The 56880-nt window shown below is 65.2% G+C and carries 57 protein-coding genes and 1 pseudogene (2 of these 58 running past the window's edge); 24 read left to right on the top strand and 34 right to left on the bottom strand.

The features are described 5' to 3' along the window. A protein-coding gene (locus tag A5782_RS11545; protein WP_067099525.1) for a C39 family peptidase crosses the window boundary here: on the top strand, positions 1–597 show its 3' portion. The gene continues 177 nt to the left of window position 1, outside the view; the window shows 597 of its 774 coding nt (coding positions 178–774); its start codon lies beyond the left edge, outside the window; the stop codon is at positions 595–597. Positions 598–658: 61 nt separating this feature from the next. Then, positions 659–1504: an MOSC domain-containing protein gene (locus tag A5782_RS11550; protein WP_067099527.1), complete on the top strand. Its 846-nt coding sequence runs from the start codon at positions 659–661 to the stop codon at positions 1502–1504. 43 nt (positions 1505–1547) lie between these two features. Here the strand turns inward: A5782_RS11550 and A5782_RS11555 are convergent, their stop codons facing one another. From A5782_RS11555 to A5782_RS11585, 8 genes and pseudogenes are all read right to left on the bottom strand, one after another. Continuing rightward, positions 1548–1799: a hypothetical protein gene (locus A5782_RS11555; protein ID WP_067099529.1), complete on the bottom strand. Its 252-nt coding sequence runs from the start codon at positions 1797–1799 to the stop codon at positions 1548–1550. After that, complete coding sequence (locus A5782_RS11560; RefSeq protein ID WP_067099531.1) at positions 1796–2011, bottom strand: DUF3072 domain-containing protein; 216 nt, start codon at positions 2009–2011, stop codon at positions 1796–1798. Before A5782_RS11560 ends, A5782_RS11555 begins: the two co-directional genes overlap by 4 nt. 54 nt (positions 2012–2065) lie before the next feature. Continuing rightward, positions 2066–2314: a DUF6480 family protein gene (locus A5782_RS25445; RefSeq protein WP_082942878.1), complete on the bottom strand. Its 249-nt coding sequence runs from the start codon at positions 2312–2314 to the stop codon at positions 2066–2068. After that, complete coding sequence (locus A5782_RS11565) at positions 2289–3524, bottom strand: zinc-dependent alcohol dehydrogenase (RefSeq protein ID WP_067099533.1); 1236 nt, start codon at positions 3522–3524, stop codon at positions 2289–2291. Before A5782_RS11565 ends, A5782_RS25445 begins: the two co-directional genes overlap by 26 nt. Before the next feature lie 14 nt (positions 3525–3538). Beyond that, entirely contained in the window at positions 3539–4027 is a 489-nt protein-coding gene (locus tag A5782_RS11570; RefSeq protein WP_067099535.1) for a hypothetical protein, read from the bottom strand. A gap of 206 nt (positions 4028–4233) precedes the next feature. Next, the gene (locus A5782_RS11575; RefSeq protein ID WP_067099537.1) at positions 4234–4488 is read right to left on the bottom strand and encodes a hypothetical protein; all 255 of its coding nucleotides are present in this window, start codon (positions 4486–4488) and stop codon (positions 4234–4236) included. 131 nt (positions 4489–4619) lie between these two features. Continuing rightward, positions 4620–4772, bottom strand: a pseudogene (locus tag A5782_RS11580) (IMP dehydrogenase); the annotation flags it as partial. Positions 4773–4835: 63 nt separating this feature from the next. Beyond that, positions 4836–5384 carry a thioredoxin family protein gene (locus A5782_RS11585; protein WP_067099541.1) on the bottom strand — a complete coding sequence of 183 codons (549 nt, stop codon included), beginning with the start codon at positions 5382–5384 and terminating at the stop codon, positions 4836–4838. Positions 5385–5612: 228 nt separating this feature from the next. Between A5782_RS11585 and A5782_RS11590 the strand changes: the two genes are divergently transcribed. Continuing rightward, on the top strand, positions 5613–6170 hold the full coding sequence (locus A5782_RS11590; protein WP_067099543.1) for a CsbD family protein: 558 nt from the start codon (positions 5613–5615) through the stop codon (positions 6168–6170). A gap of 26 nt (positions 6171–6196) precedes the next feature. Next, positions 6197–6871 (top strand): IF2 family translation initiation factor, encoded by a 675-nt coding sequence (locus tag A5782_RS11595; protein WP_067099545.1) that lies wholly within the window; start codon positions 6197–6199, stop codon positions 6869–6871. Positions 6872–6877: 6 nt separating this feature from the next. On the opposite strand, the gene A5782_RS11600 is transcribed toward A5782_RS11595, so the two are convergent. The 4 genes from A5782_RS11600 to A5782_RS11615 form a co-directional block, all read right to left on the bottom strand. Further along, positions 6878–7540: a cutinase family protein gene (locus A5782_RS11600; RefSeq protein WP_067099547.1), complete on the bottom strand. Its 663-nt coding sequence runs from the start codon at positions 7538–7540 to the stop codon at positions 6878–6880. A gap of 190 nt (positions 7541–7730) precedes the next feature. Then, positions 7731–8504 (bottom strand): enoyl-CoA hydratase/isomerase family protein, encoded by a 774-nt coding sequence (locus A5782_RS11605; protein WP_067099549.1) that lies wholly within the window; start codon positions 8502–8504, stop codon positions 7731–7733. Positions 8505–8563: 59 nt separating this feature from the next. After that, positions 8564–9586 carry a YihY/virulence factor BrkB family protein gene (locus A5782_RS11610; protein ID WP_067099551.1) on the bottom strand — a complete coding sequence of 341 codons (1023 nt, stop codon included), beginning with the start codon at positions 9584–9586 and terminating at the stop codon, positions 8564–8566. Between the two features lie 73 nt (positions 9587–9659). Further along, positions 9660–10643, bottom strand: a complete 984-nt coding sequence (locus A5782_RS11615; RefSeq protein ID WP_067099721.1) for a GGDEF domain-containing protein — start codon at positions 10641–10643, stop codon at positions 9660–9662. Positions 10644–10815: 172 nt separating this feature from the next. On the opposite strand from A5782_RS11615, the gene hrpA reads away from it, so the two are divergent. The 3 genes from hrpA to A5782_RS11630 all read left to right on the top strand — a co-directional run bounded on the left by hrpA (position 10816) and on the right by A5782_RS11630 (position 17471). Then, positions 10816–14769, top strand: coding sequence for an ATP-dependent RNA helicase HrpA (gene hrpA, locus A5782_RS11620; protein ID WP_067099553.1), 3954 nt, complete (start codon positions 10816–10818; stop codon positions 14767–14769). A gap of 127 nt (positions 14770–14896) precedes the next feature. Continuing rightward, positions 14897–16399 carry an FAD-dependent monooxygenase gene (locus A5782_RS11625; RefSeq protein WP_369815617.1) on the top strand — a complete coding sequence of 501 codons (1503 nt, stop codon included), beginning with the start codon at positions 14897–14899 and terminating at the stop codon, positions 16397–16399. A 94-nt stretch (positions 16400–16493) separates the two neighbouring features. Next, positions 16494–17471, top strand: a complete 978-nt coding sequence (locus A5782_RS11630) for a hypothetical protein (protein WP_067099725.1) — start codon at positions 16494–16496, stop codon at positions 17469–17471. 30 nt (positions 17472–17501) lie between these two features. Here A5782_RS11630 and A5782_RS11635 read toward each other — a convergent pair whose 3' ends face one another. Continuing rightward, positions 17502–17684, bottom strand: coding sequence for a hypothetical protein (locus tag A5782_RS11635; RefSeq protein ID WP_067099555.1), 183 nt, complete (start codon positions 17682–17684; stop codon positions 17502–17504). 134 nt (positions 17685–17818) lie between these two features. Between A5782_RS11635 and zwf the strand changes: the two genes are divergently transcribed. Next, positions 17819–19318, top strand: a complete 1500-nt coding sequence (gene zwf / locus A5782_RS11640; RefSeq protein ID WP_067099557.1) for a glucose-6-phosphate dehydrogenase — start codon at positions 17819–17821, stop codon at positions 19316–19318. 31 nt (positions 19319–19349) lie between these two features. On the opposite strand, the gene A5782_RS11645 is transcribed toward zwf, so the two are convergent. Further along, on the bottom strand, positions 19350–20273 hold the full coding sequence (locus A5782_RS11645; RefSeq protein WP_067099559.1) for a class I SAM-dependent methyltransferase: 924 nt from the start codon (positions 20271–20273) through the stop codon (positions 19350–19352). Between the two features lie 184 nt (positions 20274–20457). Between A5782_RS11645 and A5782_RS11650 the strand changes: the two genes are divergently transcribed. Beyond that, a complete protein-coding gene (locus tag A5782_RS11650) occupies positions 20458–21339 on the top strand; it encodes a CoA ester lyase (protein ID WP_067099728.1) in 882 nt (293 codons plus the stop codon). 116 nt (positions 21340–21455) lie between these two features. Then, positions 21456–22691 (top strand): osmoprotectant NAGGN system M42 family peptidase, encoded by a 1236-nt coding sequence (locus tag A5782_RS11655; protein WP_067099561.1) that lies wholly within the window; start codon positions 21456–21458, stop codon positions 22689–22691. Positions 22692–22696: 5 nt separating this feature from the next. On the opposite strand, the gene A5782_RS11660 is transcribed toward A5782_RS11655, so the two are convergent. From A5782_RS11660 to A5782_RS11670, 3 genes are all read right to left on the bottom strand, one after another. Further along, on the bottom strand, positions 22697–24154 hold the full coding sequence (locus A5782_RS11660) for an aldehyde dehydrogenase (RefSeq protein ID WP_067099562.1): 1458 nt from the start codon (positions 24152–24154) through the stop codon (positions 22697–22699). A gap of 92 nt (positions 24155–24246) precedes the next feature. Continuing rightward, a complete protein-coding gene (locus A5782_RS11665; RefSeq protein WP_067099564.1) occupies positions 24247–25014 on the bottom strand; it encodes a class I SAM-dependent methyltransferase in 768 nt (255 codons plus the stop codon). 52 nt (positions 25015–25066) lie between these two features. Then, positions 25067–25750 carry a GAP family protein gene (locus A5782_RS11670; protein ID WP_067099566.1) on the bottom strand — a complete coding sequence of 228 codons (684 nt, stop codon included), beginning with the start codon at positions 25748–25750 and terminating at the stop codon, positions 25067–25069. Between the two features lie 296 nt (positions 25751–26046). Here A5782_RS11670 and A5782_RS11675 point away from each other — a divergent pair, with 296 nt between their 5' ends. Beyond that, the gene (locus A5782_RS11675; RefSeq protein ID WP_067099568.1) at positions 26047–26808 is read left to right on the top strand and encodes an SDR family NAD(P)-dependent oxidoreductase; all 762 of its coding nucleotides are present in this window, start codon (positions 26047–26049) and stop codon (positions 26806–26808) included. Positions 26809–26891: 83 nt separating this feature from the next. Here the strand turns inward: A5782_RS11675 and A5782_RS11680 are convergent, their stop codons facing one another. Then, a complete protein-coding gene (locus tag A5782_RS11680) occupies positions 26892–27545 on the bottom strand; it encodes a heme oxygenase (biliverdin-producing) (protein ID WP_067099570.1) in 654 nt (217 codons plus the stop codon). Between the two features lie 236 nt (positions 27546–27781). On the opposite strand from A5782_RS11680, the gene A5782_RS11685 reads away from it, so the two are divergent. Together A5782_RS11685 and A5782_RS26795 are read left to right on the top strand one after the other, a co-directional pair. Then, on the top strand, positions 27782–30079 hold the full coding sequence (locus A5782_RS11685; RefSeq protein ID WP_231986651.1) for a SpoIIE family protein phosphatase: 2298 nt from the start codon (positions 27782–27784) through the stop codon (positions 30077–30079). 320 nt (positions 30080–30399) lie between these two features. Next, positions 30400–30651 carry a limonene-1,2-epoxide hydrolase family protein gene (locus A5782_RS26795; protein ID WP_255360778.1) on the top strand — a complete coding sequence of 84 codons (252 nt, stop codon included), beginning with the start codon at positions 30400–30402 and terminating at the stop codon, positions 30649–30651. Here the strand turns inward: A5782_RS26795 and A5782_RS11695 are convergent. From A5782_RS11695 to A5782_RS11720, 6 genes are all read right to left on the bottom strand, one after another. Continuing rightward, positions 30635–31177 carry an FKBP-type peptidyl-prolyl cis-trans isomerase gene (locus tag A5782_RS11695; protein ID WP_369815619.1) on the bottom strand — a complete coding sequence of 181 codons (543 nt, stop codon included), beginning with the start codon at positions 31175–31177 and terminating at the stop codon, positions 30635–30637. The genes A5782_RS26795 and A5782_RS11695 overlap by 17 nt on opposite strands. A gap of 60 nt (positions 31178–31237) precedes the next feature. Further along, on the bottom strand, positions 31238–31549 hold the full coding sequence (locus A5782_RS11700; protein ID WP_082942896.1) for a DUF732 domain-containing protein: 312 nt from the start codon (positions 31547–31549) through the stop codon (positions 31238–31240). Positions 31550–31751: 202 nt separating this feature from the next. Further along, positions 31752–32930, bottom strand: coding sequence for a serine hydrolase domain-containing protein (locus tag A5782_RS11705; RefSeq protein WP_067099574.1), 1179 nt, complete (start codon positions 32928–32930; stop codon positions 31752–31754). Continuing rightward, complete coding sequence (locus A5782_RS11710) at positions 32927–34390, bottom strand: biotin carboxylase (protein ID WP_067099576.1); 1464 nt, start codon at positions 34388–34390, stop codon at positions 32927–32929. Before A5782_RS11710 ends, A5782_RS11705 begins: the two co-directional genes overlap by 4 nt. Before the next feature lie 278 nt (positions 34391–34668). Then, the gene (locus tag A5782_RS11715; RefSeq protein WP_067099578.1) at positions 34669–35970 is read right to left on the bottom strand and encodes a cytochrome P450; all 1302 of its coding nucleotides are present in this window, start codon (positions 35968–35970) and stop codon (positions 34669–34671) included. 110 nt (positions 35971–36080) lie between these two features. After that, complete coding sequence (locus tag A5782_RS11720) at positions 36081–36524, bottom strand: nuclear transport factor 2 family protein (RefSeq protein WP_067099580.1); 444 nt, start codon at positions 36522–36524, stop codon at positions 36081–36083. A gap of 64 nt (positions 36525–36588) precedes the next feature. Here A5782_RS11720 and A5782_RS11725 point away from each other — a divergent pair, with 64 nt between their 5' ends. After that, positions 36589–37389: a helix-turn-helix transcriptional regulator gene (locus A5782_RS11725; RefSeq protein ID WP_067099735.1), complete on the top strand. Its 801-nt coding sequence runs from the start codon at positions 36589–36591 to the stop codon at positions 37387–37389. Positions 37390–37453: 64 nt separating this feature from the next. On the opposite strand, the gene A5782_RS11730 is transcribed toward A5782_RS11725, so the two are convergent. Continuing rightward, positions 37454–37927 carry an SRPBCC family protein gene (locus A5782_RS11730; RefSeq protein ID WP_067099582.1) on the bottom strand — a complete coding sequence of 158 codons (474 nt, stop codon included), beginning with the start codon at positions 37925–37927 and terminating at the stop codon, positions 37454–37456. After that, positions 37924–38631 (bottom strand): DUF899 family protein, encoded by a 708-nt coding sequence (locus A5782_RS11735; protein WP_067099584.1) that lies wholly within the window; start codon positions 38629–38631, stop codon positions 37924–37926. Before A5782_RS11735 ends, A5782_RS11730 begins: the two co-directional genes overlap by 4 nt. Positions 38632–38797: 166 nt before the next feature. Here A5782_RS11735 and A5782_RS11740 point away from each other — a divergent pair, with 166 nt between their 5' ends. After that, positions 38798–39118 carry a hypothetical protein gene (locus A5782_RS11740; protein ID WP_067099586.1) on the top strand — a complete coding sequence of 107 codons (321 nt, stop codon included), beginning with the start codon at positions 38798–38800 and terminating at the stop codon, positions 39116–39118. Positions 39119–39268: 150 nt separating this feature from the next. On the opposite strand, the gene A5782_RS11745 is transcribed toward A5782_RS11740, so the two are convergent. Next, the gene (locus tag A5782_RS11745) at positions 39269–40060 is read right to left on the bottom strand and encodes an SDR family NAD(P)-dependent oxidoreductase (RefSeq protein WP_067099588.1); all 792 of its coding nucleotides are present in this window, start codon (positions 40058–40060) and stop codon (positions 39269–39271) included. 126 nt (positions 40061–40186) lie between these two features. Further along, positions 40187–40984, bottom strand: coding sequence for an SDR family NAD(P)-dependent oxidoreductase (locus A5782_RS11750; protein WP_231986653.1), 798 nt, complete (start codon positions 40982–40984; stop codon positions 40187–40189). Between the two features lie 68 nt (positions 40985–41052). Between A5782_RS11750 and A5782_RS11755 the strand changes: the two genes are divergently transcribed. After that, positions 41053–42060: a sigma-70 family RNA polymerase sigma factor gene (locus A5782_RS11755; RefSeq protein ID WP_067099592.1), complete on the top strand. Its 1008-nt coding sequence runs from the start codon at positions 41053–41055 to the stop codon at positions 42058–42060. A gap of 539 nt (positions 42061–42599) precedes the next feature. Here A5782_RS11755 and A5782_RS11760 read toward each other — a convergent pair. The 3 genes from A5782_RS11760 to A5782_RS11770 are packed head-to-tail and all read right to left on the bottom strand — an operon-like array spanning position 42600 to position 48176. Beyond that, positions 42600–45962, bottom strand: coding sequence for an ATP-binding protein (locus A5782_RS11760; protein ID WP_067099594.1), 3363 nt, complete (start codon positions 45960–45962; stop codon positions 42600–42602). Next, entirely contained in the window at positions 45955–46677 is a 723-nt protein-coding gene (locus tag A5782_RS11765; protein ID WP_067099596.1) for a DUF4194 domain-containing protein, read from the bottom strand. The genes A5782_RS11760 and A5782_RS11765 overlap by 8 nt, the downstream gene beginning before the upstream one ends. Beyond that, positions 46674–48176 (bottom strand): DUF3375 domain-containing protein, encoded by a 1503-nt coding sequence (locus A5782_RS11770; protein WP_067099598.1) that lies wholly within the window; start codon positions 48174–48176, stop codon positions 46674–46676. Before A5782_RS11770 ends, A5782_RS11765 begins: the two co-directional genes overlap by 4 nt. 181 nt (positions 48177–48357) lie before the next feature. Between A5782_RS11770 and A5782_RS25455 the strand changes: the two genes are divergently transcribed. Continuing rightward, the gene (locus A5782_RS25455) at positions 48358–48606 is read left to right on the top strand and encodes a hypothetical protein (protein WP_082942881.1); all 249 of its coding nucleotides are present in this window, start codon (positions 48358–48360) and stop codon (positions 48604–48606) included. Here A5782_RS25455 and A5782_RS11775 read toward each other — a convergent pair. Together A5782_RS11775 and A5782_RS11780 are read right to left on the bottom strand one after the other, a co-directional pair. After that, on the bottom strand, positions 48603–49025 hold the full coding sequence (locus tag A5782_RS11775; protein ID WP_231986654.1) for a hypothetical protein: 423 nt from the start codon (positions 49023–49025) through the stop codon (positions 48603–48605). The two genes, A5782_RS25455 and A5782_RS11775, sit on opposite strands and share 4 nt — an antisense overlap. Before the next feature lie 133 nt (positions 49026–49158). Continuing rightward, positions 49159–49869, bottom strand: coding sequence for a cutinase family protein (locus A5782_RS11780; protein WP_067099737.1), 711 nt, complete (start codon positions 49867–49869; stop codon positions 49159–49161). Between the two features lie 196 nt (positions 49870–50065). Between A5782_RS11780 and A5782_RS11785 the strand changes: the two genes are divergently transcribed. The 6 genes from A5782_RS11785 to A5782_RS11810 all read left to right on the top strand — a co-directional run bounded on the left by A5782_RS11785 (position 50066) and on the right by A5782_RS11810 (position 55361). Then, positions 50066–50647 (top strand): dihydrofolate reductase family protein, encoded by a 582-nt coding sequence (locus A5782_RS11785; protein WP_067099602.1) that lies wholly within the window; start codon positions 50066–50068, stop codon positions 50645–50647. 298 nt (positions 50648–50945) lie between these two features. Beyond that, positions 50946–51428, top strand: a complete 483-nt coding sequence (locus A5782_RS11790; RefSeq protein ID WP_067099604.1) for a helix-turn-helix domain-containing protein — start codon at positions 50946–50948, stop codon at positions 51426–51428. A 7-nt stretch (positions 51429–51435) separates the two neighbouring features. Next, positions 51436–51906 carry a hypothetical protein gene (locus A5782_RS11795; protein ID WP_082942882.1) on the top strand — a complete coding sequence of 157 codons (471 nt, stop codon included), beginning with the start codon at positions 51436–51438 and terminating at the stop codon, positions 51904–51906. 11 nt (positions 51907–51917) lie between these two features. After that, positions 51918–53126, top strand: coding sequence for an MAB_1171c family putative transporter (locus A5782_RS11800; RefSeq protein WP_156623889.1), 1209 nt, complete (start codon positions 51918–51920; stop codon positions 53124–53126). A gap of 64 nt (positions 53127–53190) precedes the next feature. Then, complete coding sequence (locus A5782_RS11805; RefSeq protein WP_082942883.1) at positions 53191–54297, top strand: methyltransferase; 1107 nt, start codon at positions 53191–53193, stop codon at positions 54295–54297. A 602-nt stretch (positions 54298–54899) separates the two neighbouring features. Next, a complete protein-coding gene (locus A5782_RS11810; RefSeq protein WP_231986655.1) occupies positions 54900–55361 on the top strand; it encodes a nuclear transport factor 2 family protein in 462 nt (153 codons plus the stop codon). A gap of 373 nt (positions 55362–55734) precedes the next feature. Here the strand turns inward: A5782_RS11810 and A5782_RS11815 are convergent, their stop codons facing one another. Then, positions 55735–56580 carry a helix-turn-helix transcriptional regulator gene (locus tag A5782_RS11815; protein ID WP_067099612.1) on the bottom strand — a complete coding sequence of 282 codons (846 nt, stop codon included), beginning with the start codon at positions 56578–56580 and terminating at the stop codon, positions 55735–55737. 211 nt (positions 56581–56791) lie between these two features. Here A5782_RS11815 and A5782_RS11820 point away from each other — a divergent pair, with 211 nt between their 5' ends. After that, positions 56792–56880 carry the beginning of a M24 family metallopeptidase gene (locus A5782_RS11820; protein WP_067099742.1) on the top strand. It continues 1189 nt past the right edge of the window, so 89 of the gene's 1278 nt are visible here — the first part of the coding sequence; it begins with the start codon at positions 56792–56794; the stop codon falls past the right edge of the window.

Consider the following 56880-nt stretch of genomic DNA (forward strand, 5'->3'; position numbering starts at 1 on the left):
GGTCCGGCGACAACGACCGCCCCCGGGATGTACGGAAACCCCGCCGCCGCGGCGAAGTACTGGGTGGCGCAGTCGCTCGAGGACAACTGCGGACTCGTGTCGGTCGCCGACGTGGTGGGACAAGTCAGCGGCAACGCACCGAGCGAACGGCAGATGCTGGACCTGGCGGAGTCGACGCCGTCGGGGGCCAATCCCGGGCCGATCTACGCGCCGCGGAACGACCCGAGCCACTCCGGGCCGAATGGCGGCATCTCGATGTCCGACCTGGTCATACTCCTCGACCACTTCGGTATCAAATCGGAGATGACCACTACGTCCGATCGGGATCAGAACGGGCTGCCCATCCTCGAGCAATACCTGACGCAAGACCGCAAGGTCATCGCGTTCGTCAACTCCTCGGTGATCTTGAACGCCGACGACCAGCGCACCAAGGCCGACCACTTCCTGGTCGTGACGGGCATCGACACCGGCAAAGACATCGTTCATCTCAACGACCCGGGTATCGACCATGCCGACGAACAGGTCAGCTTCACCAGCTTCATGACGGCTTGGCAGACCAGCGACCAGTCCATCGTCGTCACCGCGGCGCCCGCCTGATCACTGGTAACGCCAGGCGGTTTCGGGCACAGTGTGCAGTAATACCGAGTAAAGGTGCCCAATGGAGAAGTCGACCGTCCCCAATGATCCTGGTGCCGTGCAGATGCGGGTGCAGGCGTTACTTCGGTACCCGGTGAAGTCGATGCTCGGCGAAACCCTCGATTGCCTGCCGGTCGACGAGCGTGGTGCCGAGGGCGATCGGCGCCTGGCACTTGTCGACGGTGACACCGGACATGTGGCGAGCGCCAAGAATCCCCGGCTATGGCGTGATCTCTTGACGTGCACCGCCCATGCGGACGCGCAGGGCGTGCGCATCAGCCTGCCCGATGGGACCGACGTGGCCGCCGATGATCCCGGCGTCGACGAGCTGATCTCGCGGCTGACGGGACGGCGGGTCCGGCTGGTCGCCCAACGCCCCGACGGCGCGACATTAGTGCGCCCCGATCCGGAGCAATTGCTCGATCTCGGCCTCGACGCCGAGGTCAGTGGCCGCATTTTGCGGATCGCCGCGGCCACCCCGGGCGAGTCGTTCACCGACGAAGCCCCGTTGCATGCGATCACGACGTCCACCCTCGAGCACATCGGTGTGGAGGCGCTGCGCTACCGCCCGAATGTGGTGATCACGACGCCGCCGGGCTACCCGCCGTATGCCGAAAACGACTGGGTCGGCGGCGGAATCGCCATCGGCGAGGCGCGGTTGCGGGTCCTTACGGCCACGTCACGCTGCGTGGTCCCCACGCTCGAGCACGGGCCGCTGCCCCGCGCTCCCCAGGCTCTTCGCATACCCGCGGCCGAAAACCGTTTGGACACAGGCGGTCACGGGAAACAGCCGTGCGCGGGGGTCTACCTCGCGGTGGTGACCAAGGGAGTCATCCGGGTCGGTGACCGCGTCGCCGTCGGGCCATAGACGTTCTGCTCCCGGCGACAAGCAGTGCGGCAGCGCGACGGCATCAGCCACCCAGATTGCGCAGCGCCGTGTCGAGTTCTTCGGCTTGCTCGGCCAACTCGCGGTCGGACAACTCTGCGTGTCCGACACGCTGCACCAATTCCTGGCGCGTCGCAACTTGCAGGGCGCCCCGGTATTCGGCCGAGTTCAGATCCGCCGGTGCGACGACTGCGGCATGCCCCTGGATCACCACCAGCGCTGTGTCCGCGTCCTGGCTGGCGAGCAAGCGCCGCACGTCGTCGGCACCGATGGTCACGAGCCGCCCCGCCCGGTTCGTTGTTGCAGCTCGTCGATCAAGCTGGAGGCCTGGGCCTTGGTCAGATTGTCGGGGATCTTTTCGCCCGCCTCCTGCGCCAGCGTGTTCAGGTAGCTGCGCTGCGGACCGGTCATGGGCTCGTCCCCGGTCACCCACTGGGACCGGTCCTTCTCCGGATTCTCCTGTGGCGCCTGCGCCGCATCGTCGACCATGCACTTGGCTATGCCCGCTACCGCGCCCATGTAATCAGAAGGCGACGTAAAAGATTAGCCGGCCGCGCCAGTCATCTTCATCACCAGAAACACCGCCACCGCGACGAACGCCACGACGAAGAGGCAGACGGCGACCACCGTGAGCACGGAACTGGGAGCGAATCGGCGGGTGTTCGGCGGTTGCGGCGCAGATACGCCCGATGTTTGGGGCGCCGCCGGGGGAGTGGCACCCGGTGCGGTACCCCCACCTGGCTCGAGTCCGGGTGTCTGTGCCGGATCAGGATCGGGAGGTTGCGCGGTCATGATTGACACCGGCCCTTTCGTCGCGGGCGGCGCCGGAGACATTCGGTCGCATCGCCACCCGAATGCAGTTGTCCTTCTTGTTCTTGAACAGGTCGTAGGCCCGGACGCCGTCCTCCAGCGACACATCGTGGGTGATCAGTTTGGCCGGGTCCAGATCGCCCTGCTCGACGTAATCGAAAAGCCGGGTTATGTAGCGTTGTCCGTGTTGCTGAGCCGTTTTCAGGGTCAGGCCCTTGTTGGTCAATACGCCCGTCGGGAACTTGTCGGTCAAGCCGTAGACCCCGAGCACCGACACCACTCCACCCTTGCGGCAAGCCAGGATCGCCTGGCGCAACGCGGTGGCGCGATCGGTCTCCATTCGCAGCGCTTGCTTGGCCCGGTCGTAGAGTTGCTGCACGCCGGTACCGTGACCCTCCATGCCGACCGCGTCGATGCAGGCGTCGGGTCCCCGGCCGCCGGTCATCTCCCTGAGCGTCTCGTGCACGCTGTCGACCGCCTTGTAGTCGATGGTTTCCAGGCCAAACTCCTTGCGCGCCAGCGTTAGCCGCTCCGGAATACGGTCGATGACAATAGCCCGCTCGGCGCCCAATAGCAGGGCGCTGCGGGCGGCCATCAACCCAACGCCGCCGGCGCCCCAGACCGCGACGGTGTCGCCACCGGCGATGTCGCAGAAATCGGCACCCATGAAGCCGGTGGGCACCGCGTCGGACAGGAACAGCGCCTGCTCGTCGGTGATATCGCCGGGTATCGCGAAGCAGTTGGCGTCGGCGAAGGGCACCCGGACGTATTGGGCGTGTGAACCCGCGTAGCCGCCAAACGGATGCGTGTACCCGTAGATACCGCCGGACGGGTACCCCAGCAACGGCTGTTGCAGTTCGGCATTGGGATTCGTTGTGTCGCAGCACGAATACAACTCGTGATCGCAGTACCAGCACCTGTTGCATGCGATGAAGGAGGGCACCACGACCCGGTCGCCCACCCTGGTGTCACGTACCTCCGGACCCGTCTCCGCCACCACACCCATGAATTCGTGGCCGAACACGTCGCCGGCCCGCATACCCGGCAGATACCCGTCGATGAAGTGCAAGTCCGAGCCGCACGTCGTGGTGAGCCGGACTTCGACGATCACGTCGTGCGGGTTCAGGATCTTCGGGTCGTCGACCGTCTCCACGGATAGGTCGTTCACGCCGTTCCAGCACAGTGCGCGCATGCTCAGCCTTTCACTTACCGCGCGGATTTCCGCGCGCTCGGGTTGGAGCGGATGGTCGGCACCTCGCCGGTCTGCATCAATGCGCGCAGCCGGTGAAGGATTTTGAAGGCCGCTGCGCCGGACAACAGCGCAGGCGCGGGCGCCTTGACGCGCAGCGTGACCTCGGTGCCAAGCTCATGCGGGGCGGGCCGATACTTGACGACGATTTCGTTGCCATTGCCGACGAAGCGAACTCCACCGGGGTCGGCGACCAGCCTGGACTCCCACGCCACCCGGGGTTCTGCGAACATTCGCCAGCGATAGCGATCCCGTCCGTCGGCGTCGATTTCCGCGATGTCGCCGAGCACCACCGACAATTGGTCGGGATCGCGCCAGAACTGCTCAATCCGCTCGACCGGGCACGCGACGGTGACCGTTTGGGCCTTGGCCTGCCGGGACGGCAGGTCGATCACCTTGTTCAGCGCGCCCAGCACTTGGCTTTTTGCGGACCCCAGATAGCTCACCGCGTGCTCCCTCCGTCGGGGCATTGCGGTACCCGCCCACGGGTCACCCAAACCGGCCGCGCAGTAGCAGCTTGCATCGCGCCGACGGGCGCCATGCGCGATCCAGCGTTGGGTCTTCCGCGATGAAGGTCAGACGGCGTGCCAGTCAGTCGTCGAAAGGGCTGTCGCCCAAGACGTTCCGGACGGGCACGTGCTGGGCGACGATTTTAGTTCTCGGCGTTCGGCGTGGGACTCTGCGCAGACTCCCACTTGGCCTCGAGCGACCGTGTCACCCTGGTGCCGGCGGGCAGGTCGAGCTGAAAGGTTTCACCGCCGTCGGTCTCGAACGTGATCAGATACCCCGCCTCGCTGGGGTCCTTGAAAACCACTTTGTACGGCTGCTCGCCCGAGCCGCGGTCCACGGCGATGATGTCGCCAGGGGTGACGTCGTCGATCAGGTTGTTGCCGGAGACTTTGGACATATGCTCGACGTTAGCCGAAAAGACGCGGCCACCGTCCGGGCGGCGGTCTCAGTGACCGACCTCACCTAGGGCTGCAGGAAAGCCTTGATGGCACGGCGCTCATCCATGGCCCGGTAGGCCTCGGCGACCTGGACGGGGTTGATCCCGCGATAGTCCCAAAGATCTGAACCGCACACACAGGTCGCGGCGGTGCGGATGATCGCGTCGGTGGGGGCGACGATCTCGGGCTCCGGCAGGTCTTCGAATCGGACATCACCGGCGCCGTAGATGACAGCTCCTCGCATAACGTCTCCCTCTCGAGGTAGTCGCCCCGACCGCTACCCGAAACCGATGCCTTTAACCGCGCCTCACCGCCATTTGATGCCGCATCCGATCGATGGACGCTGTTCGGGATTCACCGGTCGCCCGGCCAGTACCGCGTCGACCGCAGCGCGGACGTCCGCGGCCGTGACAGGTCGGCCGTTGCCGGGTCGCGAATCATCAAGCTGGCCGCGGTAGACCAATCGACGTTGACCGTCGAAAACGAAGGTGTCGGGGGTGCACGCGGCCGAGAAGGCGCGGGCGATGTCTTGGGTTTCGTCGTACAGGTACGGGAACGTCCAGCCATGGTCACGGGCCTCCGCGACCATGTGATCAGGTCCGTCCTGCGGGTAGGTGACCACGTCATTGCTCGAAATGCCCACCATCGCAACGCCTTGCTCGGCGAGGTCGCGACCGAGCGCTGCAAGCCCGTCGGCGACGTGCTTGACGTAGGGGCAGTGGTTGCAGATGAAGGTGACGACCAGGGCGGGACCCGTCAGGTCGTCGCGACTGAGCGTGCGGCCGGTGGCCGGTTCGGGCAGCGCGAAGGCCGGTGCCACAGTACCGAGGGCGAGCATGGTGGACTCGATGGCCATGCCGGCCAGGGTATCGCCATTTCGCTCGTTCGCGCACTAGACGTGACCTTGAGGGCGAAACATGCGGCGGCACTTGTCAGTTCATGGCAATCGGACCCCGGCTTCAAATTTTCTCCGACCGCGCCGACGAGTGACCCAGCACACGTCCATGTTTGAGCGGCGCAGCGCGTGGAATCACACATGTTGGCACGAACGAACGTTCTTGGCCAACCCTCAAGGAGTATTTCGATGAGTGAGCACAACAAGGCCGACGAAGCGCGCAGGGGCCTGATCGATTCGGTCAAAGGCAAAGCCAAAGAGGTCGTCGGCGCTGTTACGGGCAACGAATCGCTGACCGCCGAGGGACAACTCGAGCAGACCCAGGCGCATGAACGCAAAGAAGCGAATGCGACCGAGGCCGTTGCCGAAGCCCAGGTCAAGCAGGCACAAGAGGACGCGGCCGAAGCCAGGGTCGACGGCGCCCGACAACGCCTGGCGGCGAACGCTGCGGCCGTGGCCGCCGAGGATTCGATCGAGGCGCGAGAGGCCGCGCAGAAGCGCGCGGCCGACCAGGCGGCACATCAGCAGGCGACTGCCGCAAAGACCCAGGCCGAGCTGGACGCCCAGCGCGAGATACAACGGGCGAAGGCCGAAGAGCGCGCCGAAATCCGCGAGGCGTCCGAGGAGGTCATCGACGCCGTGGCCGAACACCAGACCTCGGTTCAGGTGGCCCGCAACGACGAGTCGGAGGCCGACCGCCTGCGACGCCATGCCCAGAACGTGACCGACGAAGCCGACCTGCCCTGACGGCGGGTCTCACCCAGGAGAAGTTGATGAAAATTTCCGAAGTCCCGTTGGCAGTTCTCCGCTTCCACTACCAACTCGCCCGATTCCCGCTGCAGCTGATCGAGGATCGCGTCGTCAACCGCATCCCCACGGAAGCGCCCGCGCGACTGCTGTACGAGCGCTCGCTCGGCATGCTCGACACCACCGTCGGGAATGCGCTCGGCGACACGGCCATCGTCGAACGGGGGGCCGCCCTGGTCGAACGCAGCGATGCACTGGGCCGTGCGGCTCAACTGGACGCGAAAGCCGCCAGCAGGAAACAACAGGCGGATGCGAAGCTCAAGGGCGCCCGCGACGAGGCGATCCAGGAGCGACAGGAAGCGCAGGCGGCCACCCAACAGGAAGCCAAAGAGGCGCGCATCACCGCTGAGCAGCGCAAACGAGAAGCAGCGCAGTCGGCGCAGCAGCGCAGTGCCGCGGCGAAGCAGCGCGCCGACGAGGCGGCCGCCAAGCAGAAGCGGACCGTCGAGTCAGCCAAGCGCCAGGTGGAAAACAGGACTCAAGCGGCCGAGAAGGCTGCGGCCAAGGCTTCCGCGGCCAAGCGCGATGATGCCGAGGACAAGCTCGGCGAGGCCGCCGGCAAGCGTGCCGAAGCGGATCGTGTCGCGGAGCTGGCGGCTGCCGAGAAGCGGCAGCGGCAAGAGGAGCGGGCGAACGACTGAGCTGTCTCAGGTTTGTGACGAGCCTTGGTTGATCTTGGTGGCCGCAAACGTCGCGGCCTGGGCGGTCATGCCGGCGTCGATGTAGGAAACGTGCGCCATGATGTTGCCGCCGCCAGAGCAGATCGGATCGTCGGGCGCGCAGATGCTGGTGACCTTGGAGCCATACGCCGGATTGATCGTCGGTAGCGGTTGACCGCCCCACAGCATGCTGGAGAACTGACTGGTGGGCTCGCCGAAGAGGGCGACGGCGGCGACGTGGTCTGCCACCGAGGCCGGCATCGCGTTGGTGGCCAGGTCGATCACCGTCGAGCCCTGGGAGTAGCCGCCGAGCACGATCCTGGAGTTCGGGCAGCTGGCGACGACGTTCTGGACGTGCGCGCTTGCGTCATTGGCTCCGGCGTTTGCGCTGTTGTGGTAGTCGTCGTTGGCGGGGTAATTGACCGCGTAGACATCGACGGACTTACCACCGAGCTGCGACGTCAGCGAGTCGACGAAGGCCTGTCCGATGTTGCCGAGACCGGGCTCCTGGTGGGTGCCCCGGGCGAAAACCACCGAGACGTCCGAGCAGGGATCGGCAGTTGCGGTAGGGCTGCCCAGGGGTGCACTCAGCAGCGCCCACCCCGTCGCAACCGAGATACCAACCAAGCCGGCAAGTCTGCGTGCACTCATGCCGAGATCCTGTCATATCGCCGGTCACGGTTATCCCGGCGGTTGACGCTGGGGCACCCCGACGTGCGGTAGCAGACGAATCATGTTGCAGCCCAGCAATAACGTTTCATGAGCCGGTGGTTCGGATGCGAAATAGGGCTCGGACCGGTCGGCCGCCACCCCTGCGTTCGGACGCCGGCCGCCGCGACGGTCACCGGCCGCGCCACTGCGGTTTGCGCTTCTCGGCCCAGGCGCGTAGCCCTTCGGCGACGTCTTCGGTTGCGCCGGCCACCTTGCGCATGGTCTCCCCGAAGCGCACGGACTCGATCCAGCCCATGTCCGCGGTCCGCCACGCCACCTCTTTGGTCGCCCGTTGGGCCAGCGGCGCGGCCTCGGTGAGTGTGCGGGCCCAGGCCTGGGCTTCGGCCTGCAGCTGGTCGGGCTCGACCAGCTTCCAGACCAGACCGATTTCTTTGGCCCGCTGGGCGCTCATCGGCTTTCCGGTCAACAGCAACTCCATGGCGTTGGCCCAGCCCACCCGATGCGGGAGCCGAATGGCTCCGACGATGGTGGGCACCCCGATCGATACCTCGGGAAAGCAGAACGTGGCCTCGGTGCTGGCGATGACGAAGTCACAGAACAGCACACCGGTAACCCCGTAGCCGATACAGGGACCGTGCACGGCGGCGATGGTCGGCTTGAACAATTCCATGCCGGATTCGAACGAATTGATGGTGGGCTTCTCCCAGAACGTGCCGCCGAAGGTGCCGACCGAGCCTTCGCCGTCCTTGAGGTCGCCGCCGGCGCAGAAGACGCTGCCGTTGGCCGTCAGGATCCCGACCCACGCGTCCAGATCGTCGCGGAAGCGATCCCAGGCGGCATTGAGGTCCTGGCGAAGCGCGCCGTCGATGGCGTTGCGCGCCTCGGGGCGGTTCAGGGTGATGGTGGCAACGTGGTCTTGCAGCTCATAGGTGACCAGACTCATGACAGCAGACTATTGCGCCGGGCCCATGACCTTGCCAAAAGCCGGAAACAATCCCTGTTTCACGGCGTGCGCGGCCGGTGAAAATCATGCCTTGCCGCAAGGCGCCCAACGGTTTTCGCGGGCCATCGCCTGACCTCGTCGAAATGCACGCTGACCCGCTCGAAGGCTTTGACCCGTTCGGCTTTGACCTTTTTCGTGTAAGTCCGCCGATCCGCCACCGTCAAATCCGCGTCGTCGCTGAATGCGCCGAGCAAGGCGCGCGGATAGAGCCGCTCCACCAGGACGACGTTCACCTCGGCGCACATCACCAGCGCCACCGACGCGAGGAACAGAAACGCCAACGCCCCCAAAACCAGAGCGAAGACACTGTTGGTGGCGCTGGCCCTCTTCACGGTATGCGCGACATAGCCGGCCCCGAACCACTGCAGCATCTGCCAAATGAACGCTGCGGCAACCGCTCCCGGCAACACCTGCCGATATGTCAGCGCCCGCGCGGTCGTCACCCGGAAGGCGACCAGGCAGATCATTGCATTGATCGCCACCGCGGCCAGTGCGAGACCGATCTTGCTCAAGACGCCAAATGCCCCGGTGGCGTGGCCCGCCGCGGCCAACACGGTGGCCGCGATGGCGGCCGAGCCGAGCACCAACAGCAACAGCAAGCTGCGCAGACGAGATCGAATCGGATTGGGGCGCTTGTGCTTCGGCACCGCCCACACCGTGTCCATCGCGTTCTGCAGCGCCTGTCCCACGCCCAGACCGCCGTAGAGCGCGCCGAGCAGGCCCACGATCACGCCCACCGCGCCACCGCTGAGGCCCTGGGGGTGGTGCAGCTGGTCGCCGAGCACCGGGAACTGGCTCAAGGTGCTGTGCAGCACCTGTGCCTGCAGATCGGGCCGGCCGACCAGCACCACTCCCAGGCCGGTGGTCAACAGCAGCAGCAGCGGAAACAGCGACACCAGTCCGTAGTAGGTGATCAGGGCGGCGAGGTAACCGCCCTGATCGTCGTTGTATTTGTAGACGACACCGACGATCACGCCGACGACTCGATTCCGTCGCTGCAGCCTGTCCAGCCAGCCGACCATCGCCGATCACTTCCCCCGCAAGCCGGCATCCAATGCGATGCACCCGCCTCGTGATACCCGGATTCAGCTGGCGTCAACCGCGCGATGGCCGCAGGTCGGGGTCTCGTCTCTCACGCTTGACGCGGTACAGGTTCGCATCCGCGGCCGCGTACAGCGACGTGACGTCGGCGCTCTCACCGCTACGCGACGCGGTTCCGACGCTGGTGCCCGGCGTTTGCTCGCGAACGCCGGCAATGAACTTCTCCGCTTCGGCACCCGTCGGACCACGGTCGGCGATGCACACCGCGAACTCATCGCCGCCAAATCTGGCCAGAACGGCGCTGGCGGGAGCGACTTGTCGCCACAAAGCAGCACAACTGATCAGATGTTGGTCACCGGCGACATGGCCCTGGGCGTCGTTGAGACTTTTGAAGTTGTCGATGTCCATCGCGATGACGGTGACGGTGATGGCATCCGAACGGGATCGGGCCAACAGGTCCGCGGTGGCGATCTCCCACCCCGCACGGTTGAGCAGCCCCGTGAGTGGATCGGTGCACGCCGCCGCGACCAGGGCGCGCGTCAGCAACCCGAAAGACTCAGCGGCTCCGATGATCGCGATCACGAAAATGACGTAGTCGATCCATAACTTAGGCGTGGGCGCGAGCGCAAGGGCCACCACGGACAGGCCTGTGAGGACGGCGACCAGGGTCGCGCCGCGGCGTGGCGAGTAAAACGCGCGCAGGTACATCGCCAGGAACATCGGCGCGATCAGGCAGACGAACTCGGCGATGATCACCCGATGGAACGCCATCACGATGGGAGTGGCCACCATCGCCGCTACCGTCGCGGGCGCGGGTTTGTCGGGTAGGGCGGCCAGCCAGACCAGCGCCGCGAAACCGAGGCCGACCGCAACGATTCCCCCGGCCGGATTCGACAAGGTCAGCCCCGAACGGATCGGGAACAAGGTGAACACCACGCCGTAGGCGTACAGAAACGTGGTGGCTCCGAAGAAGATTCGTAGCATCCGCGCCTGTTGCGTGCGGTAGAAGACGCTCCCCGCATCGGCGCGCAACCGCAATCGATATCGGCGAGTGTCGCGGCCGACGTCTGGGCCACCGAAGCTATGGCGCATCCCGTCAAATCTCCTCGTCAACCCCCGTGATGGCGACGTGCGGCAAATTGCGGCATTGCCATTTTGACACTACGTTGATCCCGCGGCGTCACCGACACCTCGCGGCTGGCGCTGCCAGATGACGCCTATCGTTGCAGCAGTGGCCGAACCGTCCATCCCAACGTCTGAGGCGCAGTTGCGCAAACGCCTTGACGGTCTGGCCATCCGCGACGCCGCCCGCATCGGACGGCGCCTGAAAAACTTGCGTGGCGCCCCGCCGGAGAAACTGCGGCAATTGTCCGACCAGATCGCGGCGGCGGAAGCGATCGTCACTGCCCGCCGAGCCGCCGTCCCCACAATCACCTACCCCGACCTTCCGGTCAGCGCGCGGCGGCAGGAAATCGCCGACGCGATACGGGCGAACCAGGTGGTGGTGATCGCCGGGGAGACCGGGTCGGGGAAGACCACCCAGCTCCCCAAGATCTGTCTCGATGCCGGCCGCGGTATCCGCGGAACCGTCGGGCACACCCAGCCCCGCCGGCTGGCGGCCCGCACCGTCGCGCAGCGCATCGCCGACGAACTGGGCAGCCCACTCGGCGACACCGTCGGCTATACCGTGCGGTTCACCGACCAGGTCAGCGACCGCACGCTGATCAAGCTGATGACCGACGGCATCCTGCTCGCCGAGGTCCAGCGCGACCGCCGCCTGCTGCGCTATGACACGCTGATCCTCGACGAGGCCCACGAGCGCAGCCTGAACATCGATTTCCTGCTCGGTTACCTGCGCGAGTTGCTGCCCCGCCGCCCCGATCTGAAGGTGATCATCACCTCGGCCACCATCGAGCCGCAACGCTTCGCGGCGCACTTCGACAACGCGCCGATCATCGAGGTGTCCGGGCGGACATATCCGGTTGAGGTGCGCTACCGGCCCCTTGAGGTTGCGCTGCCTTCCGCATCCGGCGACGATCCCGACGACCCCGACCACGAGATCGCGCGTACCGAGACCCGCGACGAAATCGAGGCGATCGCCGACGCCATCGGTGAACTCGCGGCCGAGCCGCCGGGGGACGTCCTCGTCTTCCTCTCGGGAGAACGCGAGATCCGCGACACCGCAGAGGCTTTGAATTCTTTGACGGGCGGCCCAGGCTCCACCGAGGTGCTTCCGCTGTACGCCCGGCTACCCACCGCCGAACAACAGAAGGTGTTCGCGCCCCATCCGGGGCGCCGCGTGGTCCTGGCCACCAACGTCGCGGAAACGTCGTTGACCGTGCCCGGGATCCGCTACGTCATCGACCCGGGCAACGCCCGCATTTCGCGCTACAGCCGGCGCTTGAAGGTGCAGCGGCTGCCGATCGAGCCCGTCTCCCAGGCGTCCGCCGAGCAGCGGGCCGGCCGCTGCGGCCGGGTCGCGCCCGGCGTGTGCATCCGGCTCTACTCCGAGCAGGACTTCGCGGCCCGGCCGCGCTACACCGACCCCGAGATACTGCGGACGAACCTTGCCGCCGTGCTGTTGCAGATGGCGGCCTTGCGGCTCGGCGACATCGAAGAGTTCCCCTTCCTCGATCCGCCGGACCGGCGCAATGTCCGCGATGGGGTGCAGCTGCTGCAGGAATTGGGCGCGTTCGACGAACACGGCGCGATCACCGACCTCGGCCGCCGCCTCGCGCGACTGCCCGTCGATCCGAGGCTGGGCCGGATGATTCTGCAGGCACAGACCGAGGGATGCGTGCGTGAGACGCTGGTGTTGGCCGCGGCGCTGACGATCCCGGACCCGCGGGAACGGCCGAGTGACCGCGAGGAGGCGGCCCGGGCAAAGCATGCCCGTTTCGCCGACGAGCACTCCGACTTCATGTCCTATCTCAACCTGTGGCGCTATCTGCGTGAGCAGCGGACGTCATTATCCGGCAACGCATTTCGACGAATGTGTCGTTCGGAGTTCCTGCACTATCTGCGCATCCGCGAATGGCAGGACTTGGTCGGGCAGCTGCGCAGCATCGCCCGCGACCTGGGAATCGTCGAAGACGTCCAGTCTGATCAGCCGGCCGATCCGGCGCGGGTGCACGCGGCGCTACTTGCCGGGCTGCTGTCGCATGTGGGGATGCGCCGCGAGGACACCCGCGAGTATCTCGGCGCGCGCAACTCGCATTTCGTGTTGGCGCCCGGCTCGGCGCTCACCAAACGGCCACCGCGCTGGGTCGTCGTGGCGGAGCTGGTCGAGACCAGCCGACTATATGGGCGGACCGCTGCCCGCATCCAGCCCGAGGTCGCGGAGCGGGTCGGCGGTGATCTGGTGCAGCGCACCTACACCGAAGCGCACTGGGACGCCGAGCGCGGCGAGGTAATGGCCTTCGAGCGGGTGACGCTGTACGGGCTGCCGCTCGTTGCGCGCCGCCGCGTCGGATACGCACGCATCGAGCCGGTGGTGGCCCGGGAGTTGTTCATCCGCCACGCGCTGGTCGAGGGACAGTGGCACACCCGCCATCACTTCTTCGGTGATAACGCGCGGCTGCGGACCGAACTCGAGGAGCTGGAGGAGCGGGCCCGCCGCCGCGACCTGCTGGTCACCGACGACGACATCTACGCGCTCTACGACGCCCGCATTCCCGCCGATGTCGTCTCCGCACGGCACTTCGACGCCTGGTGGAAAAAGCAGCGCCACAAGACGCCGGACCTGCTCACCTTCACTCGCGCCGACCTGCTACGCACCGACGAGACCGCCGACGCAGATCGGCCCGACACCTGGCGGACGGGCGATGTGGCCCTGCCGCTGACCTACCGGTTCGACCCCGGCGCCGCCGACGACGGGGTCACCGTGCACGTGCCTATCGACGTGCTGGCACGCTTGGGCGGCGATGAGTTCGCCTGGCAGGTGCCGGCGCTGCGCGACGAGCTGGTGACCGCGCTCATCCGGTCGCTGCCGAAGGACTTGCGCCGCAACTTCGTTCCCGCCCCCGACACGGCCCGTGCGGTGCTGGCGGCAGTCGACGCGGCCGGTGAGCCACTGCTGCCGGCACTGCAACGCGAGTTACGCCGTCGCACCGGCATTTTGGTTCCCCTCGACGCCTTCGACCTGAACAAGCTGCCACCGCATCTGCGAGTGACGTTCGCGGTCGAGTCCCGCGACGGGGCCGAGGTGGCCCGCGGCAAGGATCTGCGGCTACTGCAGGAAAGGCTCACGGCGCCCGCCCGCCGGGCCGTCGCCCATGCGGTCGCGGGTGATCTGGAGCGAACCGGGTTGCGCGGCTGGCCCGAGGACCTCGACGAACTGGCGCGGGTCGTCGAACGCACGGTTGACGGACGCACCGTGCGGGGCTTTCCCGCCTTCGTCGACGCGGGCGGCAGCGTCGACCTTCGTGTGTTCGCCACGTCGGCCGAGCAGGACCAGACGATGCGAGCCGGCATCCGGCGGTTGGTGCGGCTCAGTGTCGCGTCACCGGTCAAAGCCATTGCTCGCCAACTCGATCCACGCACCCGACTGGTTCTCGGCACCAACCCGGACGGCGACCTTCCGGCGCTGTTGGAAGACTGCGCCCACGCCGCGATCGACGCGCTCGTGACGGCGCCGGTGTGGACCCGCGCGGAATTCGTCGCGCTGCAACAGCGGGCAGGAAAGTCCCTGCCGGCCACCACCGTCGACATTGTGGGTCGCGTGGAGAAGGCGCTGGCCGCGGCTCAAGAGGTGCAACTCCTGGTGCCCGCAAATCCGCCGCCCGCGCAGGCCGATGCGCTCGCCGACATCCGTGCACAGTTGAACCGGCTGTTACCAGCCGGTTTCGTCACCGCCACCGGGACTGCGCACCTCGCCGATCTCACTCGCTATCTGCTCGGGATCCGTCGCCGCCTCGAGGGGTTGGCCCACGCGGTCCAGGCCGATCGGGAGCGCATGCAGCGGGTCCAAGCGGTACAGGACGCCTACGACGAGCTGTTGCATGAGCTTTCGCAGACGGCGAAGGCGGCCGCCCCCGTTCGGGATATCGCCCGGCAGATCGAGGAACTCAGGGTGAGCCTGTGGGCCCAGCAACTCGGCACGCCTCGCCCGGTCAGCGAGCAGCGGATCTACCGTGCCATGGACGCCGTGCGCGACGGCTTGTGATCGATGTTCCCCGCCACTTTCAACCTATAGCGCACATGGGGGCTTGCCGCAAGACCCCGGTGATGATGCAAAATCGCTGTCCTCAACCAGAATTCAAGCGAATCGGGGTGGTGAAGTGGGTGTTCCGGTGACATCGGTGAACTCGGATGCCGACATCGAGCATGCGGTGCTCATTGCCGGGGGCGGTCCGACGGGGCTGATGCTGGCGGGCGAACTGGGCCTGGCGGGCGTCGACGTGGCCATCGTCGAGCGCCGCACCAGCCAGGACCTGGTCGGAGCTCGGGCCGGCGGTCTGCATGCCCGCACCATCGAAGTTCTCGATCAGCGTGGCATCGCCGACCGATTCCTGTCCCGGGGGCAGGTGGCGCAGGTCGCCGGCTTCTCCCAGATCCGGCTGGACATCAGCGACTTTCCCACCCGGCACCCCTACGGACTCGCGCTGTGGCAGAACGAGATCGAACGCATCCTGGCCGACTGGGTCAGCGAGCTCGGCGTGCCGATCTACCGCGGCGAAGAGGTGGCGACCTTCGCGCAGGATGACAACGGCGTCGACGTCGGACTGTTCGATGGCCGGGCGATGCGGGGGCAGTACCTCGTGGGGTGCGACGGAGGACGCAGTGTCATCCGGAAAGGGGCCGGCATCGAATTTCCGGGATGGGATGCAACGACGAGCTATCTGCTCGCCGAGGTCGAAATGGATGTGGGCAGCGGGCAATCCCCGCAGTGGGGTATCCGCCACGATGCGCTCGGCGTTCATGCCCTGTCCATCGACGAAGAGAAGGGACGGGTGCGGGTCATGGTCACCGAGCGCCATCTTGGACCGGCCGCCGAACCCACGCCACACGAGCTCAGTGAGGCACTCGTCGCCGTATACGGGACCGACTACGGGATGCACAGTCCCACTTGGCTTTCCCGGTTCACCGACGCGGCGCGACAGGCCGCCGCCTATCGCCGCGGCCGGGTTCTGCTCGCCGGGGATGCGGCACACATCCATCACCCGGTGGGCGGGCAGGGTCTGAATACCGGCGTGCAGGATGCGGTGAATCTGGGCTGGAAACTGGGCCAGGTGGTCAACAAGACATCGCCCGAGAGCCTGCTCGACAGCTATCACACCGAGCGGCACCCCGTCGCCCGGCGCGTGCTGCGCAACGCGTTAGCGCAGATGGCGCTCCTTCGCCCCGACGAACGCACCAAAGCCCTGCGCGACACCATGTCCGAGCTTCTCGACATGGACGAACCTCGCACCTGCTTCGCCGCGATGATGTCTGGTTTGGATATCCGTTACGACTTGGGTGGGGGGCACCCGCTGGTGGGACGCCGCATGCCCGACCTGGACCTGGTCACCGCCGACGGTTCGCTGCGCGTGTTCGACCTCCTGCGAGGCGCCCGCCCGGTGCTGCTCAACTTCGGCGAGGCCGGCTGCATCGACATCGCGTTCTGGGCGGACCGGGTGCGGATGGTCGACGCGAAACGTGTTGACCAGTGGGTGCTTCCGGTGCTGGGCGAGGTGAGCGCGCCGGCCGCGGTGTTGATCCGGCCGGACGGACACGTCGCCTGGGTCGGCACCGGAACCGACCCGGCGCTGGGTGAGGCCCTCGGCATTTGGTTCGGGCCACCTGTCGCCACTTGAGGACGACGATGCGAGCACCGAAAAGGGTGACTTGTGTTGGCCGGTGCAGGGTGTAACGTGCGTGTTCGCTGTTCAAGAGCAGGAAGCACTCATCGTGGACATGGCAACCGACCAGCCGCCGACACCGCCCATGAATTGGGCCGAGGCCCAGCCCTTGCTCAGGCCGGTGCTGCGCCCGCAAAGCTACGTCAATCACTTGGTGAACACAGGTGCCCAGCCCTGGGTCCGCCCGGTGTTCCCCTTCATCAACGAGATGGTTGTGGTGGACCTGCCCACGGTGCGAGCCATGGTGACACCGGCGGAAACCGGCGCTTGGGGCATCACCGGTGATCAGGCCTTCGCCGTGGCCAGGGAGAACCTCTCCGCGCGTCAGCAGGCCTTCGAGCCGGGCGAGAAGTTCCTGTTGAAGGATGCGGACGGCGGCACCTATATCGATTCGATGATCTTGGCCACGGGTTGGCTGGGTTCGCTGGCGGTGGCGGGCGGGCCCCGCCCCCTGGTGTTTTTCCCGGGTGACGGCGTATTGCTGCTGGGCACCGATGCGCCCGACAACGCCGCGGACCTCTTCGAGGTCGCCGAGCAGATGTACCTCGATGCCGATCAGCCGATCTCGCCGCAGGGCTACACGATCGAGGGCACCATCATCGCGCCGTTCGATCAGGCCGGCCCGCACCCCCTGCGCGATTTGGCGTTGGGGGCTCGAACCCTCTTGGCCACAAAGGAATACAACCATCAGACTGAATTCTTGCGGGAGCACTATGAGCGCGAATTGTTCCCGCAATACGTCGGCGACGCGCAGATGATCGAAACGGCCTGGGGCCGGCGCACCACGGCGGTGTGGGGACAGGGCATCGCCTGGGAGCTGCCGCAGACCGATTACGTGACCTTTCTGGTCGGCGACCCGTCGAATGTGTCCGACAAGTTCACCGTGCCCTTCCCGACGGTCATCGACGCGGTGGGCATCCTGCCCGTGTCGGGAATCAATCCGGTTCGCTACCGGGCCAACGAGTGGCCGGCACCCGGGCTGCTGGCGACGCTGAAGGCGCACGCCATCGACCTACCGAGCGAATGACGTGTCCACCTGAGCCGGCCGGGCGACGCCTTAGTCCGGCGGCTCGTTGGCCGAGCCCCGGACAGTCGCTTGTTCCCGATCGCTGCGGTTGCCGGGGACGCCTTCGGCCTCGCTTTCCTCGGTAACCTTCTCCTCGAGCTGATCGACGATGTTTTCCAGCTCCTGAGCGCGGCTCAGCGGGTCTTTGTCGGGTTTGGTCATGTCGCTTTCCATTGGCCTGGGTGGGGACGGGAGCCCGGCCCCGGGAACCCGCTGCTATTCCATACCCGATCGAGCATTCGTTAACCAGGCCGGGCAGCCGCGAAACAGACGAGACACAGCGCCGCTGCGGTGGAAGTATCGCAAGAGTGGCTACCGAGAAACCTCAGACGATCTCCTACCCAGCTGCTGACGCCCGCCCGCGTCGCCACCACTCCGACCCGCTCGATCCGCACGTCATCGTCCTTTTCGGGGCGACGGGCGATCTGGCGAAACGCAAACTGCTCCCCGGCCTGGCGTACTTGAATCAGTCCGAGTTGGCGCCCGACATCCAAATCATCGCGACATCGCTGGAAGACATCGGCAGCGACGAATTCCGCGAGCTCGCCAAGAAGGCGATCGACGAGTTCGGCTCGCACCAGCTCACGCCCGAGCAGTGGGCCAGCTTCGCAAAAATCATCTGTTACGTGCCGCAGGGCGCGGGACCGGAAGCCCTCGCCGAGGCAGTCGCCGAAGCCGAAGACAATCTGGGCCCCAATGTGCGGCGGCTGCATTACCTGTCGGTCCCCCCTAAAGCGGCGCGCGACGTCATCACCATGCTGCGCGACGCGAAGCTCGTCGAGCGCTCCCGGGTGGTGATGGAGAAGCCCTTCGGCACCGACCTGGCCAGCGCGGTGGCGCTGAACGACTTCGTGCACGAAACCTTCGAGGAATCCCAGATTTTCCGTATCGACCACTTCTTGGGGAAGGAAGCCGCGCAGAACATCTTGGCGTTCCGATTCGCCAACGGCCTATTCGAGCCGATCTGGAACCGCAACTTCATCGACCATATTCAAATCGACATTCCCGAGGCTCTGGGACTGGATCAGCGGGCGAACTTTTACGAAGAGACCGGCGCATACAAGGACATGGTGGTGACCCACCTGTTCCAGGTGATGGCATTCACGGTGATGGAACCGCCGACCGCGCTCGAGCCGTTTGCCATCAGCGAGGAGAAGAACAAGGTCTTTCGGTCGATGCTGCCGGTCAAGCCCTCCAACGTGGTGCGCGGTCAGTACCAGGGATATCGCGACGAGGCCGGGGTGGCAAAAGATTCCGACACCGAGACATTCATCGCGCTCAAGGTGGGAATCGACAACTGGCGATGGGCCGGGGTGCCCATCTACCTGCGCACCGGCAAGAAGATGGCCGAAGGCATCCGCATCGTCTCGATCGCGTTCAAAGAGGCCCCGCGAACCATGTTCCCGCCCGGATCCGGGGTGGGCACCCAGGGCCCCGACCATCTCACGTTCGACCTTGCCGACAACTCGAAGGTTTCGCTGTCCTTCTACGGCAAGCGGCCCGGCCCCGGCATGAAGCTGGACAAGCTGTCCATGCAATTTTCCTCACAGGAGATCGACACCGTCGTGGACGTGCTGGAGGCCTACGAACGACTGATCCTCGATGCGATGCGGGGCGACCACACGCTGTTCAATACCGCGGAGGGCATCGAATCATTATGGGAGCGTTCGGAAGATCTCCTCACCGATCCGCCCCCCGCCAAGCTGTACCAGCCAGGCACGTGGGGCCCCAACGCCATTCACCAACTGATCGCACCCAATGCGTGGCGGCTGCCGTTCGAGCGGGGGTGGCGAGAAGCCAGGCGCTAGCGGAAGCGCTGGACCACCGAAACACCCGGGCTCAGCTCAATTCGGCGCTGAGGTAACTGATTGCGTGCCGGAATGCCTTGAGGACGTCGTTATCGGGCAGCACGAATCCGTAGTCGGCATAAACCTGTTCGGTGGGGTGGCGGGTGACGTTCCAGCCGGTGGCGGCCAGGTGCTCAGCGGCCGGGCGGCGCTCGCCGAGCCAGACCAGCTCGGCAACGTCGATGTCCAGTCCGTGCTGACGCCAGGTGCTGCGCATCGCCCGAGCCCGTTCGTCGGTGAATACGCTCATGTCGGTGATGTTCTCCGTGGCCAGGCGGCTGCCCGGAGCGCTGAGCGTGGTGATGTTGTCCAACAGCCGGTCCTGGGCGTCGGGAGGCAGATAGGGCAGCAGGCCCTCGGCGATCCAGGCGGTGGGGGAGTCGATGTCAAAGCCGCTGTCGCGCAGCGCCGTTGGCCAATCATCGCGAAGATCGATAGCGACGGTTCGTCGCTCGGCGGTCGGTTCGGCACCGATCTGGGCGAGCGTCTCGGTCTTGAAGGCGATGACCTCGGGCTGGTCGACCTCGAAAACCACGGTGCCCGAAGGCCACGACAACCGATAGGCCCGTGCGTCGAGCCCGGCGGCCAAGATGACGGCCTGCCGGATTCCCGTGGCGGTGGCGGCGCCGAAGAAATCGTCGAAAAACCTCGTCCGCACCGTCATCTGCTCGCGCCGCTGCTGCAGCGTCATCGGCATGTCGTCGGTGTCGAGAGGGATTTGCCCGTCCAGCATGCGGGTGAAGAAGGGGTGCCCAACCGCCCGCACCAACGGCTCGGCGAACCGGTCATCCAGCAGTGGGTCGGGCTCGCGGGACGCCAGCGCTCGGGAGGCCGCCACCATCGTCGCGGTCGCCCCCACGCTGGACGCCAGGTCCCAGCTGTCGCCCTCGCTACGCGCCGAGCCAAATGATGACATTCGCTTTCCCCTTCCGGGATCTACCCGCCGCGTCGGCCAATTCGCCTGCTGAGCCGCTCACCACCGGCGACTACACCACCGGTACCGAAGAGTACTTTCTGCCTATGCCGCGCGCACCCCGCACCCGTCGCGCAGGCATTTGACTCCCGTGCCCGCTGCTCGACCACAGGAAGTGAATCACTCCATGGCACCTTCCGTGCGCCCGCGCCGATCCGCCCTGTACCTGCCCGGTAACAAGCCCCGAGCGCTGGAGAAGGGCAAAGCGCTGCCGGCGGACATGCTGATATTCGACCTCGAGGATGCCGTGGGCCCCGACGCGAAAGCCGATTCGAGGGCGACGGTGTGCGAGGCGATCTCGTCGGAGAGCTACCGGCCCCGCGAAGTCGTGGTGCGTATCAACGGGTTGGACACCGACTGGCACGAAGACGACTTGGCGGCCGTGGCCGGATCGGCGGCCGACGGCGTCCTGGTGCCGAAAGTCGAGACAGGTCAACAGGTTCGAGCGCTGGCCGATGCGCTGGACACGATGGGAGCGCCGAAGTCGTTGCAGCTGTGGGTGATGATCGAAACGCCCCGGGCCTTTCTGCGCGCCGAGGAGGTCGCGTCGGCCAGCGATCGCCTGGCCGGATTGGTGGTAGGCACCAACGACCTGGTCAACGAGCTGCATGGCCGGCACGTCCCCGGGCGCGCGCCCGCCGTAGCCGCCCTCGGGCTGGCTTTGTTGGGAGCGCGGGCGGCCGGAAAGGTCATCTTGGATGGCGTGTTCAACGACATCACCGACGAGGGCGCATTCCGGGCCGAGGCCCAGCAGGGCCGCGAGATGGGGTTCGACGGCAAGACCCTGATCCACCCGTCGCAGATAGCTCCCGCCAATGAGCTGTTCGGTCCGTCACACAAAGAGTTGCAGGACGCCCGCAAGATCGTCACGGCCTACGAGCAGGCGCAGGCCGCGGGAACCAGCGTCATCACGGTCGATGGCCGGATGATCGAGAGCCTGCACGTCCGCGACGCCCAGCGAATCCTGACCCTCGCGGATTTGATCTCCGAGTTGGAATCCGCTTCGTAGAAGCAGCGGACGTCGGGAGCGTGCCGGCGGGTGCATGACGGCAGCCCGCAACGGGCGGTCAGTGCCCGCTACACGGTAGGTTGAACGCGTTCGGAGACGACTCGAGAGGAGCTAACGTGGGCCAGACCGCGGCCATGGCCGAGGCCGACCGCACGTGGATGATCGACACGCTGCTGGCGCTACTGCAGACCCCGAGCCCGGCGGGGCGCACGGACGCGGTGATGCAGGTGATCGGCGACATATTCGACCACTTCGGGGTGCCCTTCACACTGACCCGGCGCGGGGCGCTGACCGCCGAGCTCGCGGGCGAGTCGGCGACCACCGACCGGGCACTGGTGGTCCACTCCGACACCATCGGCTGCATGGTCCGCAACCTCAAGGACAACGGCCGCCTCGAATTGGTTCCGGTCGGCACATTTTCGGCCCGGTTCGCCGCGGGTGCCCGGGTGCGCATCTTCATCGACGACCCCGACGAGTTCATCACCGGCACGGTCATGCCGCTCAAGTCCAGTGGGCACGCGTTCGGCGACGAGATCGACACCCAACCCACGAACTGGGATCACGTCGAGGTTCGCATCGACCGCAAGGTGTCCTCCCGGGAAGACCTGGTTCGTCTCGGCCTGCAGATCGGTGATTTCGTGGCGTTGATCACCAGTCCCGAGCTCACCGCCGACGGCTTCATCGTTTCCCGTCACCTGGATGGGAAGGCGGGGGTCGCGATCGCGCTCGCACTGGCCAAGAACTTCTCCGAGAACAAAGTGGTACTGCCACACCGCACCACGATCATGGTCACCATCACCGAGGAGGTCGGCCACGGGGCCAGTCACGGCCTGCCCGCGGATGTCGCCGAGCTGGTCTCGGTGGACAACGCGGTGTGCGCGCCGGGCCAGCACTCTCTCGAGGACGGCGTGACGATCCCGATGGCCGATATGCACGGCCCGTTCGATTACCACCTGACCCGGAAACTGTGCCGGCTCGCCCAGGAGCAAGGAATACCGTTCGCGCGTGACATCTTTCGCTATTACCGATCCGATGCTGCGGCGGCGATCGAGGCGGGAGCCAACACTCGCGCGGCGCTCGTCGGTTTTGGGCTCGACGGCAGCCATGGGTGGGAACGCACCCACATCGATTCGTTGGAAGCCGCCTACAACCTCTTGCACGCCTGGCTGCAGACACCGTTGACGTTCGCCGAGTGGGACGCCAAGCCGACGGGCGACCTGCGTGACTTCCCGTCATCTGAGCAGCCCGCGCCCATCGAGCGCTGGGTGCCGCTGTCTCGCGGCGATTTCGAAAGCCCGGGCGACGCGTCGCCCGGGACGGTCTGGCCACCCTCGGAGGGGCCCCAGGCCTGAGGCCCTTACATCTGCGCCCAGACGATCTTGGTCTGTAGGTAGGTCTCGATGCCGGCCTTGCCGGACTCGTGGCCCCAGCCGGACTGCTTGTAGCCGCCGAACGGCATCGAGTGGTCGTACGGAAAGGCGCAGTTGAGCCCGACGGTTCCGGCCTTGAGCCGCTTGGCCAGTCGATGGGAGCGGCCAAGGTCCTTGGTCCACACCGTGGCGGCCAGCCCGTAGGTGCTGTTGTTGGCCAGCGCGACGGCCTCGTCCTCGTCGTCGAAGGGCAGGATCGTGACGACCGGCCCGAAGATCTCCTCCTGGAAAAGCCGGCTGGTGTCGGGATCGACGTTGGTGACGACCGTCGGGTGCACGAAGTAGCCCTTGCGATCGAGCCGGTACCCGCCGGTGACGATCTGCGCCCCGTCGGACTTACCCTGCTCGAGGTAACCCAGCACGCGATCGAGCTGCTTCCGGCTGATCAACGGTCCGCTCGTGGTGCCCTCTTCTTTGGGGCCGCCCATCTTCATGGCGTTCGCAACCATCGCCATGCCCTCGACCACCTGGTCATAGACACTGCGCTGCACCAGAATTCGGGAACCGCACACGCAGGCCTGCCCCGAGTGGACGAACGTGCCGAAGGCCGACATCGGAATCGCCTTCTTCAGTTTGGCGTCGTCGAAAATCAACACCGGTGACTTGCCGCCGAGCTCCAGCGTGACCTTGTTGAGGTTGCTGTCGGCCGACGCGTGCACGATCGTGCGGCCCACCTCTGTCGACCCGGTGAAGGCGACCTTCTCCACGTCGGCATGCGCGGTGATCGCGGCGCCGACGGTGTGCCCGTAACCGTTGACCAGGTTCGCCACCCCGTCGGGCACCCCGGCCTCGGTCAGCAGGCGCATCAGGACATGTGCTGAAAGTGGTGTCTCCTCAGCGGGTTTGACCACGCAGTTGCAGCCGGCCGCCAGCGCCGGCGCGAGCTTGGCGCAGAAATTGAACACCGGGCCGTTCCACGGGAAGATCAGCCCGACCACACCATAGGGTTCGCGCACCGTGTAAGTGTGCATGTGCGAGTCGACACCGGTCAGGCCGCCGGTGTTCACATCGCGCGCAATGCCGTCGATTTTGGTACACCAGCCGGCGTAGTAGCGGAACCACTCGGCGCCGATTTTCACTTGCATCTCCGCTTGAGCGGGATACATTCCGGCGTTGAGCATTTCGAGCTCGGCGAGCAGCTCGGCGTTCTCGTCGATCAGGTCGGCGACGCGCCACAGGATCTTGGCTCGCTCGTAGTCGGGTTTTGCGGACCAGATTCCGGACTCGGCGCTGGCTTTCGCGCGCGCGACCGCCTCGTGGACGGCTTCGATACCGCAATCGGTGAACTGGCTGATCTGTTCCTCGGTGGAGGGATCGAAGATCGGGATCACGTCACCGGTACCGGGACGTTCACGGACCTCGTCCAACACGGATTGCACCGTCATGCGTCTCCTCCTCAGCGGAATGCGGCAGAAGTTACGCGCTTAACCCCACGCTGTCTACGACATTCGGAAGAATCGACTCCACGCGCGTCCGCTTACCGGCCGCGGGCGATCCGATCGGCGCGCCAGCACCGGGACTGCATGGGGACGTCGATCGCGCCGGCGCCGGGGAAGCGCTCAGTCAAGATGGTTCGGGCATTGTCGAGCCGCTGTGCGCGGTCATCCGGAGAGGCGATGATCACCCGGCTATAGGTTGCGAGCATCGCAACGACGGCGTCGATCGTCATCGTCCGCACGAACGCGAACGTCTCGCGGGCGACGTTGTGAAAGATCTGCGGGTCCGGGAGTACGACGTTCTCGTGGCGGCGGCGGAAGCGGTCGGGTGCATCCGCCTCGGTCGTGTCGTCGCCGGGCAGCAGGTCGAGATCACGGACCCAGTCCACCTCGCGATCTCGGCTGGTCCAGATGAGCCCGAACCGGCCGCCGTCGCGCAGCACGCGGCCGATCTCCGGGACCGCCCGTTCGGGATCCATCCAGTGCCACGCCGACGAGACGAACACCGCATCCGCGCAATGGTCGGGGAGGGGGATCGCCTCACCGGTGCCCTCGAGGGCGCGAACCCCGGGGGACCGCCCCGCCAGCACCGCGCGCATCCGCGCATCTGGCTCGACGGCGACGACTTGCCCCGCCCGGCCCACCAGCGTGCGGGTGAACAAACCGGTGCCCGCACCGACGTCGACGGCCACTTCGCAGTCCGACGGCAGCAACCAGTCGACCGCCTGCTGCGGAGGCTGCGGTCGCAGCCCGTCGTAGTCCTCGGCGATCGAGCCGAAGGACATTGCGCGTTCTTGGCGATCAGTCACACGCGACAAGGTAATCCAGCTCGCTGTGCAACACATGAGAAGGTATGGCGCGTCACCACAGCGAGCTGTGATTGACCAGTGCATCGGCGATGAGCCCGGTTCCGAAGACCAGAAACAACAGCCGCACCGACATCGGGCCGTAGCGAGTGAGCGCGCGCACGATCCTGCGTTGAATGCGCTTGGCCCGCATGGTTTTTCTCATCGACAGGGCAAGGATCAGCAGCGGCGGCGAGAGAGCGATCGCCCAGTAGATGATGATGACCAATGGCCAGAACGGCGGACGTGGATGTAGCGCGGCGAGCATCGCCAAGCCGGTCAGGTAGGGCACGGCGGTCGGAGCTTGGCCACTGCCCACCGCCAACCCCAAAAATCCGAGCAGCCAAGGCCGTTGCCGCATCGCCGCCATCGCCCAGCCGGGTGCCGACGATTGTGCGGTCAACGGAAAGTACGCCAAACTGATCAGCACGATCCCCAGTACCAGTTCGCCCCGGAAGCGAATGGCCGGTGTGAGATGAAAGTCGAGTACCTCGGTGATGAAAGTGATGCCCAGCACGGTGCACACCCCGAAGGTGGTCGTCACCGCGAACACGCCCGCGACATAACTCAGGGCGCCGGGAATTGGTGATCGACGACCCAGCCGACTGTCGAAGATGACGGCCGAAACTACTCCCACGTTGAGCACATTGAGCGAGTCGAGAAACGCCAGTCCGGCAAGCGCCAGCGCCAGAGCCGCCACGCGTGCGCACCGGGCCTAGGGTGCGAAGTCACTGGCTGCCCGCAGCGGGCTGCGCACTGACCACGGCGACAGGATCAAAGCGGCGATCATGCTGCATGACAATACGAGTTCGACTGAGAACATGTCGGCTGAGGCTGCCTGTTCTCACCGGTGATCGCGCGCACCGCTGACGACGCAGGGGGCGATGGTGTGAGGGCGGGTTATGAGCGGCATTATCGAGACGTCGGCGGCGTGCGCGATTTCGATGCCGTATTTGACGCAGTCAAGCGGTGACAGCCTGACCTCAGGAGAACTGGATGGGATTGCTCGACCACAAGACCGCCGTCATCACCGGTGCCAACTCCGGGATCGGGTTGGCCACCGCTCAGCGGTTCCTTGCCGAAGGCGCCGAGCGGGTTTTCATCACGGGTAGGCGTCAGCCCGAACTCGACGATGCGGCAAGTGAATTGGGTCCTCGCGCCACTGCCGTGCGCGGCGACGTCGGAATACCGGGGGACCTGGACCGGCTTTACACCGAGGTCGGCGCCGCCGGTACGGGCCTCGACATCGTGATGGCCAACGCCGGATCGACGAGGGTAGCGCGACTGGGGGAGATCGCCGAAGACGAGCTCGACGCGCTGCTGACGACCAACGTCAAGGGAGTCGTCTACACCGTGCAAAAAGCGCTGCCGCTGCTCAACGACGGCGCCTCCATCATTCTGACGGGATCCACCACCGCCGACCGTGGCCGCGCCGGGCTGAGCATCTACGCCGCCACGAAGGCCGCCGTCCGATCCCTGGCCCGCGCCTGGGCCAACGAGCTCGCCGACCGCAACATCCGGGTCAACGTCATCGTGGCCGGATCCACGGCCACACCCGGAAGCAACGCATTGGCCGCGCAGACCGATCCCGATGCTTCAATCGAAGAGTTCCGCGCCGGCCGCATCGCCTCGATCCCGCTGGGCCGCTTCGCTGATCCCACCGAGATCGCCAATGCCGCAGTGTTTTTAGCCAGCGATCTGTCCAGCTTCACCACCGGATCCACGGTGACCGCCGACGGTGGATTCAATCAGGTCTGACCAGTCCCAGCGCCACCGCGCGAAGATTGGTGGCGAGCCGTTCGTTGTCGCTCGGCTCCGCTGGCCTCGCTCCTGGCCGTGAGTCAGCGCCGATGATCGGCGACGCTGTCGGCCAGTTCATCGAAGATGGCCTGGTTCAGGCCGAAAGCATATTTCACCTCGCCGACGATGCGATCGATTTCTCCGACGTCAAGGCGAAGCGCGTCGAGGCGAGCCCGATAGGCGTCCTTGTACGGCTTGGGCCGCACCGGGAATTCATAGAACGCAAGTCCGGCGCCGCGCAGATCAAACGCGCGGTCCAGGATTTTGCCGATGCCCCGCCCTCCGGAGAGATCCCCGAGATAGCGCGTGTAGTGGTGGGCTACCAGCTCACCACCCCACGTCAGGGCGCCGAGCCGCTCGGCATAGGCCTGCGCCGCGGGCGAGTTGGCTTCGCGCGTGGCACCCCGGGGCAGCCAGTGTTCGAGGTCGGCATCGATGGCCGTCAGGCGCTCCAACGTGGGGTCGTACACGGCGGCAACCATGGAGTCGTCACGGCGGGCCCGCACGGCGTCCTCAAGGGCGGCGTACACCACGCGCAGCCGGAGCAGGTACTCGGAATAGCCCGACGCGCCAATCCGGCCCGCGAGCAGTTCGGACATGAACGGGCTCTGCTCGGCGGCGTCGTGTTCTGCCGCCGAGCCCTCCTTCATCGCGACCGACAGACGGCGGCTTGTTGGGACGGCGATCGAGCACATGACCTGCTCAGATTACATTGGTGATTGCGGCGGCAGCGGTGATGCAGCGGATGCAAGCAGAGTTGCCAGCGAGTATTGCTGCAGGAGGGGAAAATTTGTTGGGCGCGTGGGGAAATCGATGCCAGGCAATCCTGCCTGGAAATGCGAACCGCGACTTACTAGTCCAGAACGGCGACACACATTGCTAGCTTGGAGGTCCGGCTGCTACACCTCACCAATCCGATAAGGCCGCTCGCGTGACCAGCGACGAGCGGCGCATCTCGCCGTCGGGACCCGCGGGTCAGCCGATCGACGATCTCCTACCGGTCGGCACCCCGATCGACCTTGACAACTGTGCACGTGAACCGATCCACATCCCCGGCAGCATTCAGCCGCGCGGTGTGCTCGCGGTGGTGCGCGAGCCCGCGTTCGTGGTGCGTCAGGTCAGTGCCAACGTCGCAAACCTGCTCGGCCGTCCCGTCGAAGCCGTCCTGGACCGGCACCTGTCGGCACTGATCGGTGCCGAACAAGCCACCCGCATCGGCCAGACGGCGGCGACCTTTGGCAGTCTGCGCCAGAACAACCCGCTCGAGTTCACCATCGAGGTCGCCGGCGAGTCGCGGGCCTTCGACGCGATCCTGCACCGTGAGCCGGGCGGTGTGCTGTTGGTGGAGCTCGAAATCGCCTACGGCGCGCGGCCGTTCTCCTTCCCGAACACCTACCAGGCGGTCCGCGGCGCGGTGGAGGAGTTGAACCGGGCCAACACGCTCACCGAGCTGTATGCGACCGCGGCGCGCGCCATCCGCGATCTGACCGGCTTCGACCGGGTGATGGTGTACCGCTACGACGAGGAATACAACGGCGAAGTCGTCGCCGAGTCCAAGCGCGACGACCTCAACTCCTTCCTCGGCCTGCACTACCCGTCGACCGACATCCCGGCGCAGGCGCGCGCACTGTACGAGAAGAACTGGATTCGGCTGATTTCCGACGTCGACTACACGCCGGCACCGCTGGTGCCGAGCGTCGACCCGATGAGCACTGCGCCCCTAGACCTCACGTATGCCACGTTACGCAGCGTCTCGCCGATCCATATCGAGTATCTGCAGAACATGGGTGTGCACGCATCGATGTCGATCTCGTTGCTTCGGCAGGGGCAGCTGTGGGGACTGATCGCCTGCCACCACTACGCCGGTCCGCACCTACCGCCGTTCGGCACCCGCGCGGCGGCCGAGTTCCTCGGCTCCACCCTGTCGCTGCGGCTCGTCGACCGGTTCGAGGACGAAGAACTGCACAAGCGGCTGGCCGCACAGGCGGTACTGGCCAAGCTCACCGCCGCCACGCTCGATGACCGCGAGCCGCTGTCTGCGGCGCTGCTCGGGGCGCCCGACCTGCTCGACCTGGTGCCCGCCGACGGCGTGGTCGTCCGTTTTGGGGGCGACCTTCGCGTGCGTGGTTCGGTCCCGCCGCCGGAAATCGTGACCGCCGTCGCCGCATGGGCGCGTGCCGCGGATGACGAGATCGCGAGCAGCGAGTGCCTGTCCCGCGCGCTGCCCAAGCTTGACCTCGATCCGCATTTGGCCGCCGGCGCGCTCGCGCTCAACCTGCCTGATGGGCAGTACGCCATCTGGTTCCGGCGCGAGGCTCTGCGCTCGGTGGATTGGGGCGGCGACCCGTACAACAAGGCGATCGCGGTAAGCGAGGGCGACCAGATCCGGCTCAGCCCACGCAAATCGTTCGATCGGTGGCGCGAGATCGTCCATCAACGCAGCGAACCGTGGACGCTGAGCCAAACCGAATCCGCCGAAGCGTTGCGTCGCCAACTGGTCGACTCGCTGTACCGCCGCACACGGGGAGCGCTGCGCGTGGCCGAGACGCTGCAGCGCAGCCTGCTGCCCGAGTCGATCCCGACGCTCGACAACTGGCACCTGTCCGCGCATTACGAGCCGGCCGCGGGGGACAACGTCGGCGGTGACTGGTACGACGCGTTCGAGCTCCGCGACGGCCGGCTGATCGTGCTGATCGGCGACGTCGCCGGGCATGGCATCGCCGCGGCCGGCACCATGGCTGCGTTACGCAACGCGCTGCGCGCTCAGTTGTTCGCCGGCGCCGCACCGGCCGAGGCGCTCGAACAGCTCAACGACTTCTGCCTGCACATGCTGCGCGGCGCGTTCGCAACCGTCATTGCCGCGCGGGTCGATCTCGGCTCGGGTCAGGTGGAGGCCGCGTCTGCCGGGCACTTGATGCCCTATCTGACGGGCTCGACGGCCAACCCTGTCGTGGAGGCGGTCCCGGCACCGATCACGCTCTCGCCACCGATCGGCGTCAAAGGTGTCAAATACGCACTCAGCACGTTCACGGTCGAACCCGGACAGGGCTTGGTGCTGTTTTCCGACGGCCTCGTGGAACGTCGCGGCGAATTGATCGACGACGGGCTCGACTTGTTGGCCCAGACCCTCGGCCGGGCGGACGATACGGCGGCGACCCGGATCTGGACCGCGATGGCGTCGGGGCATACCGACGACGACGTCACCATCATCACGTTGCACCGTTCCTGACTCCGTTAAGCGCTTCGTATTTCCCTGGACGGCACCTAAGCCAATGGCGGCCAACTACAATCGCCCCTAAAGGAATATGAGATGGCGAAAACTGTTGTGCCAAAAGCGACAACGAAAAGATCAGGGTCGATTTTATGCATGCGCGCTTACGGCCGAAGCATGGACGTCGACGTCATCACCGCACTGATGGCCGACGATTTTGTCTGGCAACTCCACGTGCCGCTTTCACCGATCGTCGGCGGACGTGAGGCCGCTGGCGCGGAACTCGAGAGCACAACACCCTGTCCACGGGAACGATCGAGGGGAGTGAAATCCGCGCGATCGTGTCCGACAGCTACACCGTCATCGTCGAGCGGGTCGACGTCGACGCCATGAACGGCGTCGCCGTCACGTTCCGCGTCACAGCGCTCTTCGAGGTTCGCGACGGTGCGATCACTCATTGGCCTGAGTATTGGGACACCAATCACGTCGCCCAACAACTCGGCACAGAATCCCCGCATATGTTCGCGCCGTTGGGGCGATCGACCCACGGCACAACGGTTTTGGTGGCGCGAGCTAGCCCGCGGCGCTGAGGATCTTGATCGCGAAGACGAGGGAGTCGCCAGGCCGGATCCCCGCGCTCGGCTGCCCTTGGGGGTATCCGTCCGCGGGGACCATCGCGACGGCGACCGTGGACCCGACCTTTTGCCCTGCGATGGCCTTCTGGAAGCCCGGCACGACTCCGGTGAGCGGGAAGTCGACCGGGGCCCCGCGCTGGTAGCTGCTGTCGAACACGGACCCGTCACGCCCGTTGACACCCATGTAGCAGACGGAGACATTCGCGGTGCTCGAGACCACCGGTCCGTCTCCGGCGTGCAACGTGTGCACCTGGGTCTGGCTCACGCTGAACGGTGCGGTCACGTTCACCAGCGGAGCTGCCGTATCCGTGGATCCCGTCACCGCGACGCTGCCGGTGGTACCGCTCAGCGTCCAGTCGGGCGTTCCGCCGTTCTGCGGTGCTGCGGTCGGGCAGGTGCCGGCCGCGGTTGCCGTGCCCGCCCCGGCGAGCGTCATAACGGTTGCTGCGACGGAAGCCGCGAGCGCGACGCAGGAATACATCCGGGAGGACTTCACGGCCGTCACGCTACAGCCACATACTGCGTTGCTTACTGGTAGCCCTCAGGTGCAGAGACTGGGGGCGTCGCACACGTTGCCGGGGCAATACACCGAGTGCGCGGCGTTAACCAAACTTCCGACGTCCAACAACGTCACGCCCTTCGTGTCCAAGCGGGCGTGAAGATCGTCGGCGATCTGTTGCGGCGTCCAACCCCAAGTGAGGTCGTAACACACGTCGTGCCCCTCCGCGATGAGCGCTTCTTCCGTCTTGGGCGGCCACGTGAGGCCGGCGGCGCGCAATTGTCCGAGGTACGCATCATCTTGGGGGGTGGCCGTCGCGACGCCGGCGGTGCTAACCAGAGCGGCGGTAACCAGCAGGGGAATGGCGAATGCGGCCGGCCAACGCGGTGAGGGCATTCGATTCCCGTCCAATCTTCGTGGCGCGATCGAGGCCGCCAAAAGTGTGCCGCTAGAAAGCAAGACAGACAATGCAGAATAACCAAAGTTCGCGCAAGGGGCTCATCGAAATTCAGCGTGCGCCGTGGGTTGCCACGATGTACGGCAGCGAACCGGCGGGCTAACCGGTGATTCCAGCCAATTCGCGTGCGACCGCATCGAATGCCCGCAGTGTGTCTGACATGTGCGGCTCATGAGTCTCCGGCTGAGTGGATAACTTAGCGGCGACCACCTCCGCTGCGCGGTTGACGTAGATCATCTGACCGCACATGCCCTGGCACAACATGACGTTGGCGCCCGGGCAGGGGAACCACATCTGGTTGCGGTACATCCCACCCGGCATTTCGTTGTCGTCGGGGCTGGCGGCGAACGCCTGACGCGAGTCGGGTCCGCCGTCGAGGGTGTCGGCGATCCACGCCGCCGGCACCACCTGCTGGCCGGTCAACGAGACGCCGTCGCGCAAGAACAGCGACCCGAACCGGATCATGTCGGTAAGACAAGCGTTGATGCCGCCGTCGAAAAACCCGGTGCCCTCGGCGTCTACAGCGATGGTGGCGTCGCACTGGGCGCCGAGGCGGCTCCACAGCAATTCCGACATCAGCTCCGGCATCCTTTGACCGCCGGCGACCTCGCAAATCCAGCCCAGCACATCGGTCTCACACGAACGATATTCGAACGGGCCGCCGTGAGCGGCCTTCTGGCGCAAGGTCAGCAGGAACTCTTTCAGCGTGGCAGGAGCGTCCGGACTTTTCTTGGGCGACCACCCCATCGCCTGGTCGAGCAGGTGTATCTCCGCGGCCGGGTCGTCGTAGTTCTCCGAGAAGGCGATACCGGACCTCATGTCCAGCAGGTGACGTACCGTCGCCCCGGCGTAGCCGCAGTTCGCCAGGGCGGGAACGTATTCCGTGACCGGCGCGTCGAGCGCGATCGCACCGGTCCCGTGCAGAGCGCCCACGACGGCTGCCACCAGCGACTTGCTCACCGAGAACAGCAGGTGCCGGGTATGGGCTTCCATGCCGTCGAAATACTGCTCGGCCACCAACGAACCGCGGTGCGCGACGGCCCACCCGTCGGTAGCGGTGCCGGCCATCACCGCGCCGACGGTGGTGGCGGCCCCGTCGGACCCGGTCACCGGGATCTCGGCGATCGCAGCGCCGGCTGCGGGCAACTCGGCGGTCGGCCCGGCCCCACGCGAGATCAGCGCCGTCGGCACGAACTCTTCGACGTGCTGGAACGACCAACGCGAATGTGGCTCGGAGAGCCAGTTTTCCAGCGAGATACCCGCCGGGCCGCTGCTCACGCGCGCGCGACGAGCCGTGAGACGATCGGCGCGGCCGGCGTCAGGGGCGTTGAAACGAACTTCGCCTTCATGCCCTTGACCCAGCGCCGGCAGCGCTCGCTGAGCTGATAATCGTCGGTCTGCAGGTGCGAGCGGGTGACCAGCACGCCGAGTTGGGCGCCCTCGGAACGTAAGTCGCCAGGCGCGGCGACACGCATGTAGAAGGCCTCGGACCCGTCGAGCAACGTGGCCCAGTCGTTGGCGGATCGCGCGAAGGAGACACGACCGTCGTCATCGATGCGCCACACACCGGTGCGCGGCGTCGCGGTGAACAGCTCGATTTCCGGCGAGGTCTCCGTGATGACCACCTGGCCCCAGACCTCGTCCTCGCCGTAGCCCCGCTCCCAGCGCGAGTTGACCTCGTCGATGTCGAGCTCGTACTCCACGTCCATGTATTCGAGCAGGTGAAAGAGAAACAGCGGCATGTCGGCGTAGGCCTCGGTGGTCAGGTTCGTCATCGGGCTGGCGCCGGACAGGCGCGGATTCACCTCGCCGAGGTAGAGCTCGTCGGAGTCGAGGTCATGCAGAAGGTCCACCTCGAAGTAGCCGCGGTATCCCTCGCGGCGCATGACGTCGCCCAGCTTTCCGACCATTTCTCGCGCGGCGTGCGTCTGTGCGGGCGGCAGTACCTCGCGCCAGATGTCGTTGCCGCACCAGCTGCCCCGGTGCGGAGTCAACTCCGAATAACCGACCAGACTCGTCATCGCGGGGCCGATCACCGTGCCGTGGCGGGTCACGGCACCCTCGAGGCACACCTCGACGTTGCGGATGCGCTTCATGACTTTGACTTCTTGCTGCGCGGCCAGGTCAGCGGCGTGCTGATCCCAGTCTCGCTGACCGTGCACGAAGAACGTCCCGCTGCCGGCGTTGCCGTAAGCGACCGAGACGACGAGGTCATCGCCCAATCCGGCGTTTTGTGCCAGCGCCAGCAGTTCGTCGTAGGAGCCTGCCCGTCCGATCGTGTGCGGCACGCTCGGTACGCCCGCCTCGTTGGCCAGGCGTGTCATGACGATCTTCGAGCCCAGGCGCTGGCGCAGCTCGGTTGGCGGGTGCATGACCTCGAGACCCGCCTGCCGCGCGAGGGCATGGATTTCCTCGTTCAGCATCACAAAGCAGGCCTTGCCACCGGGACCTTTGCCCGCGATGAACTCGAGTGTCTCGGGGTCGGACAGGAGGTGGCTGCACACCTCGTCCATGGAATCGAAATCACGGCGGTCGCGCCGCCGCGGCACGAACACGCGTGAGTGTGTGCCCTCGAAAGAGTCGAAGTAGGTCAGGTAGAAGAAGTTCCGTATCCAGCGGTCAACGCCGAGCAGGTTAAACGGGGTCGGCGAGATGAAATACAGCGGAACGGTGTTGGTGTGAAAGAACGCACGGATGTCCGAGAGACCTTTCAACGGGCGGCGCGACTCAGGGCCCATCACGTCGGGCGCGGTGACGTCGACGCCTGAACCTGGCGCGAAAATTGCGGCGCGGGCAGCGGTGGTGGGATCAGCGCAATCGCGAGGAAATGACATGCCTCCATTCGACAAGTGTGCGCCTTGTCCGTGCCTGTGTCGAAGAATGAAATGCTGTAACGACGACGGGCAACCGGGCAGTACACCTCACCTTGCAACTGCGTTCTGCGGTTATATCGTTGTGCAGCAATCGGATTGGTGTGTCGCGTCAGTTTGCCACCGAGCTGGCCAAACGGTGCGACTCAGCCGGCGTTGACTCTGGCCGGTCCGAGGTTGACAGGGAGGTGCTTGACTCCGTGTAACAGGGTGCTGTCGTTCAGGATTGGTTCACCCGCGAGGCGCAGTTGCGGGAATCGTTCGAAGAGCGCCTGCAGACCGATGTTCAGTTCCATGCGGGCCAGCGGCGCGCCGAGGCAGGCGTGGACACCGGTGCCGAAGCCGATGTGGTCGCGGGCGTTGGCGCGGGTGATGTCGAAAACGTCGGGACGCTCGAAGACGGCTGGATCGCGGTTAGCGCCGGCGATGCTGAGAAAGACGGTCGAGCCTTCGGCAACGGTGTGGCCGTCGATCTGGATTGATTGGGTGGCCACCCTGGCCCCGAATTGGGCGACGGAGCTGTAGCGCAGCGTCTCTTCGACCGCCTTGGGCCAGCCTTCGGGGTGCGCTTGGAGGCGGGCCAGCTGTTCGGGGTGATCGACGAGCGTCACGACGGCGTTACCGAATGCGTGCGTTGTGGTGATGAAGCCTGCACCGAGCAGGAGCCCCGCAAACATCCTTACTTCGAGGCGGGTGAGATCGCTGTCCTGAAGCACCGCAGACAAGATGCTGTTGTCGCCGCTGTGACGGAGCCGCTCGATGTGCCCGTCGAGGTAGCCTTCAAGCTCGCGCAACGCCGTGAGGGCGGTCTCGAAGTCCCTCCACGAAGGCACCGTGGTGGTGAGCAGTTTCGCGCCGGGATCGGCCAGGCTGTAGAGATAAGGAATTTCCTCGCGTGGAATTCCCAGCAATTCGGCGATCACTTCAATGGGGATTCGAGAGGCATAGTTGGCGATCAAGTCGCAATGAGTGTTGTCATCGAGATCGTCGAGCAGGGCATCGACAATCTCCTGGATGCGGTCGCGCAGTCGGTCGGTCGCCCGGGGGGTAAATGCCCGCGACACCAGGCGGCGTAAGCGCTCATGCTCGGGTGGATCAATGACCAGCAAAGAGGGCGGTTCCAGGCCGTTCAGTACGCCGGGATTGGATTTGACGAGCGCCCACTGGGCGACACGGAAAGGTGACCGATCGCGCGGTTTAGCGGTCCGAAACCTGTCGTCGCGCAATACGTCTCGGACAATCTGCGCATCAGCGGTGACCCACCCGCCGACCACCGCCGACAGACGACCCCGCTGGCGAATCTGCTCGATAAGGTGATGCGCGTTGTTGGGCTGGTTGTTATCGATCACCAACTGCGAAAAGGGATCGCCCCGGCGCGCGAGCAGCTTGAGTGTGGCGCGAGCCAGTCCGTACCCCAGCAACCAATGTGATCGGGTTTTGAGGTCCATCCCGGTATTGTTCGCTTCTACCAGACGTATGGGTAGAGGCGCGCCAAAGTCACCGACGCTGAATCCAGTGGACGCCTTCCGCGGCGGACGCGATTGTTGTTTGGCTCCGATCAGGAATTCCGGTGGTATTCGTCGTTCATCAGGACCGAGACGCCACGCCAGCCCCAATACACCCGGTGGGCCTGGATCAAGCCGTCCTCGATCTCCATGACCTCGACGAAATCCATTTGCTCGCCCTGCGGCGTCACACGCGGATACTCCCAGGTCGCTCGCCGACCGTCGGTGAAAAAGCCATCGCGGTGATAGGTGCGCAGCTTCGGAGTACGAGCTACCACCTCCGCGAGAAACGGCCGCAGTTGCGCGTGGCCTCGGCGGATCCCATCCCCGCCGGTGATGTGGGCGGCCACCGGACTCTCCAAGGTCGCGTCGGGCGCATAACAGGCCAGCAGGGCATCCAGATCATGAGCGGCCAGTGCGCTTTCCCAAGCGTGCATCACTGCCTCGATCGCCCCGGGCGAGGCGGTCGTGTGTGCTGCGGTGTCGTGAGTGTCCATAGACCCATCGTCACGCCGAATCGCTTCGGCTCCGCCCGAAATGTCCGCCGCCTATCGTGGTGAGATGTCCAGCGACCCTGGTGTCAATCTCGCCGCAGGGCATGGCGGTGACGCCGATATCGCCGGTGTTGCCGCCCTGATCGGCGAGCGTGCTCGCGCGCGGGTATTGATGGCCTTGCTCGACGGGCGCGCGCTACCAGCCAGCGTGCTGGCCGGCGAAGCTGGCGTGGCCGCCTCCACGGCCAGCGAGCACCTCGCTCAGCTCGTTGCCGCCGGCCTGGTGACCGTCCACCCTCAAGGCCGTGTCCGCTACTTCCGTCTGGCCGGCCCGCCGGTCGCCGAAGCCATGGAGGCACTTGCCCGGATTTCTGCCCCCGAGCCGATTCGCTCTCTGCGCCAAGGCACGCGTGCGCACGCGCTGCGTCGGGCCCGCACCTGCTACAACCATCTGGCAGGGCGGCTGGGCGTTGCGGTCATGACGGCGATGCTCGAGCAGGGCCTGCTCACCGGCGGCGACGGACGCTACCGCCCCGGACAAGCCACTACCGACCGACTGTCGGCTCCCGGAACCGACCTGACCTACGGGCTCACCCCGCGCGGGCGAGAAACCTTGAGCGCCTTGGGTATAGACCTGGGCGCCCTCAGCCGCCACAAGCCAATGATCCGCTACTGCGTGGACTGGTCCGAACAACGCCACCACCTCGCCGGTGCACTCGGGGCCGCGCTTACCCGACGCATGTTCGATCTGGACTGGATCCGTCGCGTCAACCAACGCCGCGCGGTGGTGCTCACCGACACCGGACGGAAAGGACTTACCGAAACGTTCGGCGTACCGGAGAACTGGGAACAGCCGGACCTACCGTGAATCAGGCACGTCAGACCAGTCGCGAAATCTGTTGCAGGAGTGGCGGTATAGCCCCTGTGACTGATCAGTTCGCCACCGAACGCTCCAGAGCGACCAACGACGCAGCGAGGTAGTCCTCGCCGAAGATGGGCATCTCGCCAACGCGGTCCCGGAAAGCCTGCGGCGTGCCGCTCCAGTCGTACGTGAGGACGACGTCGGTGCGATCACCGTTCGGGGCGAGGTCGTAGCGCCAGAACCAACCGCCAGGCGAGTGGTTGCCCGCTTCGTCGAGCATCCCCGGCATCCAGGAAATGGCGCGGTCCTCCTCGAACACATTGACCAGATTGTGCGTGACGTAGTCGCCCCCCGCCTGGGTGAGGTACATGTTCATCGCGAACATCTGTCCCGCGCGGGTGATCGGCGCGGTGTCCACCGCGTGGCGAACCCAATCGGTGGGCTCGGTGTACCGGTGGCGGGACGGGTCGGCGAGGAGCGCGAAAATCTCGGCCGGGGTGGCGGCGATGGTGCGGGTGACGACGTAACGTTCGGCGGCGCTCATGATTTGTCCTCAGTCGTCGTGGATCCGTAAGCGGCTGCAATGGCGGGGGAGTCGAGCCACCCCGAGTAGGTGGGCCGCGAGGGCCAACCTTCAGGCGAATCGAGCCATTCCTCTTGGCGACCCCACGGCAGGATGTCGATCAGCCCGAACGAGTGGCTGAGTTGCTCGGTGCCTCGCCCGTTCGTATGCCACGTCCGGTATACGGTGTCGGCGTCGCGTAGGAACACGTTGACCCCGAATCCGCCGCCGGGCGGTGCGTCCATGTCTGCGGCGAACGGGCTTTGCGATGACGAATACCAGTCCATGCGGTTGCCGACCTTGTGCTTGTACGCGAGTGCTTCCTCGATCGGTCCGTTGGTGACGATGACGAAGCGGGCATCGTAGTTGTCCAGGAATTCGAGTCGGGTGAATTGCGACGTGAAGCCGGTGCACCCGCCGCACTGCCACTCCGCCCCGTCGGACCACATGTGGTGGTAGACGATCAGCTGCGATCGGCCGTCGAACACGTCGGCCAGTCGGACGGGCCCGTCGGCACCGACCAGGGTGTAGTCCGCCAATTCGACCATCGGCAGCCGCCGCCGCTGGGCGGCGATCGCATCCAATTCGCGGGTGGCGGCCTTCTCACGTTTGCGCAGTTCGTCGAGCGCGGCGCGCCATGTTCGGTGATCGACGACCGGCGGCAACGCCGTGTTTTCGGGGGACATTGCTCCACCTTTGCTCTCGATTTGTCCGTCTGGAAGGTCTGACCCGCGGCGTGTCCGGAATTCATCGGCGCAATGCCCAGACCTCGTGCTCGGGCGCCATTAGCGCTATTGACCCCGACGTCCGGGCTGGGTTTCGATAAGCGGATAGCCACGAGGGAAGGCGCCCATGAGGACGTTCATTCGCCATCTTGTAGTCATCGCCATGTTGGCGTTCGCGTCGATGGCAGCCATGACGATCGTGACGCCGGCGGTGAGCAAGGCCGACTGCGCCGACGGCGAGTGGTGGGACCCGACCGGCAAGGTCTGCCGACCGCTCGGGGTCGGGCCACAACCCTTGGCATGCGACCCCGGCCAGTGGTGGGACCCGACGGCCAATGTGTGCCGACCCTTGGGTGTCGGGCCACAGCCGCTCGCGTGCGACAACGGCTGGTGGTGGGATCCGGGCGCCAACGAATGCCGTCCGCCGGCAGTACCGCCAGCCGGCTAGTGCGAACACCCGGGTTGCCTTGTGCTTAAGGAACTTACGAGCGCACGCCTCGACGTTCGGGCCCTGCAAGCGATCAGGGACATGGTGGGGCGTGCCTGAGTGGATCAATAGCTGCCCAGCCACGCGTTGGCGTCCTCGCGGATAAGCCGCTCAGTCGACGACGATCCCGCCTGTCAGGTTGGCGACAGTCCCGGTCATGGCCGACGCGCGGTCAGAGGCTACGAAGACGGCGGTTTGGGCGAGTTCGGCCAGGGTGGTGGCCCGGTTTCGGTGGCTGTTCGCAGCCATCCTGGCCGCGAATTCTTGTGGGGTGGTGTGGTACGCCTGGGCATGTAAGCCGAAGACGACGTCGATGGTCGAGGTCTCTTCGATGCCGCTGGTGCGCAGACAGACAGTGCGCACGCCGTGCGGAGCCCATTCCGCAGAGAATGCGCGGTTGAGCGATTCCATTGCCGCCCAGGCTGGGCTCATACCGCCGAGCAGCGGTATGCCCAATCGGGCAGGCTCGGGTGTGTGCATGAGGATGACCCCCGACTTTCGCGGGATCATGTGGCGTGCGGCGGCTCGGGCGGTCAGGAAGTGGGACTGTGCGTAGGTCGTGATCGGCAGGGCAAAATTCTCTAGTGAGAGTTCGGTCAGCGGTGTGCCCTGCATACGGTGTTGCGGAATCCCGATGGCATTAAACGAGATATCGACCGCTGCGGCCTTTTCGGCGACGGCAGTGAGGTGTTCGGTCACCGCCTGTTCGTCGAGCGCATCAACCTGCGAGGCTTCCGCGGTTCCGCCGGCAGCGGTGATTTGTTTGGCGAGGGTGTTGATCGCCTCGAGGTTGCGTCCGGTCACAAAGACGCGTGCGCCTTCCTGGGCGAACGCGAGGGAAACCGCGGTGCCCACGGCTCCTGCGGCACCGTAGACGATCGCGGTCTTGTTGTTGAGCAGCATGGTGGTTCTCCCTTTTGTCGTCGCGCGGCTGTTATGTTGCAGCGCAATGTGATTCGCTATTCATAGCCTTGGCTGCCGGGTCACAACCACTGGGCGGTACGACCCGTGGTGATGTCGCGCTGTGTTCTAACGGGTCGCCTCCGGATTCAGCAGCGCGGCGTACTGGCGTTCCAGGGTCTTGGCCGCACCGCTGTACCAGCTCGGCGAAACCGACTGCGACATCGGATCGGGGAAGATCTCTTCGACGCCCTGCTCCACCCCGTCGAGAATGGCGCGCGCCACCGAGTCCGCTGACGACTTGGGTATATCGAGGCCCCGGGTCATGTCGGTGTCCACCGGGCCAGTCAGGACCGCGTGAACGCGCACACCCTGTCCTGCCAGAAGGACTCGCAGAGACTGAGTGAGGTTGAATGCGGCAGCCTTTGAGATCGAATAGGCCGGGATCAGCGGTAGCGGCGCGAGCGCGTTCACCGAGAGGTTGTTGACGATGGCGCCCCGTGACCGAATCAGCACCGGCAACAAGGCCTGGGTGAGGTCGTAGGTGCCGAAGAGATTGACCGCGAGGTGTTGTTGGAGCACCGCGCGATCACTCAGGTCGTCGTAGAGCGCCACGCCGGCGTTGTTGATGAGAATGTCGAGAGATTCGATTTCCCGCGCGGCCTGCTCAACCTGCGCGGCATCGGTTACGTCCAGGCTCAAGGCGGTCACACGAGGATCCGGGTGGGGCACCGGCCGGCGCGCGCCGGCGTACACACGTCTGGCGTCTCGGCGCAACGCCTCCTCGACCAGGGCTCTCCCGATGCCACGGTTGGCGCCGGTCACCAAAACGGTCTTCCCAGCGATGGTCATGCGTCCTCCTGAATCGATGAAGTCTGAAGCGGTCGAAGATGTAGATCCCGCGAGGCCCAGAAACTGGGCGGCCATGGAGCGCTCATTTCGGGGTGCGGCTGGTGTCCATATAGGTAAACGAGACGAAGGAAGCGAAGTGGTACGTGGTGGCAACCGAGCTCATAGCCAGGGCGCGGGCCGGGGACGGCGACGCGTTCCAACGATTGACCGAGCCGCACCGCCGCGAGTTGCTAGTGCACTGTTACCGGATGCTCGGGTCGCTGCAAGACGCCGAGGACGCGCTGCAGGAGACGCTTTTGGCGGCCTGGCAGGGCATAGACGGCTTCGAGGGACGCGCGTCGATTCGCACCTGGCTTTATCGCATCGCTACCAACCGTTGCCTCAACACGCTGCGCACGACCAGTCGACGCCCGGCCAGGGCGTGGAACATGCCCGACGTTGACCCGCCCGAGCCCACCGGACTCGGCGAAATCACCTGGCTGGAGCCATACCCTGACACCCTCCTCGAGGGCGCGCTCCACGCGCCCCTAGGCCCGGAAGCACGCTACGAGCAAACCGAAGCGATCTCGCTGGCCTTCGTGACGGCGCTGAATGTGCTGCCGGCGCGACAGCGGGCGGTGCTCATTTTGCGCGAGGTACTCGGTTACCACGCCAGCGAAGTCGCCGAAATGCTTGAGAGCACAGTGGAATCAGTCAACAGCGCGTTGAAACGCGCCCGCTCCGGCCTGCAGCGGCACCTCTCAGAACACGAAGCCCACGCGCCGCCTGCTCCCGACTCGCCAGCCGAACAAGCGCTGGTGGCGAGATTCGTCCGCGCCTATCAGGACGGCAATGTCGACGCCCTCGTCGCTCTGCTCACCGAGGACGTTCGCGTCTCCATGCCACCGATTCCCCTTGAATACCGGGGGCGCGAAGTCGTGGCTCGCTTCTACGCCAGCATTTTTCGCACGACCCGCGCGTATCACCTCATTCCAACACGCGCCAACGGGCAGCCCGCCTTCGGCGCCTACCTCCGCACCCGTCGGGGCAGTCTCCAGCGCGGCGCCGGCCTGCTGGTTCTTACTCTCAGGGGCAGCCGCATCAGCGCACTCACCCGCTTCGACAACGACCTATTCCCGCACTGGGGACTTCCACGCTCCCTACCGAATTGATACGGACTCAACCGCGGATCACGGTGTCCCTGAGCACATGAACGGAAACCCGCACCACGGCTTCCGCGTCGCCTCCGGCGGCGGGGGATCGGCTCCCTCCCACACGCCGGGGGCAGCGTTTCCATGCCCCCAGATCACTCCATACCAGGTGTGGCACTGACTCATGTCCCAATGAACTTCGGTCCCAGGACATCCGCGGCCGGTCTGCGGGTGAAGGCCGGTCTTTTCGTCCCCTGGGCAACAGGTGTAGGGCCCGCTCGCACCGGGTGGTACAGGCCCGTCTTCTGGTAGCAGGCCATGGGTCTGCGGTACGGGGCCGGACTGGGCCTGCGCGCTGTCTGGCGCGAGCCCCATTCCGGCCACCGCGACACCGCCCGACAACAGGGCCGCGCCACCGATCCTCTTGAGGATCCGGTTCGTGTCCACAGCATTGTCCTTTCGCTGCTATCGGGTAATGCCGAAAGCTGGCGAAATTTTTTCGTTGTCGCTTGGCTACCGATCCCAAAAAGAGGTTGGTGCGTGCGTCTTACCGAATAGGGTCACACCCCGGCCGGAAGCAGTGCCGCCGACGTCCGCATCTCGTGCCGCAGCGCGGTGAAGTCCGTGATCGTCTTCGTGGTCACGGTTGCCACCGGGCGCGAGTTGCGGCCGGTGGCTTCCCGCTTGGAAACCATCACCACGCTGTCGATGTAGGGCTGGATGGTGGTGGCGTTCTGCACGGTGGCCACGATGACGAGCTGGAAGCCGAACTTGCGGAAGGCCTGCAGAGCCTGCTGAGCGAACTGCGGGTCAGACTTGGAGAACGCCTCATCGAGCATCAGCTGGGCGAAAACCGGTTTGTTATCAGCACTTTCGGGGTCGGCCAAGTTGAAGCTCAACGCCCCGGCCAGACAGAACGCCATCAACTTCTCCTGCTCGCCGCCGGAGTTGTCGCCGGCGTTGCTGTGCGTGCGGATCAGCTCATCGCTGCTGATATCCCATTCGGCGCAGTCGAACGTGAACCGGTTGCGGACATCGAGGGCGTCGCGGGTCCAGGCCTTGTCTTCCGGCGCGGTCGACGCCAGTCGGTTGCGCAGGCGCAAGATGTCGGCGTACTGGTCCAGGATGGCCTGCTTGTCACCGAGGCCGACTTCGGCGATGCGCCGCGAGATGGCCCGGACGATCTCGGTGAGTTCGGCGACCGCGGTCAGGCTGCGCGCGGTGGCGCGCAGGGTGAGCCGGGTGCCGCGGTTGAATTCCACTGCCCCCAGACCGGTATTGACTCGTTCGATCTGCTCGCTGATACGCCGGGCCTCCTGCTCGGCGACCCGGTGCAGGGTCAGGATGGCGTCGGGCGCCTGCTCGGTGACCAGTCGCAGCATCCGCTCGTAGGCCTCGGGCAGCTCCCGCTCGTCGATATGACGGCACAACGCAACGTAATCGTGGACGCGTTCGTCGAACACATCGCTGTCGTTGGGGATCGCGTCGGGGAAGGTGGTGTCGAACGTGTTGAGGATTCGAGCGAGCTCATCGTATGAGCGCCTGCGACTTTCGCGCAGCTGCTCGCGTTCGCGCCTGATCGCGGTGAACACCGCGTCGCGATGCGGTTCGGGGTTGAGCATGTCCAGGGAAACCGGCACGTCGGCCGCGTAGCGGTTCAACAGGTCGGTCAGCGGCTCGGACACGAATGCCGGGGAGAGCCGGTCTTGCAGCTCGAGCAGGCGGGTGCGACGACCGTCGAGGTCGTCGCGGCGGGTCTGGATGGCGCCGCGACGGGTCATCAGGGTCTGGATCTGCTCCCAGCACTCTTCGGCGCGCGCGGTGAGCGCCTCGATATCAGGATTGTCGGCCAGCAGCAGTTCGAACTGCTCGCGCAGCCGTTCGGCATGCCCGTCGGCGGTCTCGGTGTCCACGTGGGTCCACTGCTCGAACTGCTCGCAGATCGCCTTGAACGCTGCGGCCCGGTCCCGCCACTGCTGGCGCTCGGCGGCGATGTCGTCGGCGACACTGCGGGCCCGGCGAAACGCCTCTTCGGCATTGGCCAGATCCACGGTCAGCGCGTCGACCTTGGTGGCGACGTCGCCCTGGTAGATGTAGTCGGCCTGCTTGAGCGGCCGACGGTCATCCTTGATGGCCAGGCGCTCGGAGTCCTTGTACAGGCCGGTGTCGGTGACCGCGCGCCGGAAGCGGGGGAACACGTCGGGGGTGTCGACGCAGATGTGGTCACCGGCGGCGGCGATGATGTCGGCGGCCTCGGCCGCGCAGTCATGGGTCGGGTCGACCACGAACAGTTTGCCGGCCAAGGTGTTCGGCTCGGCCTGGGTGACCTCCGCGCCGATGAACCGGGCACGGACGTGATGCAGCTGCAGCCGCCCACCCATGTTGGTCTCGTTGACGAACCGCAGCACCGCCGCGTAGTGACTGTCCGGTACGAGCAGCCGCAGGCCCACGCCCCGCAGCACCTTCTCGACGGCGACGCGCCACCGACTCTGCTCGGGCCGCAGATCCATGAGCTCGGCGATATAGGGCAACTCACCGGGGTCGATACCGACTGCAGCGCAGATCTGTTCGCGCATGGTGAGTGCGAACTCCGGAAGCGCCGAGCCGACGCGCTCGACCCGTTTGAGTTCCTTGGCGGCGTCGTCACGGTTGATGCGGGCAACCTTCTGGGCATACTCGGCATCGGTCGAGACTTCCCGGCCACGATCCAGTTTTGCCAGTAGCTCGGTAGCGCGCGTGCTGAGTTCCTCGCGCAGATTCCAGAATTCGTCGGCGGTGTCCGGGATGTCGAGACCGTGCGTATTGAGCAGGGATTCATAGGCGGTGCGCCGGCGCGACACCTGCTCGGCGTGCGCCTCGGCAGCGGCCACCTGCGACTGCAGCGGCCCCAGGGTGGTGCTGGATCCGCTGATCTGAGCGTTGAGCGAATCACCTTCAGCCTTGGCTAGATTGAGCTGGCGGGTGACCTCTTCGTATTCGTTGCCGAGCTGGTCGATGGTGGCGTCGAGCGATTCGATCTGCGCCGGGCACTGCGCGAGCCGGACGTGATCGGTGTAGGCCCGGACCGTCGGCTGGTCGACGAGATCGATGATGCCAAGGTCGCAGGACTCCGAGGCGTAGCGCTGCTGGATCTTCTCGATATCGCCGAGGATCTTGCGTTTGCGTTGCGCGACGGCCAGCAGTTCCCGGGCGTCGACCAGCGGATCGATCTGCTTGAGGGCTTCGGGCAGCCGGGTCAGGCTGCCGGGCTCGTCAAGCATGAACTCCCGGACGAACTGCTCAAGCCCACCAACACTTTTCAGTGATTTCGCCTTGCCGAGCAGCTGTTGTGCGGCGTCGGACGCACGGATACCGATGGTGGCGTACAGCTGGGCGAGGTACTGCGCTTCCACCTTGGTGGAGAACCGCCAGTCATCTTTGAACACGGCGGCATCGAAGCGGCCCGCCGCCCAGCGGTTGCAGACGTTCTCGATGTCGCGGTCGCCGTCGGCCAGCACGAACCGGCTCGAGGAGTCCGATCGCGATTCGCCGGTGAGCCATTTGAGCACCAGTCCGGTGACCGTGCGGCCGGTGTTGCTCCTGTAGGTGACCGCGATGGCCGACCAGGCGGTGCCCTCACCGCGCAGGTACATGACCTTGCTGGTGCCGGCATCGCTGCGCTGGCCCCACGCACCGCGGACGTATTTGTCGACCGTCCGCCGGCCGGCGCTGGAGCCGGCGGCGGTGTTGTCACCGGAGGCGTTGAAGTTGCGACGGTTGAATGGCAGGAAGCCCAGTGAAATGGCGTCCAGCAGTGAGGATTTGCCGCTGCCCGAGGCGCCGGCGATCAGCGCGCCGCCTTCGCTGAATCCGATGGAGTGATACCCGTCGAAGACACCCCAGTTGATGACCTGCAGGCGCGACAGGTGGAACTGTTCAGTCATCCTGGCGTTCCTGCTCGTCGTCCTGCCCACGCTCCTCGGCGATGCCGCCGCGCAGGAGGACCTCGAACTGCTGCTGCAGCTCGGTGATCACCGAGGCGGTCATGACGGCGTTGATGACCGGACTGAGGGTGTAGCTGTCCTCGTCGTCGGGGGTCTTGCGCAGGATCTCCAGAGACGCCAGCCGGGCGATGGCGCCGTCGACGCGTGCGGTGAACGTGACAGCGTCGCGGTCGACGTCGTTGAGCACGCCGGAGAACAGCCCGTGCATTTCGTCGCGGCTGATCACGACGGCCTGATCACCGGAGGCACGCATCATCTGCGCCAGGTGCAGCGCCAGGATCGAGTCGTAGGTGCCCAGCGGCTCACGGCGCAAAAGCTTTACGCCGCGGGCTGATTCGTAGCGGGCCTGTTCGACGAACGCGACCCCGTCAGTCTCGAAGGCACCCTCGACGATGCGCAGCAGCAGGTCGAGTTCCGAGAGTCTGACGGACAGCTGGGCGCGGTATTCCAGCACCCAGCTGTAGACGTCGCGGTCGGCTTCGGCGCTGATGTAGCGGCGAGTCAGCAACTGCTGCAGGGCCCAGCAGGCCCGGTCGGGCAGATCGGAAACGTCGCCGTCGAACCGGGGGCGACGCTGGTGCGGGGCGCGGGAGGTCTGGTCGACCTGGGGGAGTGCGGAGAAACCGCTGTAGTCGACGGTCTCTTCGACGGTCACGCCGTGGCTCCCAGCAGGGTGGAAACCGGTTCGGTGAACATCAAGTGCGGCACCTCCATTTCGCGGTCGCGCCCGTCCAGGGACTGAAATCGGACCGTGACCGACTCCGAACCCTGTGCGGATTCCGGTTGTTTGAGCGCCCAGGACCACAGCACGATGACGTGGCCGAGGTAGGCCGAGTCGAGCATGGCGACCGCATCGGGGAGGGACAGCATCGCCCCGGTGCTGATCGCGGTATTGATCATCTCAGACATCGCGGGCGCGTCGACCTGAGTGGTAAGCGCGGCGAAGCTGGTCAGGTCGACCTCGCCTTCGGCGACCTGGGCCGGCCGTGGATTGGACAAGTCGCCGATCCGGAAGCTCAGCGCCCCAATCGAACTGAAGGCGTGGCGGGCCAGGGGGAGTTCGATATCCAGCCGGGAGTCGGTCAGCGACGCTTTGAGCAGGTTGCGGGCGGCGCCGATGGCCTCGTTGAGCTGACGGGCCACGCCGCGGCTTTGTTCGAGGGTGCCGAACGCGGTGAACCGTTTGACGCGCTGGGCGCAGCGCTGTTGGATGCGTTCCACTTCGTCGATCTGGTGACCAACCAGTTCGAAGAAACCGGCCATCACCTTGCGCAGGGCGGGATCGAGCGCCGGGAGGGCTTCGGCCACCGCGGCGACGTCGGCTTCGAATTCGGCCCGTTGGTCGGGGTCGTTGATCATCCGCAGGAAGGCGCGGTGCGAGTCGCGGCCCTGCGAGTCCCAGGCGGCCTCGTAGTCTGCGTACATGCGGCGCTGCCGGTCGCGGTATTCAACATTGCTGTCGATCGGGTCGTCGAGGGCCGCGGTGGCCCGTTCGATCATGATCCCGTACTGGCCGATGTCGGTGATCAGGCGTTCCATCTGCAGTGCGATGGCATGCGCTTCGTCGTAGGCGTCGGTGAGGTCGACGTCCTGACTGTGATCAGCTGAGGTCACACCGCGGTCTAGGGCGTCGAGTTCAGTTTGGAGCGCGGCGATTTCGGCTTCGATGCCGGCGCGGATGCGGTCGGGGTCATTTCCGACCCGCAACGCGACCTGCTTGAGGCGGGACGCGATGCCGTTGATCGAGCCGCCGGTGGCGATGGTGTCCTGCCGGCGCATGCCCCGCAGGAAGTCGAGCGCCCGGCGGGCCTCCTGGGTCAGGTAACAGAGGTTGCGTTCGACGCCGGAGCGCTGGTCGGCGATCCGGTGCAGCCAGCCCTGGCTGGCCCAGGACTTGATCAGGGCCAGGCCGGACTGCTCGCCGACCTGATCGAGTTCGGCGAGGTCACGCTCGAGGCGGATGACGAGGTCGGTCTCGGGGACCACGCCGCCGCTGAGCTGGCGCTCCATCAAGGTGGCGTAGAGATTGAGATTCAGTGTGGCCAGCAGGCGGATCGTAGGCGAGCCCTGAAGGCTGCGGTTGAGTTCGAGCAGGTCGGCAGGCGACAGCGTGGTGTCGTCGTCCAGCACGCGCCCTCCGTCTCGATCGATCATGTCTCGGACGCTCCAAGATATGGCACGAAGCCGACAATCGGCGTCCGGCGGCCGGGGTGTCGGGGGATGGTTTGGGTTGGTCGGTCACAGTGGTCTCAGGCATCGCTCGAGCCTCAGCGGTCGCTCGAAAGTCAATACTGCATGCGGTGGCGTGCGCTTCTCGAAGGCTAAAATTCGCTTCATGACTGCACTCCTGGTCGCCAAAGCGTTGTTGCTGGGCTTTCTGATCGTGGCCTGCGGCGTCCTCACGGTGACTTACGTGCGCAGGCGCCGCGCCGGCGTGCAGCCATGGGAAAACCCTTACGCCTCACCATATCTCGACACATATCGCGGCGGACTGCCCCACGTACCGCCGCCGCCCTTAACCGCCTACGAGCGGCCGGCTGACGGCGAGCCTCCGGGGCGCGGTCCCGATAGCGTCGCCAATTAGCCCCAATAAGCGAAGTTACATGTAGGCCGCGGTTCACTTTTGAGGGACACGACCTTGTCGCCATCCATGATGATCGTGCACATGAGGGCGGCATCCCCACCGTCGGCGGTTACCTGCGACTCCACTTCGTTGTAGACGGGGTACTGCTTTTCCCACGGCAGGGGCACATTGGTCTCGGTCTGCTCTGGCCCTCCGTTGATCCGGTAACGGATCGTCACCGGGGCGCTGCCACCACTGACCTTCATTACCGCCGTGCCGACTGGCTGCCCGGTTGGCGCCGCGGACGTCGGCGTCGCTGGTGCGGGCGTCAAGATCTGTGCGGTGGTGCCGACACCGCCAGTGGTATGTACCGCGTGTCCGGTAGTGCTCTTGGTGCATGCCGCCGCGGCAACGCCGGCCGTTACAACGGCGATAATCACCCCGACGGCACGACAACACGAACGCATGCGCAGAGCCTACGACGACCGGCGCTGGACTCGTGATGGAAACCGCGCCAAGGTATCCGGCTCGACCGATCATCAGGTGAAAGCGGCGTACTTTACTGGCACCCCGCTACAGACGTTGCGCAGCGAAATCCGCGCCTTGCCCGGTCATCCCGTTCGCCGCGTACAGCGTGTGAGCGATGCCGGGCGGCCCAGGAGGGGCGCCGTTGCAAACAGTGTCATCCGGTGCGCACAGCTGGATGGTTTTGCCCGCATATAGGGGGCCGATCGTGATGGGCGGCGCGCCGGCGTCGCGCAGGAACTCATTGGACGGAGTTCCGAACAGGACTACCGCGGCCACATGATTAGCCACCGTCGGCGGCAGCGGCTGAGGTACGTAGGACACAAACTCCTGCGGCACTTCCTTGGGCACTGAAGCCGACGTGACAAAGCCGGCCACGACGGCGCCTTGGGAGTACCCGCCGAGCACCACCCTGGTGTTAGGACAGTTTGACGCCGTGGACTCGATATGAGTGCCGGCGTCCCTGATCCCGTCCACAACGGTTCTGGCGAAAGCGACGCCGCCGTTGAAGTCGCTACTCGCCTCGTAATTGACCGGATAGACCCCCACTGACTTGCCGCCCACTCGTGACCCCAGCGCATCGACGAACGCCTGCCCGATCCCGCCAACCCCAGGTGGCTCGCCGGTACCGCGAGCAAACACCACTTCTACGTTGGGACATGGCTCGGCGGAAGCCGCTGGGACGGGTGCGCAGATCATCCCCGCGCACGCTGTTACTACCGCAGTTGCGAGAAAACGAATGGATCGTAGCGAGCTCATGTCTGCGAATGCCCAGACACGATTGCGGCGAAACCGGCGCCTCTTCAGCAATAACACATTCTTCCCGCCCGTCGTGTTGTTGACCACGGGCCGAAGCGGGGCGGCCGCAGTCCAGGAGTCAAAGGACGATTAATTTCGCGATGGCTTCCAGTCTGTATCCCCAACACGCCAGCAACCGCACTTGAGGAGGGCATCAATGACCGCTACGTATACCTTCGACGTCTTTTCCAGCCTCGACGGCTTCGGCGGCGTCAGCGGCGGCAACTGGGGCGGTTACTGGGGCAAGCAAGGCCCCGAACTGCTCGACCACCGCGTCGCGCTGTACGGCGAGAAGCAGCGAATGGTCTTCGGCGCCAATACATATCGGCTATTCGCGCAGATGCTGGCCGAGAGCACCGAGGATTCCGACGTGCGCGACCCGTGGGTCACCCGGATGAGGCACCTGCCGGCGACGGTGGTGTCAACCACCCTGGATGGACCTCTCGACTGGCCTGACGCGACGGTCGTGAGTGGCGACGCCGTCGACGTCGTCGCCCGCCTCAAGGATGAGTCCGAGGTGCCGTTGCGCTCGCACGGCAGCCTGTCGATGAACCGAGCGCTGATGGCCGCCGGCCTGGTCGACCGCGTCCAGGTGACGCTCTTCCCTGTGATCACCGGTCAGACAGGTGATGACTCAATCTTCCAGGGTGCGGCCGACTTCGACCTCGAGCTGATTGAAAGCCGAACGCTGGACCGCAATATCCAAGAGCTCATTTACCGGCCCACCCTGCATGTCTGAGCCCGTCTGATTGGTGAGTTCGCCGTGCGTGGTCAGCTTCGGCGCGCGGATGCGCACTTGTCACTACCGGGAGCTAGCCGGCGATCTGTCCTCGAGCCTCGTGCACGCCTTCCGGACATCGCGTGGCCTCCGCGGTTATGAAAGTGGGCTCAGGGGCATATCGCTGTGACCGATCCCGTGAACCGGTCCACGGGATCAACCGGGTGGGAGTAAGTAAGGCCAGGTGGTGGGTGGATTCAACGCTAGGCACCTGATAACGTCAGTATACGAGGACGGCGTTCGGATGAAACGAGAGTTAATGGAGCGCGGCAGTGTGCCAGATGAGGCGCAACGTGATCCTGACAACGGTTCCGATCTAGCGGTCAAGCTGAACCAGCTGTTCGAGGTCATGCGGAAGGCCGGTACGCCCCCGTTATCAAACGCCGCCACTGCGGCAGCTATCACCAATAAAACTGGGGTACCAATCAGTCCGGCCTACCTCTGGCAACTCAGAAACGGCATCAAGACCAACCCGACGGTGCAACATCTGCGTGCCATCGCAGACTTCTTCGGTGTGCCTGCCTCCTATCTGATCGATCGCGACACTGATCAGAAAATCGAGGCACAGCTGACGTTGATGCAAGCATTGCGCGACAGCGGTGTACGAGATTTGGCCATGCGCACGTCCGGACTGACGCCGCAAGCCATCAGCAGCTTGGCGGCGATGGTCGATGAAGTTCGCAAACTTCAACACCTGCCGCCCATGGCGCCAGGAGAATGGTCGGGTCTAGATGGCTACTAAGGCTGACATGCTCGCGCTGGTGCGTGCTCTGCCCGTCCCGACCCCCTGGGATCGCATCGCGTTCATTGATAGTGTTGCCCGCTTGCGTGGCCGGCCGATTCGCGTGGTCCCGACGGTAGACAACCTCGCAATAAGCGCCTGCGGATTGTGGATGAAACGGGACACCGATGACATCATCATCCACGAAGCGGGTACCTCCGAGTACCACATCGACCAGATCGTATGCCACGAGATCGGGCACATGATGTTGGGACATGACCGCGGGACAGCGAGCGGGAGTGATGGTGACCATCCCAAAATGATCTTTGCGACCGCTCTGGCCGGTCTCGACCCCCATATAGGGGAGATTCTGGGCCGCACCGCGTTCGACGACGAGCGAGAACGCGATGCTGAGATGTTCGCGTCGATAGTGATGCTCGCGGCCGCCGAAGGCGGAGCGCAAAAGTCGATGATGAGCAGCGTCTTCTTCCGCCCGTGAGCTCGTCTGCCGTGACGGGCATCATCGCCTGGCCTGTGATTGCGTTCATGACGCTCGTGCTGGTCGGGCGCTACCGATGGTGCAACAGCAACCTCTACGAGAAATACTTCAACAATACTTTGACGTTCTTGCTGCTGACTCAGTTGTTGCGCGAGCACCTGGTGCAAAACATGCTCGTCAGCTCAGCTTTCATGGCGCCGCCCGGCACGTGGCAACTGAGTACCGCTGTAATGATTTACAGCTACGGCGAATTCATGGGGTTCACCCTGTTGTGGTCGGGGATGTCAGAAGCTGAAGCCCGCCGCAAGCACAAGTATTACCGCCTGGCAGGGGTGCTCCTTGCTGCCGGAGTGCTCATCTTTGGTAGTCCTGCTCGAATCGCCGCAGAGCCCCTTGAGTTCACGGTTGGCTGGGAGAGCGTGGCTGGCTTGGCTTGCGTGTCGGCATTGCTGGTGGTCCTAGCGACGCGCATGATATGGCTTTCCGTACGCGAGTTGCGTACCGCCAGCAGTCGGCGGGAGCGCTTGATCGCGATCAGCACACTGTCGATTGGTCTGGCGGGTATGGGGAGTGTGATCCAAGAGGTCGCCCTGCAGATGTCCGATCAGCTTGGCTGGACTCACACCGCCGAGTTCAGGCAGCAGTACCACGCGTTCGGCATTTTCTTCATGATATTTGGCGTGTTCGCGACTGCCGCTGTCCCTCTTGCTACGAAGCTACGTCGCTCACTCGGGCTCGATCCCATCAGCCGCAGCTGGTCCACATTGCAACCGCTGCGACGGACCCTGCGAACCGTTGTCCCAGAATGTGTCTTCGCCCTTGACCATGACGAGCCACGGCGCCGAAAAACACAGCTACAGCTGCATCACACCGTCGTCGAGATCCGGGACGCCATGTTGGGGCTGCGCCCATATTTCCGTGAAATACCCAACCATGAACTGATGCGCTTTCTGGCCAAGCCCCACCCGGTGCCGGCGCGCGACCGCGACACGGCTGTCGCAGCCCTTCGCCTGGCTTACGCCGCCAGAGCCAAAGCCGCCGGCGTCACGCCGGAACCCCCCGACGTCGATTCAGCACTAATCGTCGCGTCGCGAGCGGCAACGCTTCAACAGGAAGCCGCCGAACTGACCATGCTGGCGAAATGGTGGCCCGCCGCATACGCCGCCACTGAGGACATCATCGAATTTGCGGCCGACAAGAAAGCGAGCCCGACACTATGACTCCGCCTGCCCCGACACCGATCCCGCTTCCCCGCTTTCGGCTGACCATTCTCGGTGATCAGTGATGTCGATGCGCCTGCCTGCCGTGCCAGTACCGCGTTTGGTGGCGCGCGGCGTATTCGGTGCTCGACGCTGTGCGTTGGATCTCGCCGATGCCGTGGTGCCGGGGGGGTTCGCGCTATTCTTCGACGTTACATTCGGGTTGCAGAGGCTGAAGATCGCGGGCGTGCTTGTCTCTTCGGGGCTAGCCGATGCCCTCGGCAAGGATTCACAGGATCCAGTCGAACTGGCACACAAACTAGGATTAGACCCTGACGTGACGGTCAGAATCGTCAATGCGGCGATCGGGTCCCGGCTGATGAAACTGGACCGTGCGGGCCGTGCACGCATGACGAAGCTTGGTGCACCGCTATGTCGCGACCACCCCAAATCGCTCGCCTCCTGGGTTGCCTACTACGCGCACCCTGACACCGCAGCCGCATATGCGCACCTCGACGCCCAGCTGCGCGAAGGTGCCGAAACCTCGGGATATCAAAGGGCTTTCGGCACGTCGTTGTGGGGCTACTTCGACGATCGCCCAGATATGAGGAGCACGTTCGCAGATGCGATGCGCCAGCTCACCCAGTTCGACCTTGCCGGCATCGTACGGACCTATCCATGGCCGACACATGGAATCATCTGCGATGTCGCCGGGGGAGTCGGTCACATGCTCGCGGCCATCCTCGAACGTCGACCCGACGCTCGCGGGATCCTGCTCGATTCGCCCGCGATCATCGAGCAGGCAGACGGGTTTCTACGCGAGCGAGGGTTGGCCGACCGGATCGAGCGCCGCGCCGGCGACCTGTTCGGTCAACTCGACGCACGCGCTGACGTCTACACGATGAAGTGGATCCTGCACGACTGGGACGATCATGCCTGCCGCGAAATTCTTAAGCGGGTGCACGCCACCATGCCGTCCGGTTCGAGGCTGGTGACTATTGATATGCACCACGAATCAGGCCAGCTGAACGCCGTGTCGGCGATGCTCGACGTGCTGATGCTTGTTTCCTGCGAAGGCGGTCGGGAACGGTCGCCGCAGCAAGTGCAGGCCCTCATGCGCGACGCCGGACTCATACCAGGACGAGTCCGTCACTTTGGGCCTACCATGCTGGTCGAGGGCATCGCCCCGTAGGGGCGCGGTTTGCGACAACCACCGTCGGTGACCGCTGTCAGGCCAGCCGGCTCCGACGGTTCTTGCGTTCGTCGTTCAGCCCCGAGCAGACCTTAGGGGTCGTCTGTCAGGTCATCGTCACTAGATTGCCGGTGGCGCTCGTCTATCACGCGATGCCAAGCGTCGTGGATTCTTATGTTGTGAATGATGGTGCCGCAGCCCCTGCACGTATAGAGGCTGGGGGATCGACGTGGCTCGTAAAGCTCGTAATCTGGCTCGTGGCGTGCCATGGTTGGTGCCCCGCCTCTCCATAAGATAGATACGTCGGTGTCAGCCCGCCATGTCAAACTGGTTGTCGGCATTGGATCCGGCGTCGAGGTCCCGACAGGCCGAGGATCCGAGCATTCGAGCACCTTGCTGTTTGGCGCGCGAGCAATATGTCTAAGTACGACAGTACATGACTGGTGGCCAAAGTGTGAACTCAAGAAAATGCGGGTTCGAGGTAGCGATCGAATTTGAGGCGGCAGGCCGTATCCCGGTTTCAAGCTCGACGAAGCTTGTCACAACATCAAACGCATCTGGCACTAGTTGGCACTGTGGTGTGTGGAGTTGGCAGCGTGTCGATGACCATCGTCGATGGAATGAGTGCATCCTCGAATCCAAAGACATTTGTCATCAAGTTCGCCGAGTTCTGGGCTGATCCGTCGTCCCAGGGCTTGGCCGAACTCCTGCAACCCGACGTGGTTCTGATGCAGCCGCTCGTGCCTCGGATGGTCGGGATCGAGGCCGCACAAGCCCAGTTCCAACGCTTCCGGTACTGCCTTCCTGGCTTGCACGCCCATGTCGACCATTGGTGTGGAGACGGTGACTTGGTCTTCATAGAATTCCGGCTGCACGCCCGCATCGGTGGCGCCGTAATCGAATGGCCCAACGTGAACCGCCTGCAGCTACGTAACGGCAAGGGGATTGAACGCGTTACCTACTTCGACCCTCTGGCGATCCTGCCCACGCTGTTGCGGCACCCCTCACTAGGGTGGCGCTGGTGGCGCTGGTGGCGCTCCAGCATCAGCGCCCCTGAAGCCTAGCGAGGCGTAGCAGCTATCGCCCAAGCAAAGGAGTGCGCCTCGACAGCAGTCCTCCGGCGGGGTAGCGGCACACCGGTCCGATCGTGAATAGTGTTGCGCGGGTTGATAACACGGATCCCGGCTTTAGTTTAGCGGCCTGATGTACCCACGCTCGGAACAGTGCTCGAGGACTCCTGCCCACGTTCCGAAATCGGTGGATGAGTGGGTAATACACAGACCGTGAACATAGCCGCAGCATCAGTGATGCTGAGACACAGTGCATAACAACATACTTCGCTATGGGGAGGCCTTTGCGGTAACCCGCAATCTTCGTTCCCACCCTATTAGGGAAGAGGTGCGGTCGCGGTGTCGCGAGCTGAAGGCTCATCGCACGTCATTGCATGGACATCCGCTCGGTGCCAGTGACACGCATCATTTCGAGTGCCGACGCTTCGCGTGTGCCGGCTGCGGCGGAGTAGACGATCATTGACTGGTCGGTGTCGGGTAGCAGCAAGGTATCGCAGTCCAGGACGAGAAGCCCGAAGTCAGGGTGGTCGATCGTCTTGTGCGTCGAACGGACCACGGTGGAGTTTCCTTCCCGCCACATGCTCTGGAACCGCTGGCTGCCGGCCATCAGCTCGTCGATCAGCTCGCGCAGGTCGGGATCGTCGGGGTAGCGCGAGAGCGCGGTGCGTAGCGACCCGACTGCCTGCTGCTCGGCCGGCTCAATCTCTTCCGGATCGAGCGCCACACGAGTTTTGCCGCTGCCGAGGAACCGCTGCCAGATGACGTTGCGTTGTCCCTCGGGCCAGCCGGCGACGTCGCCAATTAGCGCGCAGGCCATCGGATTTTGCACCAACAAGTCACCTTTGGCCGACAGCACCAGCGCGGGCACCTCCGTCAACCGCTGCAGCAGCCGAAGCACACTCGGCCGGACCGACATCTCGATCCGCCCGGCCAGTGGCGGTGCGCTGCCGGCGAGACGGAAGACTTGATCGCGTCCGTCGCGGTCAAGACGTAGTGCCCGGGTCAGCGCTGTGAGCACCTGGATCGAGGGCCGCGGCGCGCGGCCTTGTTCGAGGCGGACCACGTAGTCAACACTGAGCCCGGCGAGTTGAGCGACCTCCTCCCGGCGTAGACCGACGACCCGCCTCCTGGGACCCGCCGCAAGGCCCACCTCTTCGGGCGCGATGCGTGTCCGTGCGGCCCTCAGAACATTGGCGAGTTCGACACGATCCATCCATTCAGTCTCCTCGGCTGGCCGCGTGCTGTCCTGGTACCGCGACTCCTAGCCTGCGGGGTCTCTGGATGGCACCTCGCCGCCGGGGCATCGTGGAGCCGTGAGCGAGTCGAGGAGCAGCGCAGACCCACCCAACCGGCAACGTCGACGGGGGCAAGAACCGGCATCGACACCCACAGATTTTCACGTGCAAAGTGCGGAGGAGTACGACATGGGCAACGTTGCGGTTCCGACATTCTCGATCGCTGAGCGTGATCGCAGGTGGAATTTGGCGCGCGATTTCATGCGGCGCGAAGGGCT

Source organism: Mycobacterium sp. 852002-40037_SCH5390672 (genome assembly GCF_001665875.1).
Taxonomy (GTDB): Bacteria; Actinomycetota; Actinomycetes; order Mycobacteriales; family Mycobacteriaceae; genus Mycobacterium.

Bases quoted from the DNA above. Each gene is read 5' to 3' on its own strand.
- A5782_RS11550 (WP_067099527.1), top strand. From the start codon at position 659: ATGGAGAAGTCGACCGTCCCCAATGATCCTGGTGCCGTGCAGATGCGG.
- A5782_RS11560 (WP_067099531.1), bottom strand. From the start codon at position 2,011: ATGGTCGACGATGCGGCGCAGGCGCCACAGGAGAATCCGGAGAAGGAC.
- A5782_RS25445 (WP_082942878.1), bottom strand. From the start codon at position 2,314: ATGACCGCGCAACCTCCCGATCCTGATCCGGCACAGACACCCGGACTC.
- A5782_RS11565 (WP_067099533.1), bottom strand. From the start codon at position 3,524: ATGCGCGCACTGTGCTGGAACGGCGTGAACGACCTATCCGTGGAGACG.
- A5782_RS11575 (WP_067099537.1), bottom strand. From the start codon at position 4,488: ATGTCCAAAGTCTCCGGCAACAACCTGATCGACGACGTCACCCCTGGC.
- A5782_RS11585 (WP_067099541.1), bottom strand. From the start codon at position 5,384: ATGGCCATCGAGTCCACCATGCTCGCCCTCGGTACTGTGGCACCGGCC.
- A5782_RS11590 (WP_067099543.1), top strand. From the start codon at position 5,613: ATGAGTGAGCACAACAAGGCCGACGAAGCGCGCAGGGGCCTGATCGAT.
- A5782_RS11595 (WP_067099545.1), top strand. From the start codon at position 6,197: ATGAAAATTTCCGAAGTCCCGTTGGCAGTTCTCCGCTTCCACTACCAA.
- A5782_RS11600 (WP_067099547.1), bottom strand. From the start codon at position 7,540: ATGAGTGCACGCAGACTTGCCGGCTTGGTTGGTATCTCGGTTGCGACG.
- A5782_RS11605 (WP_067099549.1), bottom strand. From the start codon at position 8,504: ATGAGTCTGGTCACCTATGAGCTGCAAGACCACGTTGCCACCATCACC.
- A5782_RS11610 (WP_067099551.1), bottom strand. From the start codon at position 9,586: ATGGTCGGCTGGCTGGACAGGCTGCAGCGACGGAATCGAGTCGTCGGC.
- hrpA (WP_067099553.1), top strand. From the start codon at position 10,816: ATGACGCCTATCGTTGCAGCAGTGGCCGAACCGTCCATCCCAACGTCT.
- A5782_RS11635 (WP_067099555.1), bottom strand. From the start codon at position 17,684: ATGGAAAGCGACATGACCAAACCCGACAAAGACCCGCTGAGCCGCGCT.
- A5782_RS11645 (WP_067099559.1), bottom strand. From the start codon at position 20,273: ATGTCATCATTTGGCTCGGCGCGTAGCGAGGGCGACAGCTGGGACCTG.
- A5782_RS11650 (WP_067099728.1), top strand. From the start codon at position 20,458: ATGGCACCTTCCGTGCGCCCGCGCCGATCCGCCCTGTACCTGCCCGGT.
- A5782_RS11660 (WP_067099562.1), bottom strand. From the start codon at position 24,154: ATGACGGTGCAATCCGTGTTGGACGAGGTCCGTGAACGTCCCGGTACC.
- A5782_RS11675 (WP_067099568.1), top strand. From the start codon at position 26,047: ATGGGATTGCTCGACCACAAGACCGCCGTCATCACCGGTGCCAACTCC.
- A5782_RS11680 (WP_067099570.1), bottom strand. From the start codon at position 27,545: ATGTGCTCGATCGCCGTCCCAACAAGCCGCCGTCTGTCGGTCGCGATG.
- A5782_RS11695 (WP_369815619.1), bottom strand. From the start codon at position 31,177: ATGTATTCCTGCGTCGCGCTCGCGGCTTCCGTCGCAGCAACCGTTATG.
- A5782_RS11710 (WP_067099576.1), bottom strand. From the start codon at position 34,390: ATGGGCCCTGAGTCGCGCCGCCCGTTGAAAGGTCTCTCGGACATCCGT.
- A5782_RS11715 (WP_067099578.1), bottom strand. From the start codon at position 35,970: ATGGACCTCAAAACCCGATCACATTGGTTGCTGGGGTACGGACTGGCT.
- A5782_RS11720 (WP_067099580.1), bottom strand. From the start codon at position 36,524: ATGGACACTCACGACACCGCAGCACACACGACCGCCTCGCCCGGGGCG.
- A5782_RS11725 (WP_067099735.1), top strand. From the start codon at position 36,589: ATGTCCAGCGACCCTGGTGTCAATCTCGCCGCAGGGCATGGCGGTGAC.
- A5782_RS11730 (WP_067099582.1), bottom strand. From the start codon at position 37,927: ATGAGCGCCGCCGAACGTTACGTCGTCACCCGCACCATCGCCGCCACC.
- A5782_RS11735 (WP_067099584.1), bottom strand. From the start codon at position 38,631: ATGTCCCCCGAAAACACGGCGTTGCCGCCGGTCGTCGATCACCGAACA.
- A5782_RS11740 (WP_067099586.1), top strand. From the start codon at position 38,798: ATGAGGACGTTCATTCGCCATCTTGTAGTCATCGCCATGTTGGCGTTC.
- A5782_RS11745 (WP_067099588.1), bottom strand. From the start codon at position 40,060: ATGCTGCTCAACAACAAGACCGCGATCGTCTACGGTGCCGCAGGAGCC.
- A5782_RS11750 (WP_231986653.1), bottom strand. From the start codon at position 40,984: ATGGCCGCCCAGTTTCTGGGCCTCGCGGGATCTACATCTTCGACCGCT.
- A5782_RS11760 (WP_067099594.1), bottom strand. From the start codon at position 45,962: ATGACTGAACAGTTCCACCTGTCGCGCCTGCAGGTCATCAACTGGGGT.
- A5782_RS11770 (WP_067099598.1), bottom strand. From the start codon at position 48,176: ATGATCGATCGAGACGGAGGGCGCGTGCTGGACGACGACACCACGCTG.
- A5782_RS25455 (WP_082942881.1), top strand. From the start codon at position 48,358: ATGACTGCACTCCTGGTCGCCAAAGCGTTGTTGCTGGGCTTTCTGATC.
- A5782_RS11780 (WP_067099737.1), bottom strand. From the start codon at position 49,869: ATGAGCTCGCTACGATCCATTCGTTTTCTCGCAACTGCGGTAGTAACA.
- A5782_RS11785 (WP_067099602.1), top strand. From the start codon at position 50,066: ATGACCGCTACGTATACCTTCGACGTCTTTTCCAGCCTCGACGGCTTC.
- A5782_RS11790 (WP_067099604.1), top strand. From the start codon at position 50,946: ATGGAGCGCGGCAGTGTGCCAGATGAGGCGCAACGTGATCCTGACAAC.
- A5782_RS11795 (WP_082942882.1), top strand. From the start codon at position 51,436: ATGCTCGCGCTGGTGCGTGCTCTGCCCGTCCCGACCCCCTGGGATCGC.
- A5782_RS11805 (WP_082942883.1), top strand. From the start codon at position 53,191: ATGTCGATGCGCCTGCCTGCCGTGCCAGTACCGCGTTTGGTGGCGCGC.
- A5782_RS11810 (WP_231986655.1), top strand. From the start codon at position 54,900: ATGACCATCGTCGATGGAATGAGTGCATCCTCGAATCCAAAGACATTT.
- A5782_RS11815 (WP_067099612.1), bottom strand. From the start codon at position 56,580: ATGGATCGTGTCGAACTCGCCAATGTTCTGAGGGCCGCACGGACACGC.